We start from the raw sequence: 54,318 nt of genomic DNA on the forward strand, positions 1-54,318 counted from the left end.
GCGGGGGAGCCAAGAATGGCGAGGTCGGCGTCGAGCAACGCGCAGGCGGCTGTGTCATCGGGATCGGCGGCATGGTGGACAGTCGCCATCACCAGCTCGCACACGCGGTCGGCGACCGAGTCGAGGTGGGACCGACCGAGCCACGAGCGAGCCCAGGCGGCGCTGGCGATTTCGTCCATGGTGGGCATGGCGTTGTAGATGACGTCGTGGGCGCAGGCGGCGAGGACCAGCACGGCCTCTTCCCGCTCGGTCAACGGAACCAGGGGCACGGCGTCGCGAACCACGGCCCGGACGTGCGAGAGACCGTGGTAGCGGCGGTGGGGTTCGCTGTAGCGGGCGACGATGTCCGTCTCGACGGGAACGCCACCGAGTGCGGAAACTGCCGTGCGCCAGGCGAGATCAGGCAACCGGCACCACGATCGACGTCAGCACGAAGCCGTCCCGGATCAGCCAGCGGCCGGTGAAGCCGCTGACGGGGCCGGGAACCAGGATGCGCGCCGAGAAGGTGCCGTCGCCGAAGGACAGCTCCGCCTCGGAGAAGTCGAGGAACACCCGGGCCAGCGGGAACCACGCCTTGTACACGCTTTCCTTGGCGCTGAAGAGAAGTCGCCCGTGCACCGAGGTCTCGGACGGCAGCGCGATGGCCTCCAGCACGCCGTCGGGCAGCGGCTCGTCGGGCTCGGCGTCGATGCCGATGGTGACGATGTCCCTCGCGTAGGCCAGGGTAGCGGCCCGGTAGCCGGCGCAGTGGGTCATGCTGCCGACGACGCCGGCCGGCCACTGCGGAGCACCCCGTTCCCCTGGCAGCACAGGGGTTTCGGGCAGGCCGAGGGACTTCATCGCCTGCCGCGCGCAGTACCGGACGGTGCTGAACTCCCGCCGCCGCTTGTCGACGGCGCGGGCGATGACCGCCTCCTCCTCGGGGAACAACGTCACGGCGGAGTGGTCGTCGAACGCCTCGGCGTAGGCCACGCCGGCGGGCAGCAGGTCCTCGATCACGGCTTCACCGGCAGGATCTGACGCAGCCAGTTGTCGCTGCGCCCCCACTTCTTCCACTCCCGCGGGTAGCCCACGGAGACCTCCTCGAACCGGACGTCGTCGTAGTGCGTGGTGCGCGGGATGTGCAGGTGACCGTAGACGGAACAGGCGGAGCGGAACCGGGTGTGCCAGTCGGCGGTGAGCACGGTGCCACACCACTGGGCGAACTCGGGGTAGTACATGACCCGCGTGGGCTCCCGCACCATCGGCCAGTGGTTGATCAGCACGGTCGGCAGGTCGGCCGGCAGCGCGGACAGCCGCTTCTCGGTCAGCTCGACCCGCGCCTCGCACCACGCCTCGCGGCTCGGATACGGGTCGGGGTGCAGGAAGTACTCGTCGGTGCAGACGACGCCGGCCTCGTGCGCCTTGGCCAGCGCCTCTTCCTTGTTGTTCGTGCCCTCGGGACGGAAAGTGTAGTCGTAGAGCAGGAACAGCGGCGCGATCACCGCCGGGCCGCCCTCGCCGGGCCAGATCGGGTAGTCGTCCTCGGGCGTGACCACGTCCAGTCGCCGGCACATCTCGACGAGGTAGTCGTAGCGCTCGACCCCGCGCAACTGCACCGGATCGTCCTTCGGCGTCCACAGCTCGTGGTTGCCGGGCACCCAGATCACCTTGGCGAAGCGCTCCCGCAGCAGCCCCAGCGCCCACTCGATGTCCGTGGACATCTCGCCGACGTCGCCGGCGACGATCAGCCAGTCGTCGTCCGACGTGGGCCGCAGCCCCTCGGTGATCGTCCGGTTCTCCTCGTACGCGACGTGCAGGTCGCTGACCGCGAGCAGCTTCACCCGTCGATCGTAGGCAATCTAGGGGGTCGGGGGCGGCCTTGTGACGAATTGCCCGTGATGTGTGCGAGAACGGCTAGTACCCGCCGGTTGTCGTCGTCGGACGCGGCCAGCCCGAGCTTGCCGAAGATCGAGGCGATGTGCTTGCTCACGGCGCTGTCGGACAGGAACAGCCGCTGCCCGATGGCCGCGTTGGACCGGCCCTCGGCCATCAGCTCCAGCACCTCGCGCTCCCGCGGGCTGAGCCGGGCCAGCGGCGGCGTGCCGCTGATCAGCTTGGCCACCACGTCCGGGTCCATGGCGGTGCCGCCGGCGGCGACCCGCCGCAGCGCGTCCACGAACTGCTCGTCGTTGAAGACACGGTCCTTGAGCAGGTACCCGACACCCGCGCCGCCGTCGGCGAGCAGCTCACGGGCGTAGAGCTGCTGGACGTGCTGCGACAGCACGACAACCGGCAGCCCCGGATGCGTGCGGCGGGCCTCGATGGCCGCGCGCAGGCCCTCGTCGGTGAAGGTCGGCGGCAGCCGCACGTCCACCACGGCCACGTCCGGCCGGTGCTCGATCAGCGCGGCCAGCAGCTCCGGCCCGGACTCGACCGCCGCGACCACCTCGAAGTCGTACGCCTCCAGCAGCCGAGTCAGTCCGGCTCGGAGCAGGTAGACGTCCTCCGCGATGACAACTCGCACGGGATCTCCATGGTCACGGTGGTTGGCCCCCCGACCGGACTCAGCACGGTCAGCACGCCGTCGAAGGTACCGAGTCGCCGCCGCACGCCCAGCAACCCCGTGCCGCCGGCGACGTCGGCGCCGCCGTGACCGTCGTCGTGCACGGTGATCAGCAGCTGGTGATCGGCATGGTGCACGCCGACCCGCACCCGGGCCGCCCCGGAATGCTTGGCGGCGTTGGTGAGCAGCTCGCGCACGGCGAAGTAGGCGGCGGACTCGACCGGCGGATCGACCCGTCCGGGGAGGTCGGCGGCCACCTCCACGTCCAGCGGGCAGTCCAGCGCGACCACCCGGATCGCGTCGGCCAGCCCGCGTTCGGCCAGCACCGGCGGGTGGATGCCGTGCACCAGCTCGCGGATCTCGTTGAGCGCGGTGGAGGTGTTCTCCCGCACCTCGACGATCAGCCGGCGCGCGGTGGCCGGATCCACGTCCAGCAGCCGCTCCACGGTGCGCAGCGCCATGCCCATCGCGACGAGCCGACCCTGCGCGCCGTCGTGCAGGTCCCGCTCGATCCGGCGCAGCTCGGCGGCCTGCGTGTCCACGGCGTCGGCACGGGTCTCGGTCAGCCGCTCCACCCGCTGCGCCAGCCGCTCGGCCTTGGTCGACGCGAGCAGCACCGGCGTCCAGCGGTCGTACCAGCGGCGCAGGGTCGGCGCGAGCAGGAGCGCCAACGCCGTCGCCACGGCCCCGGGCGGCACGAGCCACCAGACCTGATCGTGCCGCCACAGGAAGCTGATGACCGTAGTCACCTGCGCGAAGCCGACGAACAGCGCGACGCACGGCGCGGCCAGCAGGGCGAGGGCCACCAGTGGGTTGAGCAGCATCCACAGGAAGTCGCGCCTGGTCGCCGGGTCCGCGCTGAGCCAGGCCAGCCGGGCCAACCGCACCGGGATCGTCGGCGAGCGGAACAGCCGCCGCCCGAGCCGGTACCGGCCGTCCGGTTCGGGCCGAGGTGGCGTCGGCGCCGGCCGATACGGCGACTCGATGCCGCCGATCCGCCGCCGGTAGTGGTTGGTGAACCCGCGCGAGTTCTCGACCAGCACGATCACCGGCCACGTCACGCCGGTGAACGCCAGCGCGAGCAGCGCCACGTGCAGCGCCGCGATGAGCAGTCCGGCCAGCGACTGCACGGCCAGTTGCCCGCCGTCGAGCAGCAGCATGACCCGGTCCCGCACCCAGATCGGCCACGGCCGCCGCTCGCCGAGCAGCGCTCGCGTCCATCGCCCGTGCCAGCGCAGCGCCGGTTGTCCGACTACCGCGGCGGCCAGCCCCAACACTGTGCCGACGACCGGATTCACCAGCAGCCACACGAGGTCGAGCCAGGTCGCCCCGTCCGAGGACAACCAGTGGGCGCGCAGCCGGTAGTTCGGCACGCGCGGGGTGCGGTACAGGTTCCTCCGCACCTCGTACATGCCGTCGGGGCGCGGCCGGGGCGGTGGCGGCGCGGCGTTGTACGGCGAGGGGATCGGCGCGTCGCACCAGTCGCCGGCCAGCCGACGCGCGACCACCGGCACACGGCGGATCCGCAGCACGACCGGCGTCACGCCGAAGATCAGCGCGACGAGGTCCGCGACCGCCAGCACCGGGCCGAGCGCACCCAGCGCGAGCAGTGCCAACCCCCTCAGCCGTGCCACCCGTCGAGTGTGGCCGAACGGTCGGCGCGCCGGCAGTGCAGCTGTCTCCACCTTTGCCGCCGACGGGCCTAGGCTGCCCGGGTGGCGGACTTCGACGAGATCAAGGCCGTGTTCTGGGGCGACGGCACCTACGACGTGCAGCCGCCGCTGACCGACGAGGCCGTCCGGGAGGCCGAGGAGCTGCTCGGCGTGTCGCTGCCCGCCGCGCTGATCGACCTGCTGCGGATCCAGAACGGCGGCATGGTCGCGTGCGGCCGCCGACGGTTCCCGACCACGGCGCCGACCTCGTGGGCCGCGGATCACGCGCCGCTCACCGATCTGATGGGCATCGGGCGCACCAAAGGCGTGACCTCGCTGCTCGACGTGCCGTACCTGATCGAGGAGTGGGAGCTGCCGGCCGGCCTGGTGCCGGTGTCCGGCGACGGCCACTGCTGGATCGCGCTGGACTACCGCCGGTCCGCGGAGCCCACGGTGACGTGGGTCGACACGGACCTGCGCGCCGAGCTTGCCCTCGCCCCGGACTTCCGGTCCTTCGTAGAGGGTCTCACAGGTCGATGACGGCGACGCCCCGAGCGCGCAGGCTGCCCAGATAGAGCTTGCCGTCGTGCTGCCGCACGCCGGTGACCATGTGGTAGCCCGGCGCGGAAGTCTGGAGGTCACGGACGATTTCGCCGGCGTCGTTCACGGCGACGACCCAGGTGGTGTGCACCTCCAGCTTTGTCAAGACGGCGGGCGGCAGGGCCCAGGTGGCCTTGCGCAGCAGGGGGTGCCGCGCCGCGGTCCAGTCCAGCACCGGGTTGCGCGGCGAGGCCAGCGCGACCCAGATCAGGCCGTCCTCGCCCGTGCTCAGATTGTCGGGGATGCCCGGTAGGTTGTCGGTCAGGACCTCGCTCTGACCGGCGTCGGGTCCCGTCAGCCACACCCGGCGGAGCCGATAGGCGCCGGTCTCGGCCACCGCCACGTACGACTCGTCCGCCGACAGCGCCACGCCGTTGGCGAACTGGAGGCCGTCCAGGAGCTCGGTGACCTCGCCGGACACGTCCCGGCGCAGCAGCCGGCCGGTGCCGCCGTGCTCCAGCAGATCGGCCACGTAGTGCTCCAGGTCGAACCGCTGCGTCGAGTCGGTGAAGAACACGGTGCCGTCCCGCGCCACTGCAGCGTTGTTGCACAGATGCAGCGGCCGGCCGGCGGCCTGCTCGCGGCCGGGCACCAAGGCCTCCACCGAGCCGCCGTCCGGATCGACGGCGAGCAGCCCTCGCACGGCGTCGCACACCAGCAGTCGGCCGTCGCCGAGCAGCTCCACACCCAGCGGCCGCCCGCCGGTGTCGGCCACCTGCACGATCTCGCGGCCGTCGGCGGACAGCCGCAGGATGCGGCCGTCCTCGACGCCGGTCACCACGCGGCCCTGCTCGTCGACGACCACGTCCTCGGGGCCGGTCCCGTTGACGGCGAGCACCTGCGGCACGGGCATCGGCGGCGAGCTGTCGGCCCGGCGCGCCCGTTCGGGAGCGGCCGGCGGCTGCCAGATGACCGGTTGGATGGACGGACGAGCCATTTGACTCTCCTTTTGGGGAGCTCACTCCTCGCCGGTGAACGCCTTCCGGATGTCGTCGGTCCCGGCCCGGGCGGCCAGCAGCTGGCGCAGCAGGATGCGGGCCTTGACCGGGCTGAGGAAACCGGCCCCGATCAGACCACGGCGCAGCAGATCCTGCTCGGAACCGGGAAAGCCGTACGTCTCGGCCAGCACCGGCCCCGCGCCGGTCCGGGAGGCGAGGATCACCGGCATGCGCTGGGCCAGCGCGGTCAGCGGCTCCACCATCGCCACCGGCACGTGCCCGGCCCCGAAGGCCGCCACCACCAGGCCGTCCACCGCGTCACCGATCGCCTTGAGCACGGTGCCGTCGTCGCCCAGGGTCACCGTCACCAGGCCGATGGTCGGCTCCGGCGCGCCCTGCGGCACGTACACCTTGAGCACGTCCGCCGGCCGGTTCAGCAGCCGCAGCGAGCCCTCCACGACGTAGCCGATCGGTCCGGTGTTCGGTGACACGAAGGCGGCGATACTTGCGCTGTGCGCCTTGGAGACGTGCCTCGCGGCGTGCACCTCGTCGGCGAACACCACCACGCAGCCCAGCCCGTCGGCCTGCTCGCTGCCTGCCACCTGCACCGCCGCGAGCAGGTTGGCCGGACCGTCGGCGCCGGCCAACGACGGATTGCGCATCGCCCCCGTGACCACCACCGGCGCGCCGTCCAGCACGCTCGTGTCGAGGAAGAACGCCGTCTCCTCGATGGTGTCGGTGCCCTGCGTGACCACCACACCCCGGGCCCCGGCGTCGATCTCGGCGGTGATCAGCTCGGCCAGCGCCGTCAGGTCGTCGAAGCCGACGGAGGCGCCGGGCAGGGCCCGGAACGCGACGGTCCGCAGCTCTATGTCGACCTTGTCCAGCCCCGGCACGGACGCCAGCAGCTGATCGACGTCGAGCGCCGGCACGGCCCCCGTGCTGCCGTCGGCCGGCCGGGCCATGGCGATGGTTCCACCGAGCGCGATCACCGTCACGAAGTCGGTCACCTGAACTGGCGTACCACATCACCAGAGCTGTGTCACTGTGCCTGTGCCGCGCGTTCCGCGCGGGGCGAGGCCGCTCGTGACCGGTGCCTTCGCTTGCCGAATTTCGACCGCCGCATCGGCTCGCCGGTGGGGCGCGTCGAGCGGCGGCGATCGAAATTCGCCAACCACTCCAGGCGCCGGCGCGGCCTCGCACGCCTCATCAGAGGTCATCTGTATGAGCCGCGAGCCAGCGGGCCAGTTCCGCGTCCGCCTCGGCCTGCCGGGCCGGCAGCCGCCGGACACTGGCCTGGAGCCAGATCTGCGTCTGCAGCCAGCGAATCTCCCCGCACAGGTCCAGCAGTTCCGGGTCGTGCGAACCGGGGTAGGCCGCCAGCGCCGCCTCGCCGTCCAGCAGCTTCGTCCGACGCATCAGCGCGAGGTCCCACTCCAGCGGCCCGCGCCAGGTGTCCTCGAAGTCGTTCCAGACCAGGCCATGCGGTGTGGCCAGCACGTTGCCGGGGTGCGCGTCGCCGTGCAGCGCCCGGCCGCCTCGAGGCAGCAGAGCCGCCAGCCGCTCGTGTTCGGCCCGCAGCAGCTCGGCGTGCTCGCCGAGGAACGGCAGCCCGAACACCACGTCGTCCAGCGGCCCGGTCGCGGGCAGCGGGTCCGAATAGTCGGCCAACGCCTGGTGAAGATCGGCCAGCGAGGCCGCGAAATCCGCGGACTTGATCGATACGGAAGGGTCGTGCGGCGTGAACGTCCAGAAGGACAGGGTCACGCCTTCGTGAACCACCGGCCCGCGAGGCAGCTCGGCGCTGGGCGCGACGACCGGGACGTCCCGCGCGAGCAGGTGATCCACCACGGACAGTTCGCGGCCGAACCAGTCGGCGACCGGCGTGCGGACCAGGCCCGTGGTGCCGGCGGCCCGCGCCACGACCGGCGACGGCCGCAGGTGGACGAGCACGTTGCTGCCGTTTTTCAGCACGGCGGGGTCGGTCGACCGCACCCCGTGGGCGGCGGCGTAGGAGACCGCCGCCCGAATCGCCTGTTCCATGCCGGAACATGCTGTCACGGGCGGTGACGGGGGTCACTCGATTTCCCCACCGGCGGCCCAGCCGAGCTGACCTGATCTGCTCGGTCTACGATCCGTGTGGTTTCCCGAGATGACACTGGCTGGAGGCATCGTGACGGCCGTAGCACCGCAGCCGATCGCTACGCGTCCCTATCCGACGCGAACGACGGTCAAGGGTTCCCTCCTGCTGCGGTTGTTCCGTACGACGGACCACAAGCAGATCGGAATCATGTACCTGGTCACCTCGTTCGCCTTCTTCATGGTCGGCGGCGCGATGGCCCTGCTCATGCGCACCGAGCTGGCCCAGCCGGGTCTGCAGTTCCTCTCGCAGGAGCAGTTCAACCAGCTGTTCACCATGCACGGCACGATCATGCTGCTGCTGTACGCGACCCCGATCGTGTTCGGCTTCGCCAACTTCGTGCTGCCGCTCCAGATCGGCTCGCCGGACGTCGCCTTCCCGCGGCTGAACGCGTTCGCCTACTGGGCCTACGTGTTCGGCGGCACGATCGTCGTGGCCGGCTTCCTGACCCCGGGCGGCGCGGCCGACTTCGGCTGGTTCGCCTACACCCCGCTGTCGGACATGGTCCACTCGCCGGGCGTCGGCGCCGACATGTGGATCACCGGTCTGATCCTGTCCGGCCTCGGCACCATCCTCGGCGGCGTCAACATGATCACCACGGTGGTCTGCCTGCGCGCCCCCGGCATGACCATGTTCCGGATGCCGATCTTCACCTGGAACATCCTGGTCACCTCGATCCTCGTGCTGCTGGCCTTCCCGATCCTGACCGCGGCCCTGTTCGGCCTGCTGGCGGACCGGCACCTCGGCGCGCACGTGTTCGACCCGGCCAACGGCGGCGTCATCCTCTGGCAGCACCTGTTCTGGTTCTTCGGCCATCCCGAGGTCTACATCGTCGCGCTGCCGTTCTTCGGCATCGTGTCCGAGATCTTCCCGGTGTTCAGCCGCAAGCCGTTGTTCGGCTACAAGGGCCTGATCTACGCCACGCTGGGCATCGCGGCCCTGTCGGTGACCGTGTGGGCGCACCACATGTACGCCACCGGCGCCGTGCTGCTGCCGTTCTTCTCCTTCATGACCTTCCTGATCGCGGTCCCGACCGGTGTGAAGTTCTTCAACTGGATCGGCACCATGTGGAAGGGGCAGCTGACCTTCGAGACGCCGATGCTGTTCAGCGTCGGCTTCCTGATCACCTTCCTCTTCGGCGGCCTGACCGGCGTGCTGCTGGCCGCGCCGGCCATCGACTTCCACGTGTCCGACTCGTACTTCGTGGTCGCGCACTTCCACTACGTGCTCTTCGGCACCATCGTGTTCGCCACCTACGCGGGCATCTACTTCTGGTTCCCGAAGATCACCGGCCGGATGCTGGACGAGGGCCTGGGCAAGCTGCACTTCTGGACCACCTTCATCGGCTTCCACACCACCTTCCTGGTGCAGCACTGGCTGGGCGCCGAGGGCATGCCCCGCCGGTACGCGGACTACCTGAGCAGCGACGGCTTCACCACGCTGAACACGGTGTCCACCATCGGCGCGTACATCCTGGGCGCGTCCACCCTGCCGTTCCTGTGGAACGTGTTCCGCAGCTACCGCTACGGCGAGGTCGTCGAGGTCGACGACCCGTGGGGCTACTGCAACTCGCTGGAGTGGGCGACCTCCTGCCCGCCGCCGCGGCACAACTTCACCTCGCTGCCGCGGATCCGCTCCGAGCGCCCGGCGTTCGAGCTGCACTACCCGCACATGGTGGAGCGGCTGCGGCTGGAGGCGGAGTACGGCCACACACCGGCCCCGTCCGAGGCGCTGACCGCGGCCGTCACGGGTAGCGACGACCCGACGGAGAAGTGACCGTCAGCTGAACAGTGTGACAAGCGGGCCCCGGTGATCACGGACACACCGGGGCCCGCTTGCTTTTCCGGCAGACTGGGCGGGTGACCAGTTCCCACGCCAGCACGGTCCTGATCACCGTCACCGGACCGGACAAGCCCGGGGTGTCCTCGGTGCTGTTCGCGGTGCTGACCCGGCACGGCGTCGAGGTGCTCGACGTCGAGCAGGTGGTCATCCGCGGCAAGCTGGTGCTGGGCGTGCTGGTGAACGACGACCGGGACCCCGAGGGCCTCCAGGAGTCCGTCGAGCAGGCCATGGCCAGCGTCGCGATGAACGTGGACGTCGAGGTCGGGGCCGACCCGCGCAGCTCGTCGCAGCACGGCTCCAGCCACGTGCTGGTGGTGCTCGGCCGGCCCGTGACCGCACGGGCGTTCACCGAGGTCGCCCGCAAGCTGGCCGCGCTGGGCGTGAACATCGACGCCATCCGGCGGGTCGCCGACTACCCGGTCACCGGCCTGGAGCTGCGGGTCTCCGTGCCCGACGACACCGCGGAGCAGGACGCGCTGCTGCGCACCGCCGTCGCCGAGCTGTCCTCCCGGGTCGAGCTGGACATGGCCGTGGAGCGGGCCGGGTTGACCCGGCGGGCCAAGCGACTGGTCGTCTTCGACGTGGACTCCACGCTGGTGCAGGGCGAGGTCATCGAGATGCTGGCCGCGCGGGCCGGCTGCGAGGACAAGGTCCGCGAGATCACCGAGGCCGCCATGCGCGGCGAGCTCGACTTCGCCCAGTCGCTGGAGCAGCGGGTGGCGCAGCTGGCCGGGCTGCCCGAGGGCGTGCTCGGCGAGGTCGCCGCGCAGCTGGAGCTCACGCCCGGCGCCCGCACCACCATTCGCACGCTCAAGCGGCTCGGCTTCCGCTGCGGCGTCGTCTCCGGCGGGTTCACCAAGGTCATCGAGGGCCTGGCCGACGAACTGGGGCTCGACTTCGTGATGGCCAACCAGCTGGAGGTCGAGGACGGGCGGCTGACCGGGCGCACCACCGGGCGGGTCATCGACCGGGCCGGCAAGGCGCAGGCGCTGCGCGAGTTCGCCGACGCGTACCACATTCCGCTGGCCCAGTGCGTCGCCGTCGGCGACGGGGCCAACGACATCGACATGCTGTCCGCCGCAGGCATGGGGGTGGCGTTCAACGCCAAGCCCGCGCTGCGCGAAGTCGCCGACGCCGCGCTGTCGCACCCGTTCCTGGACGCCGTGCTGTTCGTGCTGGGCGTCACCCGCGCCGAGGTCGAGGCGGCCGACGCCGCCGACGGTTTGGCACCATTGCGTCCGTGACCGTGCTTCAACCGCTCGCCGACCGCTACGCCTGGTGGCTTCGGCGGCCCGCGCCTCAGGACACGTCCGACGAGGACCCCGCCGAGGTCCGCGCCATGCCGATCGTGCTGCGTATCGAGAAGGCCTTGCCGCCCTCGCGGACCGCGCTGCTCGAGGCCGCCGCCGCGGCCGCTATCGCCGTTTGCCTCGATCCTCGGGCCGCGTCGGACGAGGGGGAGTGGCACGCCGAGGTGTCCGCCTGGATCGACGGCCGGATCCGCAAGGTCGCCCGCCGGGCCCGCGGCGCCCACTGGGACGCCGTGCAGGCGCTGCCCGGCGTCACCGTCCGGGTCGGCGACGCCGAGGCGCGGGCGCTGCTGCCGTGGAAGGTCGCCGAGACCCCGTACGAGGTGCGCCGGCTCCAGATCACCGGCAGCGACCTGCCCGCCGACTCGCCCGGCCCCGTGCCCGCCGGCGCGCCGGTGCTGTGGCTCAACCCGGACGTGCCCATGACCGCCGGCAAGGCCGCCGCGCAGGTCGGGCACGCCACCATGCTGCTCGCCGCCCTCCTGCCCGCCGCCGAGCTCGCTACCTGGCAGGCCGCCGGTTTCCCTTGCGCCGTCAGGACTCCCGAGCCCGCCGACTGGAAACTGCTGGTGCCCGGCGACGATCCCGCCGGAGCCTGGCAGTCACGGGGCGTCGTCGCCGTCCGGGACGCCGGCTTCACCGAGGTCGCCCCCGGCACCGTCACCGTCGTCGCCCAGCGGGCGTCATGACCGTCTCCGTCCAACGCGTCGGCGAGGGGCGCTTCGTCGCCCGCACCGCCTCCGGCGCCACCGTCGACGTCGGCGGCCCCGGCTTCTCGCCGGTTGAGCTGCTGGAAGCCGCCCTCGCCGCCTGCGCCGCCATGACCGCCGAGCAGCTCATCACCCGCCGCGCCGGGGCTGACTCCACCTTCACCGTCGTCGCCACCGGTGCCGAGGCCGAGCACGAGGTCCGCGGCGTCGACGTCGCCTTCGACCTGCCCGCCGACGAGCCCCTGGCCACCGTCGTTCCCCGCGCCGTGGCGCGTGCCTGCAAGGTCAGTCGCACCGTCGAGCACGGCGCCCCGGTCGCCGTCCACCTGCGGCCCGAATAACGCCTAAGAGACATTCTCCTACCCGTCGATCACTCGATCGACGGGCGCTTGTTGACGACGGGGGTGAATAAGACCGAACTTCGTTGGCGAAACTGAAGGAGGTCGACGATGACCGACGAGTTGCGCCAGGCGAAGCGGCCGGTCAGCGCCGCGCTGGCCGGCCCCATCGCCGCCTGACGGTCAGGCCGAGGCGGCGTCGTCGAGCCGCGCGAGGGCGGCCCGCACCACCTCCGGGTCGTGCGTGGTCCAGAACGGCGGCAGCGAAGCCCGCAGGAAACCGCCGTACCGGGCGGTGGCCAGCCGCGGGTCGAGGATGGCGACGACGCCCTTGTCGTTGGTGGAGCGCAGCAGCCGACCGGCGCCCTGCGCGAGCAACAGGGCGGCGTGCGTGGCGGCCACGGTGAGGAAACCGTTGCCGCCACGGGCCTCCACGGCCCGCTGCCTGGCCGAGGCGAGCGGATCGTCGGGGCGGGGGAAGGGAATCCGATCGACGATGACGAGTTGCAGCGAGTCGCCGGGCACGTCGACGCCCTGCCACAGGGACAGCGTCCCGAACAGGCAGCACCGCACGTCGTCGGCGAACTTCTTGACCAGCTGGGCGGTGGAGTCCTCGCCCTGACACAGCACGGGATACTCGATACGGGTGCGGATCGCCTCGGCGGCCTGCTTGGCGGCGCGCATGGACGAGAACAGCCCCAGCGTCCGCCCGCCGGCCGCGTTGACCAGCTCGACGATCTCGTCGAGGTAGGCCTGCGGCAGGCCGTCCCGGCCGGGTGTGGGCAGATGCCTTGCCAGGTAAAGGATTCCGCTGCGCCCGTGCTCGAACGGGGAGCCGACGTCCATGCCGCTCCAGCGAGGGGCGCTCAGGTCCGACGGCGGTTCCTTGTCGGTGGCGGTGGCATCGAGCTCCCGGACCTGGCTGGAGGCCGGCAGCCCCCACTGCCGGGCCAGGGCGTCGAAGGTGCCGCCGAGCGTGAGCGTGGCCGAGGTGAGCACGGTGGTCCGCGGCGCGAACAGGCGCTCCCGCAGCAGGCCGCCGACGCCGAGCGGGGCCACCTTCACCGTGGGCGGCTTGCTGTCGTCACGGAAATCGCCGGCCAGCCACACCACGTCCCGCCGATGCGCCTCGTCGCCGTCGAACGCCTCCAACAGCCGCACGGAGGTGTCGTGGATCTCGTCCAGCATCGCCAGCGCGAGCTTGCGGCCGACCGCCCCCTCGGGATCCTCCTTGCGTTCGGGGCCGAGCGCGGTGATGCAGCGGTGCGCGGCGTCCCGCACGGCCGCCAGCGCGCCGGACAGTGCCCGCGGCATCGCGTCGAGCCGCCCGATCGGCATCTCCGACAGCACGATCTCCAGGCCCTCGCCGGACTCCGACAGCTGATCGGCGACGTCGTCCTCGATCTGCCGCCCGCACCGCCGCACGGCGACCGCCAGCGCCGCGGTCGACAGCTCCGCGGTGGCCACCGACGTAACCCGGTCGACCAGGTCGTGCGCCTCGTCCACGATCACCAGATCGTGCTCCGGCAACACCTTGTAGCCCTCGAGGGCGTCGATCGCGAGCAGCGCGTGATTGGTGACGACCACGTCCGCCCGCCCCGCCTCGGCCCGCGCCCGCTCCGCGAAGCAGTCCACGCCGATCGGGCACTTCGAGACGCCGAGACATTCCTTGGCGCTCACGGAAAGCTGCCGCCACGCCTGATCGCTGACACCCGGCACCAGTTCGTCCCGGTCGCCCGTCTCGGTGTCCGACGACCACTCGTGCAGGCGCTTCACGTCCCGACCCAGCCGGGAGATCGCGAACGGGTCGAACAGGCCCTCGTCCTCCGGCTCGTCCGGCGCCCCGGAATGCACCCGGTGCATGCACAGATAGTTGCGGCGGCCCTTCAGGATCGCGAACGTGGGCTCGCGGCCCAGCGACTTCTTCAACGCCTTGGCCAGCCGCGGCAGATCCCGGTCCACCAGCTGCCGCTGCAACGCGATCGTCGCCGTGGACACCACCACCGTGGCCTCCTCGGCCACCGCGTGCCGGACCGCGGGCACCAGGTAGCCCAACGATTTCCCGGTGCCGGTGCCCGCCTGCACGGCCAGGTGCTCGCCCGTGCGGATCGCCCGCTCCACCGCCAGCGCCATCTCCACCTGTCCGGGCCGCTGCGTACCGCCGACGGCTTCGACGGCTTCGGCGAGCAGGGATTCGACTGAGGGCAGTTCCGGCACGAGCGAGACGTTACCCGCAACCCCTGACAGTGTTGGATTGCGCCGCCTTCGGCGTCGCGGCTCGGCCCCTTCGGGGCCGGTGCCTTCCCTGGCCGGATTTCGATCGCCCGCGTCGGCTCGTGCGGTGGTCGCGTCGGGTGGCGGCCGATCGAAATCCGGCGACGGTCCAGGCACCGGCGGGGCCTCGCGCAACTCACCCGACCAGGGCCGCCGGGTGTCTCGGACAGCGCCGAGAGCTGTGGCGCAGGCGTCCCGCACCGCCGCCTCCGACGGGGTCGGAACTCCCTGCTCCGCCGCGAGTTCGGCCAGCGAGCACATGGTGACGCCGGGCAGCGCGCACGCCGTGAAGTCGCGGTACACCGACATGTCCGGGTCGACGTTGACGGCGAACCCGTGGCTGGTCACCCCGCGCCGGATCCGCATGCCGATCGACACCAGCTTGCGGTGATCCGGCGTCCACACCCCGACCAGGCTGTTCGCGCCGGGCGGCGTGTCCCGCCTGATGGTGGCGAATCCCAGCGCCGCCAGCGCGTCGATCAGCCCGTTCTCCACCCACCGCACGACGTCCACCGGCCCGCGGTCGCGGACGTTGATCACCAGGTACCCGACGAGCTGGCCGGGGCCGTGATACGTGGCGTAACCACCGCGGTCCACCTGCACGGTCGGCATCCCGGCGGGCAGATCAGCCGGATCCGTCCGCGGTCCGTAGGTGACGACGGGCGGGTGGCTCAGCAGGAACAGCCGGTCCTCGGCCCGGCCCTCCTGCCGCTCCGTCACCCACCCGCGCATGTCCTCGGCGGCCCGCTCGTACTCGACGACCCCGAGATCAACCCGCCGCATGGACCACCGTCCTCAGAGCTTGATGACCTCAAGACCAGGAGTGCCGTCGTAATCGTCGTCTTGTGTGGCAACCGGCAGACCGGGCCGACTCTGCTCCACCGCCACGAAAAACGATGTGTCGGCCAGCACGGTGCGAATAGTCACTGGTCAGGTGCCTTGTCCCACGGATCGTCGAGGTCGTCGGTCGTCTCGCGGAGATCGTCGAGAAGCCCGGCGTCGGCGCGGTTCGCGACGATCTCGGCCCGAGCCAGATACGGCCTGCGCGGCGGTAACGGGACGAGTCGGGCCACGGGTCGACCGCTGACGGTGACCGTCAGCTCTTCACCCGCCTCGACGCGATGCAGGACCTCACTGGTGTGGTTCCGCAGTTCGCGCAGTGCGACCTCGTCCATGACGGCCACCGTAGCGACCTCTGTAGCACAACAGCTACAGAGGTCGCATCAGTGCTGCTGGAAGCGGTGGACGAGGGCCCAGGTGCCGGGGAGCAGGCCGGCGGCGAGGGCGATCTTGATGGCGTCGCCGAGGAGGAAGGGCGCGACGCCGGCGAGGAGCGCGGCGTGCAGGTCCATGCCGGTGGCGGCCATCAGCCACGGCACGCCGACGGCGTAGATGATCAGGTTGCCCACCACCATGGTCCCGACGGTGCGCAGCGGCGTGCGGTCGCCGCCGCGGTTGGCGAGAGCCCCGACGAGGGCGCTGGCGGCGATGAAACCGACGAGATACCCGCCGGTGACGGCGGCCCAACCGGAGGCCCCGCCGGTGAACCACGGCACGCCGGCGACGCCCGCGAGGAAGTACAGCGCCAGCGACAGCCCGCCGCGCTTCCACCCGAGACCGGCGCCGACCAGCAGGGCGGCGAATGTCTGACCGGTGACCGGCACCGGGCTGCCGGGGATGTGCACGGCGATCTGTGCGGCCAATCCGGTCAGCCCGGCGCCGGCCAACACCAGCGCGACGTCCTTGGTCAGTGCGCCGGGAATGGCGTCGGCCAGCACAGCACGGCGGTTGGTCACAGCAAGTACGGACATCAGGTCCCTCCTCAGGCGACAGCCACTCGCTGTGACCCTAATCGGCGAAAGGTAGGGGACCTTTGGGACTTTTCTCACCATGTCTTCCGGGGGTCGAGCTTGGGCAGTGCCATCGGGATCACCTCCTCTCAGTACACGAGCAGCGGGTACATCGGTCGGTTGTCGATGCGCGCGAGGTCCTCGGCGGACGCGAAGTGGCGGTCGAGGGTCCGCACGGCGTCGGCCCACTGCCGCATGGTGCGCACGGGCGCGAGCGTCTCCGTGACGACGGGGTCGCGCCAGCGGGCGATCGCCCGCTGCCACAGCACTTCCCACGGTTCGAGACGCAGGTTGCCCACGGTGCCCTCGTAGAAGGTCATGGCCCGCACGCTGCCGTCGGCCTCGACGAACATGGCCTGCGAGCCGGGGCCGATCTCGTCGTCGGGATGCATCATCACGCACCGGTTGTCGGTCGTCTCGACCAGCACGGACTGGGGCGCAAGCGCTTGCAGCTCGGCGCGCAGGGCGTCGTCGGCCAGCCGGGCCCACTGCTCCTCGGTGACGAGCTCGTGCAGGGCGAACCCGGCGCGGCTGGCCAGCCCGAACGGCGTCGCCGCCTCGAACCCGATCCGCCGCAGGTTCGAGAAGCGTGGCGCGATGTCGGTGCAGTACGAGGCGAGCTGGTCGAAGTTGCTCCGCATGACGGCGCAGTCGATGGCGAACCGGATGTCGCCGGCGCCGTCGAGCAGCTCCAGTGCCCGCATCGCACGGTCGAACGAGCCGGCGCGGCCGCGCAGCCGGTCATGGACCTCGGCGGTCGCGCCGTCGACGCTCACCACGACGCGGTCGCAGGATTCGGCCAGGCGCGGCACCATTTCCGCGCTCAGCGGCCAGCCACCGGTGTACAGCGCGACGAGGATGCCCGCCCCGCGCAGGCGTTCGGCCACCTCGAAGATCTCGCGGACCACCAGCGGCTCGCCGCCGCACAGGTCCACGAGCGCCGGCCCCATCTCGATGACGGCGTCGGCCACGCGCAGCAGGTCGTCCCGGTCCAGCTGGCGCGCGGGCCGCCGGCCGGCCTCCGAGTAGCAGTGCTCGCAACGCAGCGGGCACGCGTGGGTGATGTCCCAGACAACGACGTGCGGACCGTCCATGGCTCAGCACGGTGCGCCCCGCGCCGTCCCGATCGCCAGGGAAGGAATTCCTAGGTGACCCGGGAGGATTTCCCGGTTCGCCGCCGCACGACCAGCCATCCGAACAGCACCAGCGAGGCCAGGCTGCCGACCACGTTGATCAGCGAGCCCAGCAGCGTGTGGCCGACCAGGTAGCCGGTGTCCGCGCCGAGCCAGCTGACCAGGCCGACAAGCGACAGGATGCGCAGCTGGTTGACCGCGACCAGGGCCAGCGCGGCGAAACCCAGCGCCACCACCACTTTCCCGGTGATGCGCGGCACCAGCGCGACCAGCACCGAGGCGAGCAGCAGCAGCGGCACGAGCAGGAACGCGGATGTGCCCTCGGGAGTCATCCGCATGCCGAGCGGGTGATCGGTGTCGAGTCCGAAGTACACCGCGTGCGCCGCGCCGTCCAGTCGCACGCCGGACGGCTGGAACACCAGTGCCGCAAGGGAGATCTCCGCACGCTGGTACAGCCGGTGCACGAGCGCGAGCACCGCGGCGGCCGCCACCAGCAGCACCACCACGGCCGGGGCCCGGACGCGCGGGGCCGTCACTGCTGTCACGCGTAGTCCTTTCACGTTCGCGTCCAGCGAGGTATCGGTACCGCGTGACATCCCCTGAACGGCCGGAACGGGTGGTCGGACGACGCTGAACCGGCTGACATCGGCACGGTGCGTAGTGACTGCTGGGCGGAACGGCTGAACGGGGTCCCTCGTGTGGGTCGCCGGCCTTTGACTGATTCGGGTGAAGGTCAATAGTCCAAAGCCCGCACCCCTGGAGGACAAGCATGCGCAACCGGACCCTGCCCGCCCGCCGACCGTCCACACGGGACATGTGAGGAGCAAGCCTCTTGAGCACCGAAGTGCTGCTGCTGGCCGGAACCCGGCCGGAGGCACTCAAGGCCGCGCCGGTGGCGCTCGCGCTGGCCGGCCATCCCCTGCTGCGTCCGATGATCGTGCACAGCGGTCAGCACGTGGGCCTGGTCGAGCAGGCGCTGGCCCCGTTCGACCTGCGCCCGGACGCGTTCGTGCCGCTGCGCCGCGAGATCGGTAGCCAAGCTGAGCTGGTCTCGGGCGTGCTGCGACGACTGGACGAGCTGATCGTGCGCCGCCGCCCGGCTGCCGTGCTGGTCCAGGGCGACACGTCCACCGCGCTCGCCGGCGCGCTCGCCGCCTACTGGCGCGGAGTGCCCGTCGCACACCTGGGCGCCGGGCTGCGCAGCGGCGACCTGGCCTCGCCCTTCCCTGAGGAGGGCAACCGGCAGATGATCTCCCGCATCGCCGCGCTGCACCTCGCCCCGACGGAGGCCGCCGCCCGCGCGCTGCTCGCCGAGGCCGTGCCCGGAAAGCGAATCACCATCACCGGAAACACCATTGTGGACGCGCTGCACCGCATCACGGCCGCGAGGCTGCCGCCGCGCAGCCAGGTCCTGCTCGACCTGGAGGCGCAGGTCAGCGCCGACGGTGGTCGGATCGTGCTGGTGACCGTCCACCGCCGTGAATCGTGGGGCGAGCCGCTGGATCGGGTGCTTGCCGCCGTGCGGTCCATGGTGGACCGCCACCCTGACATTCACGTGCTGCTGCCGCTGCACCCGAACCCGACCGTGCAGGCGCAGGTGTCCGGAGCGCTCCAGGGCCACGACCGCGTCTGGCTGTGCGACCCGCTGGACTACCCGGACCTGCTTCGGGCGCTGCGCCAGGCAGCGCTCGTCGTCACGGATTCCGGTGGCCTACAGGAGGAAGCGCCCAGTTTCGGGGTGCCGGCACTGGTCGTGCGGGACACTCCCGACCGGCTCGAGGCGGTCGACGCCGGCTACGCGTGGGTGGTCGGCACCGACGACACCCGCATCGTCGCCGAGGCCGACTGGCTGCTCGGCTCGCACCTGCGGCTGCCCACCGGGCACAACCCGTTCGGTGACGGGCAGGCGGGCCATCGGGTGGTCGCCGCACTCGACCGGCTGCTGGGCACGGGCGGAGTCGGCGCGCAGACGCCGGAATTGATCGCCCTCCGCTGACGTGTCACTCGTCCGGGTGGCTATCGCGCTGTCGGGTTACATGACGGCGACCGAGCGCAGATGATCGGACGCGAACGACCCTCACCGAAGGAAGGACGACGATGTTCAGCAGGAGCGCGCGGCGCGTCGGAGCCGGGGCGGCCGCGGTGCTCGCGGCGATGGCCCTCACGGCGATTCCGGCCGGGGCGACGCCGCTTGGCCAGACCTCGCTGGGCTCGGTCGACGTCACCCGCGACGGGCGCCCGGTCACGGTGCCGCCGATCGCGCAGTGCGATGTCACCGCGGACCAGCAGAACTCCAGCAACGGCACGCACGCCTACGGCGTGGCGAACTTCGGCGCCGGCAACACCAGCTGCACCAAGGACGCCGGCGCGAAGACCGCGAAGATGACGGCCAGCGGCAACAGCTTCGACCTGACCGCCCTCGTGCCGTACGGCGGCCCGGAGATCAAGCTCGCCAACTACAGCGCGAGCTGCTCGGCCACCACGACAAGCACCACGGTCGCCTTCCAGTTCAGCGGCCTCCAGGGCGTGACCGCGCCGAAGCCGATCCCGGCCAACTACACCACCACCGTCGGCCCGGCCGACGACCCGCAGGCCCGCGTCACCTTCAACGAGGTGATCCAGGCCGAGCCCAACGACGGCAGCGTGACCATCAACATGCTGCACATCCAGCTCTACCCGAACGGCGACGGCCCGATGAGCGGCGACGTGATCGTCGGTCACGCCGCCTGCTCGCCGACGTCATGACGGCTGCGGGGTTCCCGCCCGGGACCCCGCTCAGCCGAGCTTGGGCGCGCCCACCAGGGTGACGCCGGCCGAACGCAGCTCCGCCAGCGCCCGCTCGGTCGTCTCCGCCGCCACGCCCGCGGTCAGGTCCAGCAGCACCGTGGTGTCGAAACCCGCCTTCGCCGCGTCCAACGCCGTCGCGCGCACGCAGTGGTCGGTCGCGATGCCGACCACGTCCACCCGGTCGACTCCGTTGTCCCGCAACCAGTCCGCCAGGGACCGCCCGTTCGGGCCGGTGCCCTCGAAGCCGGAGTAGGCGGCCGCATGCGCACCCTTGGAGAACACCGCCTGCACGCCCGCCACGTCCAGCTCCGGGTGGAACGACGCGCCCGGCGTGCCGGCCACGCAGTGCACCGGCCAGGTCCGCACGAAGTCCGGGCTGGCGCTGAAGTGCTCGCCCGGGTCCTGGTGGTAGTCGCGCGTGGCCACGACATGGTCGTAGGAGCCGTCGGCGATGTGCCGTGACACCTCGGCCGCCACGGCCGCGCCGCCGGTCACCGGCAGCGATCCGCCCTCGCAGAAGTCATTCTGCACGTCCACCACGATCAGTGCGTTGGCCATCGCAGCCTCACAGGAAAGTCGTCGGGATGGCCGGCTCGCCGTGCGAGAGCTTCAGGCCCTCCCACGGCACGCTGACCAGGGCCTGCCGCAGCCGTTCGCGGCTCTGCTCGATCGTCGGCAGATCGGCCGCCGGTTGTCCAGCCCGCAGCAGGGGGATCTGCAACTCGCGGTCGTGCTCGCTCGGTTCGGGCCGGTGGTCAACGGTGTAGACGACCTCCTCGATGGCCGTGCCCGTCTCACGGAAGCGGCGCAGCGCGCCCTTGCGGCCGCCGCGGGACTCCTTGTGCGAGCTGCGCTTGGCCACCGGCCGGCCCGCGACCTCCACCAGCTTGTAGACCATGCCCGCGGTCGGCGCGCCCGAGCCGATCACCAGCGACGTGCCCACGCCGTAGGCGTCCACCGGCTCCGCGCGCAGCGCCGCGATGGCGTACTCGTCCAGGTCGCCGGAGACGACGATCTTGGTGTTGCGGGCGCCGAGCGCGTCCAGCTGCTCGCGGGCCTGCCGGGCCAGCGGGCCCACGTCGCCGGAGTCGATGCGGATCGCGCCCAGCTCCGGGCCCGCCACCTCGACCGCCGTCTGGATGCCCTTGGTGATGTCGTACGTGTCGACCAGCAGCGTGGTGTCCGAGCCGAGCTCGTCCACCTGCGCCCGGAACGCCTCCGCCTCGCTGTCGTGCAGCAGCGTGAAGGCGTGCGCCGAGGTGCCGGCTGTCGGGATGCCGTAGCGGCGGCCCGCCTCCAGGTTGGACGTCGCGGTGAAGCCGGCCAGGTAGGCAACCCTGGCCGAGGCCACCGCCGCCTCCTCGTGCGTGCGGCGCGAGCCCATCTCGATCATGCGGCGGCCGTTGGCCGCCGTCACCATGCGCGCCGCCGCCGAGGCGATCGCGCTGTCGTGGTTGAGGACGGACAGCGCCAGCGTCTCCAGCACCACGCCCACCGCGAACGGGGCGCGCACCGTCAGGATCGGCGAGCCCGGGAAGTACAGCTCGCCCTCCGGATAGCCGTCCACGTCGCCGGTGAACTCGTAGTCGGCGAGCCAGGCCAGCGTGCGGTCGTCCACCACCTCGGCCGCCGCCAGGTGGTCCAGCTCGGCCCCGTCGAACCGGAAGCGGGTGATCGCGTCCAGCAGTCGGGCGGTGCCGCCGACCACGCCGTAGCGCCGGCCGTCGGGCAGCCGGCGGGCGAAGACCTCGAACACGCACGGCCGGTCGGCGGTGTCGTCCCGCAACGCGCTCGACAGCATCGTGAGCTCGTAGTGGTCGGTGAGCAGCGCGGTGCTCGAACTGGTCATGACGGTCAGCCTAATGGGGAGGGACATGACACCATTGGCGGTATGACCACGCCCGTCGAGCAGGAGACGTCGGAGGTGGAGGAGGTCGGTGCGGAGGACAAGCCGTGGCTGACGGTCGTCTGGAACGACCCGGTCAACCTCATGTCCTACGTCACCTACGTGCTCCAGAAGATCTTCGGCTACAGCCGGGAGAAGGCCACCAGGCTGATGCTGGACGTGCACCACAAGGGGCGGGCGATCGTGTCGTCCGGCAGCAAGGAGAAGGTGGAGACGGACGTGGCGAAACTGCACGCCGCCGGCCTGTGGGCGACCATGCAGCGCGATTCATGAGGGGTTGGCGTCGGCGCGGCGAGCAGATCGTCGCCGAGGTGGACCGGCAGGAGGCCGCCATCCTGCGTGGCCTGGTCGGGCAGGTGCTGGACATGCTCGCCGCCCGCGAGGAGGACGCGCCCGAGGACCCGCTGGCCGAGCTGACCGGCATCAAGGTGGGGCCGTCGACGGCGCCGGACGACCCGATCCTGTCCCGGCTGCTGCCCGACTTCCACCGCCTGGACGACGACCAGCCGACCAAGGAGGACCTGGACTCGGCGGCGGCGCTGCGCAGCCTGCACGAGCCCGAGCTGCTGGCGATCAAGACGGGCGTGGCGCAGACGGTGATGGACACGTGCCCGCCCGACGGCGGCGAGATCGCGCTGTCGCCGGAGCAGGCGGACGCCTGGCTGTCGGCGATCAACGACGTGCGGCTGGCGCTCGGCACGGCGCTGGACGTCACCGAGGACATGCCGGACGAGCTGCCCGAGGACGACCCGCGGTCGTCGCATCTGGGCGTGTACCACTGGCTGACCTGGGTGCAGGAGAGCCTGGTCAACGCGGTGTCGTCGTGATCACCGACGTGCCTGGGGTGCTGGTCGGACAACACCAGCGGCTGGGCGACGGCTGGGCCACCGGCACCACGGTCGTGCTCGTCCCCGACGGCGCGGTCGCCGGCGTCGACCAGCGCGGCGGCGCACCCGGCACGCGGGAGACCGACGTGCTGGAGCCGTCCCGGCTGGTGCAGGAGATCCACGGCGTTTGCCTGACCGGCGGCAGTGCGTACGGGCTCGCCGCGGCCGACGGCGTGATGCGCTGGCTGGCCGAGCACAACAGCGGCGTCCGCGTGGGGGAGTCGCCGCACGAGGTCGTGCCGGTGGTGCCGTCGGCGGTGCTGTTCGACCTCAAACTCGGCGACTGGGGCAACCGCCCGGACGCGTCCTTCGGCTATGCCGCATGCCAGGCGGCGAACGACGGCGCCGTCGAGCAGGGTTGCGTCGGCGCGGGCACCGGTGCCCGCTGCGGGTCGCTGAAGGGCGGTATCGGCACCGCCAGCATGGTCGTGGACGGCCTGACCGTCGGCGCGATCGTCGCCGTGAACGCCATGGGGGAGGCCGTGAATCCGGCCGGCGTCCCGTGGGCGTTGGATCACGAGGTCGACGGCGAGTTCGGGCTGTCGGCGCCCGGTGCGCCGTCCGTGGCGTTGCAGCCGAAGCGATCCGCGCTGAACACCACCATCGGCGTCGTCGCGGTCGACGCCGTGCTGACCAAGGCCGAGTGCCAGCGGGTCGCGGCGGTCGCCCACGACGGGCTCGCCCGCGCCATCCGGCCCGCGCACGCCATGTACGACGGCGACACGATCTTCGCGCTGGCCACGGGCCGCCAGGAGTTGACCGGCGTTCGGGGGATGGCGTTGGACCGGGTGTGCGAGGCCGGCGCACAGGTCTTCGCCCGGGCCATCGTGCACGGGATACTCGCGGCCACGACGGTCGCCGGCGTGCCGGCGTACCGTGATGCCTGGCCGGAGGCTTTGGGGGGCAAGTGAAGCAGTGGCAGGTTGTTGTGCACGACGACGCGGTGAACTTCTACGCGGTGGTGGTGGACGTCCTCAACCGGGTGGGCGGGCTGTCCTACGACAACGCGATCGAGGCCGCCAAGCGGATCCAGGAGACGGGGATGGTGGCGATCTCGTCGACGAGCCAGCACGCCGCCGAGCTCACGGCGGTGCGGCTGCGCGGCTACGGCCTGGACGCGACGATCGCGTGGAGCAAGTCGTGACCGCGCCGGAGGAAGTCACCGTCAAGGTCGCGGCCGGCCACCTGGTCATCACCACCCCGGGGCGAGTGCCGCAGGCGCTGCGCGAGACCGTGCGGGCGTTGATGCTCTGCGTCGCCGACAACGGACTCACCGGCGTCGGCCTCGAAGTCGCGGCGATGCGGCGGCGGCACAGCAAGGCACACCGGCAGACCCTGGACCGCCTCTTCCCGCCCGCCTACCGCTCGTCGGTGCTGTCGGCCAGGTTCGAGTTGCGGCACGGCGCGGCGATCCGTGCCGATCTGTGGTCCGCGGCCGAGCGAGTGCTGGCCGTGTTGGACGGGCCGGGCCCGATCCGCGTGCCGGTCGACGCCGCCGATGACTGGATCCGGGTGCTCGGCACGGCGCGGTTCCTCTACGTGGACCGGCGCGACCGGCCGGGGCGCGCGCCCGACGGAGCGGCGATGTCGGCGTTCCTGGGCGACGTCCAGCTGCGGATCGTCACGACGCTGCGGCCCGAGCTGCCGACCGGCGAGATCCTGGAGGAGGCATGAGCGTGTTCCGCGTGGTCGTGCTGGGCGACCGGCTGAACTCGAAGGCGCTGGTCACGGACGTGATCAACCGGGCCTGCGGGGTGCCGCTGGCCGAGGCCGAGCACCTCACCCGGCAGCTCGACGCCGAGGGCCGGGCGATCGTCGGCCTGGCCCAGACCCGTCAGGACGCCGAGGTGGTGACCGCCCGGCTGCTCGGCTTCGGGCTGCACGCGATGATCGAGGCGAACCGATGATGCTCAATCCCCAGGTCGACGTCGTGGTCGGCGAGAGCCAGGTGCTGGTCAAGTGCGACCAGAGCCTGGTCGACCCGCTGCGCGGGGCCGTCGCCGAGCTGGCGTCGCACCTGGACTACGTGCAGCCGAAGCGCAAGCTGATGGACCGGATGCGGTTCGAGGCGGCCCAGCGTGCGCTGCTGTCACGGCTGTTCCCACCGGTCTCCGTGTTCGGGCCGACGGCACAGGAGTTCGACGCGCGCTGGGGCGACACCCTGCGCCAGGAGCTGCTCGGCGCGGCGCAGCGGGTGCTGGCCTCGCTCGGCGACGACGGCACGATCCGGTACCAGCTGGCCGCGATCGACGACTGGATCCGGGTGCTCGGCCAGACCCGGCTGCTGTGGGTGCAGCGGTCCGAGGCCGGCGACCTGGCGTCCGAGGACGCCCGGCTGCGCAGTGCCGGCCTGTTCACGTGGTTGCAGACCGAGCTGCTGGTGGCACTGCGCCCCGAGCTGGGCGCCGCCACGACCGGGTGATTCCCAACCCTCGGGACTGCGCGCATCACCTACTAGGATGGGCACCGTGCTGGTGATCCGCCGTGACCTGGTCGAGGCCGTCGTCGAGCACGCCCGCCGGGACCACCCCGACGAGGCGTGCGGAGTGATCGCGGGCCCGGAACGGGACCGGCCGGAGCGCTTCGTGCCGATGCTCAACGCGGCCCGCTCGCCCACGTTCTACGAGTTCGAGTCGGGCGACCTGCTGCGGCTGTACCGGGAGATGGACGCCAACGACGAGGTGCCGTCGGTGATCTACCACTCGCACACCGCGACCGAGGCGTACCCGTCGCGGACCGACGTGTCCTACGCCGGGGAGCCGGACGCGCACTACGTGCTGGTGTCCACCCGGGAGCCGGACAGCCACGAGTTCCGCTCCTACCGGATCGTCGACGGCCAGATCACCGAGGAGCCGGTGACGGTCGTCGAGTCCTACGAGTCCTCGCCCGGGGAATAACCGGCCACCGCCGGGCGTCGCACCGAAGTAGTCCAGGCCGATAGCGGAGGTTAGACAGCACATGGCCATCACCGTCTCGATCCCGACGATCCTGCGCACGCACACCGGCGGTGAGAAGTCCGTCGAGGCCAGCGGCGCCACGCTCGCGGAGGTCATCGACAGCCTGGAGTCCAACCACGGCGGTCTCAAGGCCCGGCTTGTCAAGGACGGCACGCTGCACCGCTTCGTCAACATCTACGTCAACGACGAGGACGTGCGCTTCGCCGGTGGCCTGGAGGCCAAGGTCGCCGACGGCGACAACGTGACCATCCTGCCGGCCGTGGCCGGCGGCAGCCGCTGACGTCGTGGCCCGGTACGACTCGCTGCTGGACGCGCTGGGCGACACGCCGCTGATCGGCCTGCCGCGGCTGTCGCCGTCGCCGACCGTGCGGCTGTGGGCCAAGCTGGAGGACCGCAACCCGACCGGCTCGATCAAGGACCGGCCGGCGCTGGCCATGATCGAGGCGGCGGAGCGGGACGGCACGCTGTGGCCGGGCTGCACCATCCTGGAGCCCACCTCCGGCAACACCGGCATCTCGCTGGCCATGGCCGCCAAGCTCAAGGGCTACGGCCTGGTGTGCGTGATGCCGGAGAACACGTCCACCGAGCGCAAGCAGCTGTTGCAGGCCTACGGCGCGCGGATCGTGTTCTCGCCCGCGGCCGGCGGCTCCAACCAGGCCGTCGCGATGGCCAAGGAGCTGGCCAAGCAGAACGCCGACTGGGTGATGCTCTACCAGTACGGCAACCCGGCCAACGCGCAGGCGCACTACAACGGCACCGGGCCCGAGATCCTGCGGGACCTGCCCGAGGTCACGCACTTCGTGGCCGGCCTCGGGACCACCGGCACTCTTGTCGGTGCCGGGCGCTATCTTCGGGAGCACAAGCCGGAAGTGCAGATCATCGCCGCCGAGCCGCGTTACGGCGAGCTCGTGTACGGCCTGCGCAACCTGGACGAGGGCTTCGTGCCGGAGCTGTACGACCCGGACGTGCTGACCGGGCGGTACTCCGTCGGCTCGTACGACGCGCTGCGCCGAACCCGGCAGCTGCTGGAGACCGAGGGCATCTTCGCCGGCATCTCCACCGGCGCGATCCTGCACGCCGCGCTGGCCGCGGCGGAGAAGTCCGCCGCGGCCGGCAAGCGCGCGGACGTGGTGTTCGTGGTCGCCGACGCCGGCTGGAAGTACCTGTCCACCGGCGCCTATTCCGGCACGCTGGACGAGGCCGCCGCGCGCATGGACGGCCACCTCTGGGCCTGAGTCAGCCGACGCGGTAGTCCCGGGACTCGACGATCAGACCGCCGCGGATCCGCATCACGAAGATCCGCGGCGCGTCGATCTCCTGGTCGCCGCTGGTGCCCCGGTACCGGAACTCGCCGATCACCACCTCGGGATCGGCGGTCTCGTGGACGATCACGTCCTCGGCCCGGACGTCGAACCCGTGCTCGGCCGCCGCCGCGAAGTGCCGGCGCAGCTCCTCGCGGCCGTTGAGCTCGGGCCCGTGGGGCGGGTGCGTGACGTGGGCATCCTCGGCGTACAGCAGCGGCAACTCGTCCCAGCGCTTGGCGGCGACGCCGTCGAGCAGGCGCAAGAGCACCTCCCGCGGTTGTGGACAACTCTCGCTCTGTCCACAGCCAACCCCCGCTGAAGATCGAGTTACCCCCGCGGCGGGTAGGCTGGAGCTGGGCACGCCCCCCTTGGGAGTGGCGGGTGGCGCTTCGTGTTCAGGAGTGCTCATCGGCTGCCTGCGTAGTCCCGGGACGACACGATCAGGCCGTCGCGAACCCGGAGCACGAGGATCGCCGGCATGGTGACCTCCTGCTCGCCGAGCGTCCCTCGGTACACGAACTCGCCGATCACCACCTCTGGGTCGGTGGTCTCGTGCACGACGACGTCCTCCGCCCGGAAGTCGACGTTCATCTCGGCGGCGCGGGCGAAGTGCGCCCGCACCTGCTCGCGGCCCTCCAGCCGGGCGACGGCGGGATCGGTGCTGAACGGGTGCACGACCACGGCGTCCTCGGCGTAGAGCAGCGGCAGCTGGTCCCACTTCTTGCCGACGACACCGTCCACGAGCTGCCGGAACACTTCGGCGGGTGCGGTCATCACTTCCCCCTGACGATTAAACGGAACGTTCACTCCGTATCTGACGCTAGCGTGAACGGCCGCCACATGCCAGGGGGTTTCGCCTCGGCCAACGCGAACGTGCGGAACGCGTCGGCCGCGGCCGGCAGGAACCGGTCGCACCAGCCGAGCCCGATCGTGCGGAAACAGGCCGGCTCGGAGATCGCCAGCTCGACCACGCCCGGCACCGGCGCGGGGCCCGGACCGATCAGCCCGACCCCGCAGCCGGCGCCGATCAGCCCGCGCAGCGTCGCCCCGTCCTCGCCCTCGCAGCTGATCCGCGGCGAGAAGCCGGCCTCCCGGCACAGCCGCTCGGTCGTCGGCCGCATCCCGAAGCCCTTCGAGAAGATCACGAACGGCTCGTCGCGCACCTCGGCCAGCCGCACCGACGACCGCCCGGCCAGCCGGTGCGTCACCGGCACGACCAGCACCAGCGGCTCGGTCAGCAGTGGCCGCCAGACGATGTCGGGGGACCTGGGCGGGGAGATCAGCAACAGGTCGACCAGCCCGTCCAGCAGGTACTGCTCGATCCGCTCGGTGCCGCCCTGGCGCAGCCGGAACTGCACGCTCGGCCGGCGCGACCGGTAGTCGCTGAGCAGCGTCGGCACGACCAAGGGCCCCATGGTGTTCAGGAACGCCACCGTCACGGTGCCGCGGTCCGGATCGGCCAGCTCGCCGATGGTCCGCCGCGCACCGTCCACAGCGGACACTGCCCGTCGGGCGGCGTCCAGCAGCGCCTGACCGTTGGCGTTGAGCCGCAACACCCGGCCGACCCGGTCGAAAAGTGGCGCGCCGAGCTCCCGTTCCAGCCGGCCCAGCCCGCGCGACAGCGCCGGCTGAGACAGGTGCAAGGTCTCGGCCGCCTCCGTGACGGTCCGGCTCTCCGCGACCCGGATGAACCAGCGCAGCTCGTCCATGTCCACGACATCGATGCCTAGCACGCATCGATTCCATGGGCAATGTTCATTGGACGCATCGATACCGCCGGGTCGACCCTGAACGAGTGACCCCACTCGCGCTCGGTCTCGTCGCCGCCGTCGGACTGATCGTCGGCATGCTCAACGCCGTCGCCGGCGCGGGCGCCCTGCTCACCTTCCCGCTGATGATCGGACTCGGACTGAGTCCGCTGGCCGCCAACGTGACCAACTGCGTCGGCGTCGTGCCCGGCTCGGTCGCGGCGACCATCGGCTTCCGCAAGGAACTCCGTGGCCAGGGGCGGACGCTGCGCACGCTGGTGCCGCCGGCGGCCATCGGCTCGGTCGTCGGTGCGCTGCTGCTGTTCGTGTTGCCCAGCAGGGTTTTCACCTACGCGGCGCCGGGACTGCTGGCGGCCGGCGCGGTGCTGGTGCTCACACAACCGTTGCTGGCCAAGCGGTTGCGGTCGATCGCGCCGCACCGCAACAAGCCCGGGCTGATCGCCGGCATGGCCGCCAACGGCGCGTACGGCGGCTACTTCGGCGCGGGTGTCGGCATCATCTTCGCCGCGCTGCTCGGCCTCTTCGTCACCGACGACACGCACCGCATGAACGCGATCAAGAACGTGTTGCAGACGACGGCCAACGGCGTGGCCGGCGTGATCTTCTGCTTCACGGCCCCGGTCAACTGGCCGGCGGCGATCGTGCTCGCGGCGGCGACGGCGATCGGCGGACCCCTCGGGGCCCGCCTCGCCCGTCACCTCCCGGCCACCGCGCTGCGCTCGGTGATCGGCGTCCTCGGCCTGGTCACCGCGTCCACGCTGATGTTGCGTGCCTTCTAGCCGGCGAACAGCGTCGACGGCAGCCCGACGCCGAAACCGGGCAGCACCAACAAGGAGCCGGCCAGTTCCTGATCGGCGAGCTGCTCCGGGGTGAGCCCCTCGCGAGCGGTCGTCACGTACAGATCGGTGAAGTCCGGACCGCCGAAGGCACACGCCGACGGCTGCGCCACCGGCATCGGCACCTCACGGTCCAGCTTGCCCTCGGGCGTGTAGCGGCGGATCGCGTGCCCGCCCCACAACGCCACCCACAGGCAGCCATCGGCATCCACGCACATGCCGTCGGGAGAGCCCGGGGTCCCCTCGATCGTACACAATGGACGGCGGCCCACCGCCGTCCCGGTGGCCAGGTCGTAGTCGAGCACATCGACCCGCCGGGTCGGCGTGTCGATGTAGTACATCAGCGTGTTGTCCGGGCTCCAGGCGATGCCGTTGCTGATCGTCACGTCGTCGAACAGCACCTTCGCGGCCCCGTCCGGTTCGACGCGCGCCAACCAGCCGCCGCCCTCGCCGGCGTCGTAGCGCATGGTGCCGGCCCACAGCCGCCCCGCGCCGTCGACGGCCGCGTCGTTGCCGCGAACGCCCTCGCGCTCCCAGTAGACCAGCCAACGCTGGGTGCCGTCGGCGTCGAGCAGCGCCACGCCGTCCCGGAGGTTGGCGATGAGGCCGCCGGCCGCGCGCGGCTTGGCCGCGCCCACGTGCTGCGGCACCGCGAGCACGTCGTCGCGGCCGCGGCCCGGGTCGTACCGGTGCACCGCGCTGCCCAGGATGTCCACCCACAGCAGCGTGGACGTCGACGTGTCCCACGTGGGGCCCTCGCCGAGCGTCGCCTCGCTGCGCACCGCCACTTCGACCACTGAGTTCACCTTAGGGGTTGTACCTGATGCCAAATGCCCACTTCGGGCCCTACGCTCGGTTACGTGGCTACCCTTCCCGTACCGTCGGCGCCTGGCAAGCCCGTCAACCGGGTGCTGCCCCCGCAGCCGCTGCGGTCCGCCGTGGTCATCGGCGGCTTCACCGTGCTGCTGTACCTGGTCGAGCTCGTCAACTCGGCGTTCTTCCACGGCTCGCTCGCCAGCTACGGCATCGTGTCGCATCGGGTGACCGGCCTGCCGGGGGTGATCTGGGCGCCGCTGCTGCACGTCAGCTGGCAGCACCTGTTCTCCAACACGTTGCCGGTGCTGCTGTTCGGCTTCCTGGCGATGGCCATCGGGGTGCGGCAGTGGGTTGCTGTCACCGTGGTGATCTGGCTCATCAGCGGCCTGGGCGTCTGGCTGACCGAGAGCACCGGCGTCTCCACCGTCGGCGCCTCCGGCATCGCCTTCGGCTGGCTGATGTTCCTGTTGGTGCGGGGCATCTTCAACCGCAGTCTCAAGCAGCTCGCGGTGGCCGTGATCCTGTTGTTCTACTGGGGCAGCGCGCTGTGGGGCCTGCTGCCCAACGTGGACCCGGAGATCTCGTGGCAGGCGCACGCCTTCGGCGCGCTCGGCGGCCTGTTGTCGGCCTGGCTGGTGGCAATGGCCAACCGGCCGGCTCGCACCGCCGGTAAAGTCGTTGCGTGACAACCGCCGCCGACGCGCCGATCGGGATCTTCGACTCCGGGGTGGGCGGCCTGACCGTCGCCCGCGCGATCATGGACCAGCTGCCGGGCGAACGCGTCCGGTACCTCGGCGACACCGCCAACTGTCCTTACGGGCCGTTGCCGATCGCCGACGCCCGGCGGTACGCCCTCGCGGCGTTCGACCAACTCGTGGACAGCGGCGTGAAGATGTTGGTGATCGCCTGCAACACCGCGTCCGCGGCCTGCCTGCGTGACGCCCGTGAGCGCTACGACATCCCGGTGGTCGAGGTCGTGCTGCCGGCGGTGCGCCGCGCCGTGGCCACCAGCCGCACCGGTCGCATCGGACTGATCGGTACCCAGGGCACCGTGCAGTCCCGTGCCTACGACGACGCCTTCGCCGCCGCCCCGCACGTGACGCTGACGAGCGCTGCCTGCCCGCGGTTCGTGGACTTCGTGGAGCGCGGCGTCACCTCGGGCCGTCAGGTGCTGGGGCTGACCGAGGCGTACCTGGAGCCGCTGCACCGCGCCGACGTGGACACGCTCATCCTCGGCTGCACGCACTATCCGCTGCTCACGGGCGTGATCCAGATCGTGATGGGGGAGAAGGTGACGCTCGTCTCCAGCGCCGAGGAGACGGCCAAGGACGTGGTCCGGGTGCTCACCGAGCGCGATCTGCTGCGGGAGCCGACCGGCGACATCGCCGAGCACGAATTCCTCGCCACCGGCCCCGCCGAACCCTTCCTGCGATTGGCCCGCCGGTTCCTGGGTCCGCAGGTGGGAACGGTTCGCGCCGCCATGTCACCCTCTACGCCGTGAAGCTGACCATCCTCGGCTGCGCGGGCAGCGTTCCCGGCCCGGACGCCCCCGCCCCGTGCTACCTGGTCGAGGCGGACGGGTTCCGGTTGGTGCTGGACCTGGGCAACGGCGCCCTGGCCGCGTTGCAGGCGCGGATGAGCGCGTTCGACATCGACGCGCTGGCCTTCTCCCACCTGCATCCCGATCACTGCGCCGACTTCAGCGCGCTCGCGGTGCTGCGCCAGTACCACCCGGCGCCGCCCTACCCGGCGACCGAGCGGCGGCTGCCGGTGCACGGGCCGTCCGACACGTCCCACCGGTTCGCCGCCCAGTACGCGCCGAACGAGGAGGAGCGGCTCGGCACCGACTTCTCGCGCGTCTTCGACTTCCTCCCGCTCACCGGCGAGACCGTGCAGATCGGCCCGCTGAAGGTGACCTCGGCACGGGTGCTGCACCCGTGCGAGGCGTACGGCTTCCGGATCGAGCACGACGGCCGGTCGCTGGTCTACTCCGGCGACACCGCCGCGTGCCCCGCGCTGGACAGGCTGTCCTCCGGCGCCGACCTGCTGCTGGCCGAGGCGACCTGGACCGACCTGCCGACCCGGCCCGCGGACATGCACATGTCCGGCCGGCAGGCGGGGCAGACCGCGTGCCGCGCCGGCGTGGGCAGGCTCATGCTCACCCACATCGCGCCGTGGACCGATCCGCAGGTCGTGCTGGCCGAGGCGCGGGGCGAGTTCGACGGCGAGGTGCTGCTCGCCGAGCAGGGCCGGGTGTACGAGGTCTAGCCGCCGACGCCCTTCCAGACGGCCGAGGCCCCGCTGTCGCCGATCAGGTAGATCTCGTACGTGACGGCGACGGCGCTGGCCAGCACCGCGACCGAGACCAGGATCGTGATCACGCTCCAGAACCGGGACGCGGACTGCTGGGCGGTCTGGATCGTCGGCGCCGGCTCGGTCGCCGGCCGGGCGGCGAGATCCTCGTCCAGCTCGTCGAGGCTGTGCACGCCCGGCGCGACCGGCTGGTGCCGCGGCGACATCGCCGCGTTCGCCCGGACGCCGCCGGTGGCCCGCTCGCGGTCCGCGATCCGCCCGACGACCAGCAGCAGCACGAGCATCACGCCGAAGGCGATCGCGTACGGCAGCAGGCCGTTGCCCAGGTCACGGTGGTGCGCCAGCCCTGGCGGGGACCCCTTGATGGTGTTGTACAGCTCCTCCCCGGCCTGCTGGGTGATCGGCACCGCGCCGATGCCCAGGACGGCGAGCACCAGCACCGGCAACCAGTAGCGGCGGCGCCACTTCGGGTAGAGCGCGATGAGGATGCTGCCGACCGCGGCCAGGGGCAACAGCACGACGACGGCATGCACCAGCAACGGGTGCAGCGGCATCCCGTTGAAGGTGAACGAGTTGTCGGCAAGGTTCATAACAACCTCACGTTGGGAGCGCGCGAGCGGTTCAATCGGTGCCCGTAGGCTAGCCGCGTGGTTAGAGCAGATGGCCGAGGCGACGAGTCGCTCCGCGAGATCAAGATCACCCGTGGCTACCAGCAGTGGCCGGCGGGATCCGTGCTGGTCGAGTTCGGCAACACCCGCGTGCTGTGCGCGGCCAGCGTCACCGAGGGCGTGCCGCGCTGGCGGGCCGGGTCCGGCCTGGGCTGGGTCACCGCCGAGTACGCCATGCTGCCCTCGGCCACCCACACCCGCGGCGACCGGGAGTCGGTCAAGGGCAAGATCGGCGGCCGCACGCACGAGATCAGCCGGCTGATCGGCCGCTCCCTGCGGGCCTGCATCGACCTGGCCGCCCTCGGCGAGAACACCATCGTCATCGACTGCGACGTGATCCAAGCCGACGGCGGCACCCGCACCGCGGCCATCACCGGCGCGTACGTGGCGCTGGCCGACGCCATCACGTGGCTGGACGCGGCCGGCCGGCTGGCCGACCCCAAGCCGCTTTCCTGCTCGGTGTCGGCGGTCAGCGTCGGGGTGATCGACGGCCGGGTCCGGCTGGACCTGCCGTACGAGGAGGACTCCCGGGCCGAGGTCGACATGAACGTGGTCGCCACCGACGCCGGCACACTGGTCGAGGTGCAGGGCACCGGCGAGGGCGCGACGTTCGCCCGGTCCACCCTGGACCAGATGCTGGACCTGGCGCTGGCCGGCTGCGCCGAGCTGTCCCGGCTCCAGTCCGAGGCGCTGGCGCTGCCGTACCCGGGCAAGCTGCCGGAGCCGTCGCCGAAGGGCAAGCGGTCGGCGGCCAAGTCGTGAGCAAGCTGCTGCTGGCCACCCGCAACGCCAAGAAGCTGACGGAGCTGGACCGCATCCTGGCCGCCTCGGACGTCTCCGGCGTCGAGGTCATCGGCCTCGACGCCGTCGACCCGTTCCCGGAGGCCCCGGAGACCGAGCCGACGTTCGAGGGCAACGCCCTGGCCAAGGCCCGGGACGCGGTCGCCGCCACTGGCCTGCCGGCCGTCGCCGACGACTCCGGCATCGCGGTGGACGCGCTGAACGGCATGCCCGGCGTGCTGTCGGCCCGGTGGTCCGGCGGCCACGGCGATGACGCCGCCAACCTGAACCTGGTGCTGGGGCAGATGGGCGACGTGCCGGACGAGCGCCGCGGCGCGGCCTTCGTCTGCGCCGCGGCCCTGGTGCTGCCCGGCGGCTCCGAGGTCGTGGTGCGGGGCGAGTGGCGCGGGACCCTGATCCGGGCGGCCCGCGGCGCGAACGGCTTCGGGTACGACCCGATCTTCGTGCCGGAGGGGGAGACCCGGACGTCCGCCGAGATGGACCCGGCCGAGAAGGACGCCCTGTCCCACCGCGGGCGGGCCCTCCGGCTGCTGCTGCCGCACATCACGGCCGCCCTCTCCTGACCCTTTTCGTGCTTGGAAGGGGGCTTTCCTTGCGTTGAACGCGAGGAAAGCCCCCTTCACTGCATCGCCGTCACCTCATCGGAGGAGCGACGCCCCAGCCCCAGCGCGGCACCGGCGCCTGCTTGTACGGGTGGGCATCCGGCTGGGAATTGGCCAGGGCGATGCGCGTGCCCCACTCGATGTAGCCGGTGAACGCGGCCCGGAACTCGGGGTCGGACGGCAGCCCCACCTCGTCGGCGGCGTCCATCAGCAGGCTCACCCAGCGGCGGCGCTGCGGCTCGGTGATCCCCTTGCCCAGGTGCATGCCCAGCATCGTCGGATAGCCGCCGCGCTCGGCGCTGTAGGTCCTCGGGCCGCCGAAGACCTCACCCAGCCAGTGCGCCACCCGGCGCGGATGCTCCGGCGACATGCCCCGGAACAGCGGTTCCAGCAGGTCGTCGGCGAGCACGTGCCGGTAGAACACCTCCGTCAGCCGGATCAGCGCCTCCTCGCCGCCGGCCCAGTCGTACAGCGTCGGCGGGCCCTCGCCGGCGGCCAACTCCTCGTAGTGCCGCATCTCCTCGATGTCGCCGACGAACGGCTTCACCTCGGCGAAGAACGCCGGGAACTGCGGGCCGGTGCGGAACCCCTTGAGGTGGTCCTCCGCGGAGGTCCACCGGATCCGCACCACGTAGCAGGCAGGCTCCTCCACGCAGCGCGCCACGTCCCAGCCCACGCACTGCGGCGACTCGGACAGCACCGTTCCCGCGCGGCGATAGGCGTCCTCGAACTGGCTACCCTGGCCGTCGGGAATCCGGTAGCGGATGTACTCGGTGATCACCCGCCGAAACAACCACCGCGGCGGGAGGTCGGCAAGTACGCACTTTCCGGTGCGCAGTCAGGGGGCGAACGTGCGACAGCGATACCACTGCCCGGTCGAGCTCACGCTGGACGTCGTCGGCGGCCGGTGGCGGGTGCTGATCCTGGCCCGCCTCAAGGAAGGCCCGCTGCGCTACGGCCAGCTGCGCCGCCTCATCCCGGACATCAGCGAGAAGATGCTCACGCAGCGGCTGCGCGAGCTGGAGGCGGATGGCCTGGTGCTGCGCGACGCCACCCAGGAGCCGGAACTGCGCACCGACTACCGGCTCAGCCCGGAGGGCGAGACCCTGGCCCCGGTGCTCCAGGGCCTGTACGACTGGGGCCTCGCCCGGGCCGAGCGGACCGGCGTCGACGTCTCCTTCACGCCGCCTGGTGACTGACCGACAGCTGCACGACCAGCACGCCGGCCAGGATCAGCACCATGCCGCCGATGGTCAGCGCCGACACGGGTTCGGAGAACAGCACCCGGTTGGCCACCACGACCAGCGCGATGCCGCCGCCGGCCCACACCGCGTAGGTGACCGGCATCGGCATGCCGAGCTGGATCACCTGCGACTCCAGGTAGAAGGCCAGCGCGTAGCCGGCGATCAGGCCGAGCACCGGCAGCGGGTGGCTCAGGCCGTCGGACAGTTTCAACATGATCGTCGCGAACACCTCGGCGACGATGGCGAGGGCGAGCAGGATCCACATCAGCATCGCTGGTTCCAGGTTTCGGGCGCGCGCCGACGGCCGGCGCCACGGGGCGTGGGCCGGGGTACGCGAAGGGGACCGCCGAACGAACGTCAGCGGTTTACGGGAGTGGGGGCGTCAGCCCGTACTCAACCGCCCCTGGTCGGGAAGTGGACCCGCAGGACGAATTTGGAGGGACGCTCAGGACCGCTTGGTGTGGAGGAACCACACACGGCGTATCACCCTCTGCGTTGAACCGGGGCGGCCATTCGCCAGCCCTCGCGTCCAGCTTACCCCGTTCGGGGGTCAGAGCTCGTCCGCGAGCCGGGCCACCTCGTCGTTCACCGCCGCGGCGGCCGTCGCCCACTCGGTGCCGACCGGGAAGGACGCCAGCACCACCACGACGAACCGCCAGCCGGCGCCGACCACGCCGCTGGTGTGCAACACCACATCGCGCGGGCTCTCCGACCAGCCCTGTTTGATCGCCCACGGCCGTGGCAGCCGGTTCGGAATGCCGAAGTACTGGTCGAAGCCGTCCGAGCCGTGCCGGGGCGCGGCGGCCAACGCGTCCACGATCAGCTCACGCCACGTCGCCGGCGCCACCTCCAGGACGTGTCGGTACGTGGCGACCACGTCGCCGATGCCCAGCATCGTGTCGCCCCACCTGCCGGCGATCTCCGGCGGACGGGCCGACGGCAGCGCCAGCCGCTCGGCCGTGCGCACCACGATCTCCGGACCGCCGTCGGCGTCCCACAGCTCGTTGGCCACGTCGTCGTCGCTGGCCGACAGCATGAGCCGCAACGCCTCGTGCAGCGCCGGCGTCGCCGACCGGCGCGCCAGCACGTCGAGCGCGATGAGCAGCTTCACCAGCGAGGCGGAGCGGAAGGCCAGTTCCGCTCCCCGCCACCGTGTCGCTCGATCGACGGACCTGTCGTATACCGCTACCGCGCGGCTCAGACGCCCAGGTCCTTGCGGAGCTTGGCGACGTGCCCGGTGGCACGCACGTTGTACGACGCCTTCGCGATCTTGCCCTCGGCGTCCACGATGAAGGTCGAACGAATCACCCCCTGCACCGTGCGCCCGTAGTTCTGCTTCTCGCCGAACGCGCCCCAGCGCTGCATCACCGACTTGTCCGCGTCGGACAGCAGCGGGAAGGTCAGCCCCTCCGCGTCCCGGAACTTGGCCAGCTTCTCCACCTTGTCCGGGGAGATGCCCAGCACGTCGAAACCGGCGTCGTTGAGCTCGGACAGGTTGTCCCGGAAGTCGCACGCCTGCTTGGTGCAGCCCGGCGTCATGGCGGCCGGGTAGAAGTACACGACGACCTGCCGGCCGCGGTAGTCCGACAGCGACACCTTGGCGCCCTCGCTGTCGACGAGGGTGAAGTCCGGCGCCACGTCGCCGACGGCGAGACGCGCATTCTCAGTCATGCCGACGACGCTAGCGGCAGACCCTGACAACGCGCCTAAGCGGTCCCCGAGAAGGCGGCCGCCGGCACCGCGTCGATCACGTCCGGCTGCACCAGGATCCGCAGGTCGACGGGCTGTTTCGGGAGGGCGAACGCCACTGTCAAGTCGAGTGAGCGGCCGGGCGCCACGTCCTGCTCGGCGGCGACGTATCCGGCCAGTCCCTGCGCCGGATCGACCACCTCCTGGGCGGTCTGTCCGGCGACCGTCGCCCGCAGTGCCAGCTGCGACGGCTTGTACGGCGAGGACGTGCCGTTCTCGATGACCACCTCGAACACCGCCGCCCGCGCCGCCTGCGGATAGGCCGTGCTGCTGGGCGTGATCGAGCGGGGCTGCGAGACGGTGATGGCCAGCCCGTTCGGCCAGGTCCGGCGGTCGCCGAAGGCCGCGCTCAGCGTGCTGTCGGTCTGGGGCCTGGTCTGGCCGGCCGTGGGGCTCGTGGTGCTCCGCAGCGCCGACAACTGCGTGCCGCCGGCCGTGCCGCATCCGGCCAGCAGCGCCGCTAGGCACCCGGCCACGACCAGCCTGACGATCCGCACTTGCCGCTCCTGCCTGGGGCCTGTTGACCAAACCTCTCCACCATGGCGGCCGTGCCGGTGTCCGGGCCAACCGGTTACGACAGTCGAGGCACAGCTGGTGCCGGGACGTGGCCAAGCCGTGACCGACTGACGACGGAGTGTGGGCGGAGCCACAGCTTCGCTGTCGAACGTCCGACCCGGCCGCAACGGCCCACGTGGGTCGTCGCCGACCGCTGTGACCTGCGCGGACGTGGATTGTCAGACCTCGGGTCTAGCGTGCGAGGGGTGATGGACAAAGCGCACGACGGGCGGCAACCGGACGTTCCCGGCGGACGATCGGACGAGTGGAGGTCCGATGTCCGTCTCGCACCGGGGAACGCACCGGCGAGGCCCGCCGGACCGGTCGCCATCACAGCGATCGAACCGAGAGGAGGTGGTCCTCGAGGACGCTGAGCACCGGGCGGCCCGAACGGGTCGGTCGGCGGTGGGGTTGTCGGTCGGCACGGTGCCCGACCGGACGACCTCGCGGCCGAGCGAGCCGCGACGGCCCTCCCGGTGCGCACGACACGCACAACTGAATGGATCGGTGCATCGCCCTCGCACCGGCCGGGGTCGGTCGGGACGGTCAGGTGCTCGACCGACCCCGTGGCCCCGGTCGGGGCGGTCGTCCTGGTCCGCCGCAGGCGACCTGCGGGTATCGGCGGCCTTACAGTCTGGGTGTGACTTCCGCCGATCCCACGACCAGCCGGCCGCTGCGCGCCGACGCCCGGCGCAACCGCGCCCGGGTGCTCGAGGTGGCGCAGGAGGTGTTCGCCGAGGAGGGCCTCGCGGTCCCGATCGACGAGATCGCCCGCAGGGCCGGAGTCGGCGTGGGCACGGTGTACCGGCACTTCCCGACCAAGGACGCGCTGTTCGAGGCGATCATCGTGGAGCGACTGCGCGCGGTCGGCGAGGCCGCCCGCGAGCTGGCCGAGGGTCCCGAGGCCGGCACCGGCTTCTTCGCGTTCTTCGAGCAGATGGTGCAGAACGCCAGCCTGAACCGGGCGCTGTTCGACGCGCTCGCGGCCAACGGCAGCTTCAACCGGGAGCTGACCGCCGAGGCGTCGAACGTGATGATGACCGGCCTCGGCCAGCTGCTGGCCAAGGCCCAGGAGGCCGGGCGGGTGCGGTCCGATCTCACGGTGACCGACGTGAAGACCTTGATGGTGGGCTGCCTGGCGATGGCCCGGCAGGGCACCGCCGACCCGCGGTTGATCGTCGGCGTGGTCTGCGACGGCATGCGGCCGGTCAGTCCATCCCGGACACCCGGAGCGTGATGTTGAGCCGACCGGCCGCCAGGCCGGTGGCCGGGTCGCCGGTGCCCGGCAGCGTCTTCGTCACGCCGTGATAGGCGAACCGGGACGGTCCGCCGAACACGAACAGGTCGCCGGAGCGCAGCTCGACGTCGGTCCACGGCCGGTTGCGGTGCTCGGTGTTGCCGAACCGGAACACGCAGCTGTCGCCGATGCTCAGTGACACCACGGGCGCGTCGCTGCGCTCGTCCTTGTCCTGGTGCATGCCCATCTTCGCGGCCTGGTCGTAGAAGTTGACCAGCGCGATGTCGGGTCGGTACGCGGGATCGCCGACCGCCCGGGCGCCCAGGTCCGCGAGCCAGTCCGGCAGCGGCTTCACCGGGGAGCCGTCCTCGGTGGTGCGGCTGTAGCGGTACGGCGTCCAGTGCCAGCCCAGGCACACCGTCTGCACGGACATCACGCCGCCGCTGGGCAGCCGCGTGTGCCGCATGCCGGCGGGCGCTGCCGCCCAGTCGCGGCACGCGGCCACCAGCCGGCGCTGCTCGTCGGGGCTGAGCCAGTCGGGGGTGTGCACGGCGCCGGGCGCGATCTCCGCTGGCTCGCGGCCGAACATCGAATCCACGGGGGTCTCCGTCCGCTGTGCGGCGGTACGTGCGTTGCACCCGCTGCACGCAACCCCCTGACCCGTTGGCCCAGTCGAGACTGCGCCGCAGGTCAGCGGGGTATTAGTAGGGCCGGTCGGACTCGAACCGACACTGGCACGGACCTAAACCGTGTGCCTCTGCCAATTGGGCTACGGCCCCCTTGGCCGCAAGCCTAGCGGTCGCCCTCCGGCGGGCCCGGCGAACGGGTCCTAACGTGGTCAACTACGGTGGTTTCCACCACGCACGGCGAGGAGGACAAGTGGCTCGCGATCCCGACACCATTCAGCGCGAGATCGAGCAGGCGCGGGACGCGCTGGCCGCCACCCTGGACGAGTTGGCCGTCAAGGCCAACCCGAAGCAGTACGTGGACCAGGGCAAGGACGCGGTCCGTGCCCGGCTGTCCGATCCGCGGGTGAAGTACGCGTTGATCGGCGTCGGGGTGCTGGTCGGCGTCCTGGTGGTGCGCAAGCTCTTCCGCTGACGACGAGCGAAAGCCCCGCCGGCCGCGCAGGCCGGCGGGGCTTTCGCCGTGTTCAGGGCCGCAGCAGTGGCAGCAGGACCTGGTCGACGAGCCGATCCACGAAGGTGGCGTCGAGGGGGTCCCCGGTGAGCATCAGCCGGTAGGTCAGCGCCGCGCCGGCGAGCTCGACGGCCATGCCGCGCGGGGCGTCCAGCCGGACCTCGCCGCGGGCGGTGCCCCGGTCGAGGATGCCGCGCAGCACGTCCCGCTGCGCCACCAGGAACGTCTCGCGGAACGCGGTGGCGAGCTCGGGCTCGTGGGGGAGTTCGCCGACCAGCGCCTGCGCGGCCTTGCCGGTCGGCCCGGACAGGAACGCGGCGAAGGCGCTGAGGAACTCGCGCAGGTCGCCGGTGAGCGATCCGGTGTCGGGCTCGGGGATGTTCTGGTGCACCAACTGGTTCACGGTGTCGATGACCAGGTCGAGCTTGGACTCCCAGCGCCGGTAGATGGTCGCCTTGCCGGCCCGCGCCTTGGCGGCGACCGCGTCCATGGTCAGCGCCCGGTAGCCGACCTCGGCCATGACCTCCAGCGCCGCGCGGCGCAGCGCCTCGTCGCGGGTGGCGTCCCTCGGCCGGCCGCGGGCGGCCGCGTTTGCCTGCTCCGCGTACGACGTTGTGGCCAAGACCATCCTCCCGATACGGCAAGGGGTTGCCCTTCGGGGATCATCCTAAGTGCAATCAGCCGGACGAGTGGATCAGATCGCCTTGTCGTCGGTCTCGTCGGCGAGCTCTGACAGGTCCATCTCCTGCGTGTTCTCCCCGACCTTGGGCGCGTCAGCGGCGGGCGTGTCGGCGACGGCCGGCTCGGCGGCGTGGGACGGCGTGCTCAGGCCGTGCCGTGCGTGCAGGTACGCGGTGGTGAAGGCGAAGGCGTCGCCGTCGAGCAGGTGCACGACGGTGGGCTTGCGCTCCTGCTCGGACGAGCCGGTGAGCTGCTCGACCATCTGGTCGGCGCGGTCGCGGGCGGCGATCAGACCGGGCGCCTGCTCGGTCAGCACCGTGCCGTCCGCCTCCAGCTTGACCGTCCAGTCCTCGCCCTCGGGCGAGTAGTTCACCAATATCGGTGTCGCGCCCATCCTCGATCACCCTCCCCGTCGTGCCGCGGCCTCCCCGGTCGACGGGGCCGCGCGGATGAGACGCGGCCCCGTCGGACGCATGACGACGTTACACCGATCGGGTGACCGCCATCCGGCCTTACACCAAAGCGTGCCTACCTTGCCGCTGCTCGTCGCCCGCCTGCTCGATCATCCGGGCGGCGACCCGGTCGATCGCCGCGTCCAGGTCGTCCCGGCTCTCCTGCCGCCAGTCCGACAGCCGTTCCACGATCCAGCCCCGCCAGGCGGCGGCGAGCCGGTCGAACTCGGCGCGGCCCCGGTCGGTCAGGTCCAGTTCAGGGCCCTGCCGCTCGAGGTAGCCGCTGTACTCCAGCGCGAAGAACGCCGGCTCGAACACCTTGGCCGGGATGCGGTGCCGCTCGGCGATCGCCTCGACCGTCGCCGGCTGCTGCAACTTGTGCTGGAACTTGACCCGCATCAGGCACCAAACACCGCCTTCGTCCAGGCTCGTCCCGGAGCGGCCGAGGATCTCCGGCGCGGCCTGCCGCCGCTCCCGGTACATCAGCGTGGCGATGGCGCGCTCCAGCTCCCGGTCGGAGTCCCTGGCCTCCGGCATCGCGAAGCCCTCGCCGAGTTCCGGCGCGCTCGCCCGGGAGGTGTCCCGCAGCGGCATCTCCTTGAGGAAGAACGACACCAGCAGCGCCAGCAGGCCGACCGGCACGGCGTAGAGGAACACCGTGTGCAGCGAATCGGAGTACGCCTGCACGATCGGCCGGGACACTGCGTCGGGCAGCGCGTGCAGCAGCGCCGGCACGGCCGTCACGTGCGGATCGACGCCTTGCGGCAACGGATGAGTTGCCAGCGCGGTCCCGAGGTTGGTGGTGAGCTGGCTGGAGTAGATCGAGCCGAAGATCGCGGCGCCGAACGAGCTGCCGATGGACCGCAGGAACGTCACGCCGGACGTGGCCACGCCGAGGTCGCCGTAGTCGACGGTGTTCTGCACGGCGATGGTCAGCACCTGCATGGCCAGGCCGATTCCGACGCCGAGCACCAGCATGTACACCGACGACAGCACGATCCCGGTGTCCGGTGTGAGCAGCGACAGCAGGTACAGCCCGGCGCTGATGCCGATGCTGCCCAGGATCGGGAAGATCTTGTACCGACCGGTCCGGCTGACGATGTTGCCGGACAGGATGGACGCCACCAGCAGGCCGATCACCATGGGCAGCAGGCGGATGCCGGAGCTGGTCGCGGACGTGCCCTGGACGTACTGCATGTAGGTGGGCAGGAACGACAGCGCCCCGAGCATGGCGAAGCCCACGATGAAGCTGAGGATGCCCGACACGGTGAACACCGGGTTGCGGAACAGCCGCATCGGCAGCATGGGCTCCTTGGCCCGCAGCTCCACGGCGACGAACAGGCCCAGCAGCACCACCGAGCCGACCGACATCCAGATGATCTCGGGGGAGCCCCACGCGTAGGTGGTGCCGCCCCAGCTGGTGACCAGCGTCAGCCCGGTCGCGGCCAGGCCGATCAGCAGGATGCCGGCGTAGTCGACGACCGGCTTGATCGCCGCCTTCACCGACGGCATGGTCACCGCCGCGACGACCAGCACCACCACGACGAGCGGGATGTTCACGTAGAACGCCCACCGCCAGGACAGGTGGTCCACGAACAGGCCGCCGAGCATCGGGCCGGCCACCGTCACCACGCCGAACACCGAGCCCAGCAGCCCCTGGTACTTGCCGCGTTCGCGCAGCGGGATGAAGTCGGCGATGAGCGCGGTGGACGTGACCATCAGACCGCCGCCGCCGATGCCCTGCACCGCCCGCCAGATGATGAGCCAGGTCATGGAGTCGGCGAAGCCGCAGAAGAACGAGCCGACGCCGAAGATCACCACAGAGAGCTGGAACATCAGCTTGCGGCCGAACAGGTCGCCGAACTTGCCGACGATCACCGTCATGATCGTCTCGGCCAACAGGTACGCGGTGACCACCCAGGACAGGTGGCCGGCGCCGCCGAGGTCGCCGACGATCGTCGGCAGCGCCGTGCCAACGATCGTCTGGTCGAGCGCCGCCAGCAGCATGCCGAGCAGCACCATGCCGAAGATCGCGTTGATCCGGCCGCGGCTGATGCCCACGGTGTCCGGTTCAGCGGTGGTGGCAGCCATTCACGCCCCCTCGTCCGGGTCGGTTCCGACTTCACCGCACGGGCCGGTCCGCCGCAGCGGACGTCACCCGGAGAGGTGAGATCCCGGGTATGAGCGTACAGAACAGTTCTGTTCTATTGTGTGTGATCCCCGCTACCGAGCAGCGGCGCCAGCAGGCCGTCCACGATCCGGTCCACCAGCTCCTCGGTCAGCTCCCGGCCCTTGAACAGCAGGTTCGACATGGCCAGCGCCAACGGCAGGTCGGCCAGCAGCTCCAGGTCCACGCCGGCCGGCAGCTCGCCCCGGCGGCCGGCGGCGGCCAACACCTCGGCCATCGGATTCGTGCCGCCCTGGCCCAGCTGCTCGGTCATCAGCCCGGCCAGCTCCTGGTCGCGACGACTGCCCTCCAGCAGCGCGAGCAGCAGCCCGCGACGGTCGCCGGCCACCTCGGCGCGCAGCCACTGCTTGCACAGCTCGCGCACGTCGCCCAGGTACGACCCGGTGTCCGGGGCCGCGATCTCGACCCGATTGGCCTGTAGCGCCGCCACGATCAGGTGCGCCTTGGACGGCCAGCGCTGGTAAAGGCTGCCCTTGCTGGCGTGCGCCCGCTGCGCCACGAGGTCCATGTTGAACCGCTCGTAGCCGACCTCGGCGACCGCGTCGATAGCCGCGGTGAACACCTCGGCGAGGCGCTCCGGGGTGTCGAGGGATACCCGTCGGCGCGAAGGGGACGACATTCCGGCGACAGTACTTCGGCGGTCCGAGGTTCCGTGCGCCGAGCCGGCACGGGCACCGTGCGCGCCGTTCGGCGTGGCGTGGACGGCAGCAGTGGTCACCCGAACAGTTCAATTGCCGCGACGGAGCCGAAGCCGCCGTGTCGGACAATGCCATTCGCCGCGCCGGGCGGGTTCGTCGTCGGCGCGTGCGTGTCCTCGGTAGCCGGTTTGATGCCGTCACTGACCATTGAACTCGGCGTTTCCGGCGCGGAGGCGGCGCAACTGCTGACCGTTTTCGGATTGGCCGGCGCGATGGCGATGTCACTGGTCGGACGGATCGATCCTCGGCGGTTGCCGCTGATCGGGCCGGCCGCTCTGACCATCGGAAATGCGTTGTCGGTATTCGCCGACAATTTCGTGTTGCTGCTGGCGGTGAGAATTGTGCTCGGCGTCGGAGCCGCCGGCGTGTTGCGGGCCGGCGACCGAGGGGTGAGCGGCGGGCTGGCCGTCAGGACGGTGCTCGGCGCGCCGATCGCGGCCGTGATCGCGGACCAGGCCGGGTGCAGGACGGTGTTCGTGCTGCTGGCCGTGATCGCCGCCGTCGGAGCGGCCGACGCACTACTCGGCGTGGTGCTGAACCCGATCAGACGACACCCGATCGGCGATCCGCGCCTGCTGCTCACGGCAGGGCTGAAGGTGATCTTCCGTGCCGCCGTCATTGCCGCATGTTCCCTGCTCACGCCGGTGCTGGCGGCCGCTGCGGGCCTGCACGGCCGGGTTGTCGAGGTGCTGTTCGTCGCGTTCGGCCCAGGGGCGGTGATCGGCGTCGTCGCGGTGCGGAGACGTGGTGCGAAGGCGGCCTTACTTGCGTCAACCGCACTCTCGGCCGCCTTCGTGGCGGCTCTGCCGTTCGCGCACGGCTCGGTGGTCGGAGTGGCCGCGGCGCTCGCGTTCTGGGGCGCGGCGGCAGGGGCGGCCGACGCCTCGATGCGTGTCCTGACCGGCGATCCGGTGGTCGACGACGTCGCCGGATTCCTGGGCGTGGGCCTGGCGGGACTGATCGGCGGCGCGGTGTTGACCGTGGCCGGTCCGGACGCGTTGCCGCTGGTCGCGGCGGCTGTCGCGGTGGTGGTGCTGCTCGCGGCGGCGGTGGGGCTGGCGTCGAACTCCCGGCGAGAGGGCCACCGTGGCCCTGGGGCCCTCTCCACCGGAAGTCAGGACGCGCGCTGACCTGCCGGCGCCGGCTCAGCGGTTGGGATTGACCGCTGCCCGGCGTGCGGTGGGACGGATCCGTCTGAGGTCGCCGTCGCGGCCTCGAGTCGGTGGTTCCGTCAGCCGCGGGTCCAGGACTGCTGTCATAGCACCTCCAGTGGTGTCGGTTCCCGGCCGGCATGGCGGGGCCTGCTGCGCGGGGATGACCCCGCGGCGCGGTGAAGACACAAACGTCACCCGAGAAGAGGAAGGGTGGCGATAACCGAAAGGTGAGTGGCCGTCCCGATCGGGAGATCGACGAGGTCGATGTCCATCGGACCGAGTCGCATGGCGCGCGTCACCCTTTCGAGTTCGGTGGGACCCGTCGACGCGGATCCGTGTCGGACTCATTGAGCCACCAGATGGCGGCCGTCTCAATACTCCATTTCGTTAAGGGACAACTAACTCATTGGTGTAGCGCCCGAGGGTTTGCTCACCAAGCGAGTGCGGAGTGTCACCGTGCGCGTTCACGGCCACACCTGTTCGGCCTAGTCGTTCGGATCCTTCGTAACTACCGGAGAGTAGACCGACCGGGCTAGCCGAACATCCGATGTCTGCCTGCGAAAGGGGTGAATCGCCCCTCGCTCCTTGTGCTCCAGGTATGGACCTCCTACGTTTTGACGCGGTCGCCGTCGCCGCCGCGCACGTCCGATGCCAACGAGCTGGAGGAACGAACGTGCGCAGGACTGTGCTGACCGCGCTGGCCGCGGTCGTCGCGCTGGTCGGGTCGGGGGTGCTCGGGGCGACCGCCGCGAGCCCGGCGCTGGCCCTGGACAACGGGCTCGCCCGCACCCCGCAGATGGGCTTCAACAACTGGAACCTCACGCACTGCAGGGCCCAGTTCAACGAGGCGTTCGTCAAGGGAATCGCCGACACCCTGGTGTCGACCGGCCTCAAGGACGCCGGCTACCAGTACGTGAACCTGGACGACTGCTGGGCCGCGTCGAGCCGGGACAGCAAGGGAAACCTGGTGCCGGACAAGACGCGTTTCCCGCACGGCATCAAGGCCGTCGCCGACTACGTGCACTCGAAGGGCCTGAAGTTCGGGCTGTATTCCAGCGCCGGCACCAAAACCTGCAACTCCGCCGGTTTCCCCGGCGGCCTCGGGCACGAGAAGCAGGACGCCGCGCTGTGGGCGTCGTGGGGCGTGGACTACCTCAAGTACGACAACTGCAACAACCAGGGGCAGGACGCCACGAAGCGCTACACCGCGATGCGCGACGCGCTGGCCGCCACCGGCCGGCCGATCCTGTACTCGATCTGCGAGTGGGGCCAGAACCAGCCGTGGACCTGGGCCGCGCCGGTCGGCAACTCCTGGCGCACCACCGGTGACATCAACGACTCGTACTCGAAGATGCTGTCCATCTACAAGGCCAACATCAAGCTGGGCAAGTTCGCCGGCCCCGGACACTGGAACGACCCGGACATGCTGGAGGTCGGCAACGGCGGCATGTCCGACACCGAGTACCGCACGCACTTCACGCTGTGGGCCATGATGTCCGCGCCGATGCTGATCGGCTCCGACATCCGCAAGGCGTCGGCGGCGACGCTGACGATCCTGCGCAACTCCGACGTGATCGCGCTCGACCAGGACGCGAAGGGCGTGCAGGGCAACGAGATCTCGTCCGCGAACGGCCTGCACGTGATCCGCAAGCCGCTGGCCGACGGCGACACCGCCGTCGCGCTGTTCAACGAGACCGGCAGCACCGCGAAGATCTCCACCTCGCTGTCGGCCATCGGCGTCTCCTCGGGCACGCACACGCTGACCGACCTGTGGTCCAAGGCGAAGTCGACCACCACGGACACCATCAGCGCCTCCGTGCCGGCCCACGGCACGGTCGTCTACCGCGTCCACTGATCAGCCGTTTGACAACTCGAGCGGGGCTGTTCCCGACGGTGAAACGCCAGGAACAGCCCCGTTTTCGGCGCCGTTCACTCCGCCAAGTCGGTGGGCTTCTGTCCGGCTCGGGACAAGATCCCGGGCGCTGCCAGGCTGGTGTGCCACGGTGTGGTCATGCGAACACGTGCGGTGATCTGGCGCCTCTCCGTCGGGGCGGCGCTGGTGGGAGTCGGCCTGGTCGCCGGCTCGGTCGCCTCGATCGCTGGGGCGGCGCAACAGGTGACGGCCGACGACGGCGCCAGAGTCGTCGGCCAGACCGTGGTCGGGCCGCGGACGCTGGATCTGACCGTCCAGTCGCCCGCGCTCGGCCGCACCGCCATGGCCCGGCTGCTGTTGCCGCCGGACTGGGACGTCCGGCCGTACGCCCGGTGGCCCGTGCTGTATCTGCTGCACGGCTGTTGTGACAACTACACGTCCTGGACCCGTGAGACCGATGTGGCCGCACTGACCGGCGGCACGGACGTGCTGGTGGTGATGCCGGAGGCGGGGCCCGACGGGTACTACTCGAACTGGCTGAGCGGCCCGGCCTGGGAGACGTTCCACACCGTCGAACTGCGCCAGCTGCTGGAGCGCGGCTACCGGGCCGGGCAGCGCCGCGCCATCGCCGGCCTGTCCATGGGCGGGCTCGGCGCGTTCGACTACTCGGCCCGGCATCCCGGCATGTTCCAGGCCGCCGCGTCCTACAGCGGGGCACTGGACACCACGCTGTCGCAAGAGGCGATCAACCAGGTCGTTTCGATTGTTTCGAGCAATGGTCACGACCCCGATGCGTTGTGGGGCGATCCGACCAGGCAGCGGCTGGTGTGGGCCGCGCACAACCCGCTGGACCTGGCCTTTGCCTTACGCGGCACCGCGTTGTTCGTGGCCGCCGGCAACGGCCAGCCTGGGCCGCTGGATCCACCCGGCACCGGGTTCAACGAAAGTGAGGCCCTGCACGGCGCTGAGACGTCCGCGCTGGTGGATCGGTTGCGGCTGCTGCACATTCCGGCCACCGTCGACCTTTACGGGCCCGGCACGCACACCTGGCCGTACTGGCAGCGCGAGCTGCACGAGTCGTTCCCGATGCTGATGGCTGCCATTGGAGCGTCGGCGGGAGGTGGCGCGTGACGGTCTGAGTACCGCAAATGCGTGGGACCTGCGGGGGCGTTTCCTGGTAGGACAACACGTGTGGTGATGCGCAGCGTCGAGGAACTGGTCCGGGCCGAGGCCGCCGGCCAACGGCTGAAGTACGTCTACTTCTGGGGCCACGAGCCCCGTCGGGACGGCCGGATCGGGGGCTCGTGCCTGAGCCAGTGGTGGCCCGCGGAGTTCACCGTGGACGGGCTCACGTTTCCCACCGCCGAGCATTTCATGATGCACCGCAAGGCATTGCTGTTCGGAGACGAGGAGACGGCCGCTCGGATCCTGCGGGCGCGGCACCCGAACGAGGCCAAGACCCTCGGCCGGGAGGTGCGCGGTTACGACGAGGAGGTGTGGGCCGCCAACCGGTTCGACATCGTCGTCGCCGGCAACCTCGCCAAGTTCGGTCAGCACGCGCTGCCGGGCCGGTTCCTGATCGGCACCGGCGACCGGGTGCTGGTGGAGGCGTCGCCGCTCGACCGGATCTGGGGCATCGGGCTGACCGCCGACGACGGGCGGGCCACCTCGCCGACCACCTGGCAGGGCGCCAACCTGCTCGGCTTCGCGCTGATGGCGGTGCGCGAGGAGTTGGTGGGCACGAACCTGATCGGCGGGTGGGAGAAGCCGCGCATCACCATCGTCGAGTACGACGCGGCGTGGCCGGTGCGGTTCCGCGAGGAGCGGAGCCGGATCCGCAAAGCCTTGGGGGCCAAGGCCTTGCGCGTCGACCACGTGGGATCGACCGCCGTGCCCGGGCTCGCCGCGAAGGCCATCGTCGACATCCAGGTCAGCGTCGACGATGTCGAGGACGACGCCGGCTACCTGCCCCAGCTCGAGGCCGCCGGCTATCACCTCCGGGTGCGGCAGCCCGACCACCGCATGGTGCGTACCGAGCAGCTCGACGTGCATGTGCACCTGTGCACCGCCGGCGGGCGCTGGGAGCGGGACCACCTGCTCTTCGGTGACTGGCTGCGGGCCACGCCCGCCGACCGGCACGCCTACGAGAAGCTCAAGCGGGAGCTCGCGACCCGGGAGTGGTTCGACATGAACCAGTACGCCGAGGCCAAGGGCGACCTGATCGACGAGATCCTGGGGCGCGCCCGGGAGTGGGCGGACCGCACCGGATGGACCGTCGACCGGCCGCGCGAATGACCGGCCACAGCTGACGGCTGGCCGCGCCGACGAGCTGCTGCGCTGTCAACCGGTCACACCGGCCCACATCTGCCGGCACACCGCCGGCCGGTTGAGAGAGGGACCTGGTCGGACTCGAACCGACACTGGCACGGACATGAACCGCGCGCTGCTGTCCACTGGGCGGCGGCTCGAAAAGCCTGGCCGGCGCTCCACCGGGCCGGGCTCAAGGAGCCTGGCGGGCGGTCAGTTGCCGGCGCGCGAGGACAGGCCGGTCCACACGGCCGTCATCAGCAGGTCGGTGGCGCGCTCGGGGGTGACCTCGGGCCGTCGCTCGCACCACTGGGCCAGGCGCTCGCACGAGCCGACCAGGATCTCGGCCGCCGCCTCCAGTTCCAGGAGGTCGGCGCCGGGCAGGGCCATGCCCATCCAGCCGATCATCAGGTCGGTCTGCTGGCGGCGGATGGCCTCGATCTCCTCGACGGCCGAGGGCACGGTGACGGCTGCCTCGTGCCGGAGCAGGCCATAGGACTGCCGACGCTCGGCGATGAAGCGGAAGAACGCCAGCACACCGAGGCGGAGCATGCTCTCGGGGCTGTCGGCGGCGCCGATGACGGCCTGCTCGGTGGCCTCACGCAGCTCGGTGCGGGCCTTGTCGATGCAGCCGACGAGCAGGCCCTCCTTGGAGCCGAAGTACTCGTAGAGCATCGGCTTGGACACGCCGACCCGCTCGGCGATCTCGTCCATGGACGCCGCCAGGTAGCCCCGCTCGGCGAAGACCTCCTCGGCCACCGCGAGCATCTGGGCCTTGCGGGCCGCCCTGGGCATCCGCCTGCGTCGGCCGGTGTCGGCTGCGCTCGTCACGGGAACCAGTCTACCCAAGGTAACCTACTCGTAGTAACCTACTGCTCGGTAAAGGTCGACGGAAGGATCGGGACATGGGCGGGCAGGACACCAGCGTCGTCATCATCGGCACCGGGTTCTCCGGGCTCGGCATGGCCATCCAGCTCAAGCAGGCCGGCCGGCACGACTTCGTGATCCTGGAGAAGGCCGCCGACGTCGGCGGCACCTGGCGGGACAACACCTACCCGGGCTGCGCCTGTGACATCCCCTCGCACCTGTACTCCTTCTCCTACGAGCAGAACCCGGAGTGGAGCCGGCTCTACGCGGGCCAGCGGGAGATCTGGGACTACCTGCGGATCTGCGCCGACAAGCACAACCTGCGCGAACACATCCGGTTCGGCGTCAAGGTCATCGGCGCGGCCTTCGACGACGAGACCAAGCGCTGGACGGTGCGGACCGAGAGCGGCGACACCTACACGGCGGACGCCATCGTCGCCGGCATCGGCGCGCTGCACATCCCGTCCGTCCCGGACCTGCCCGGGATGGAGCGGTTCCAGGGCGAGAGCTTCCATTCCGCCCAGTGGAACCACGACTACGACCTGACCGGCAAGCGGGTCGCGGTGATCGGCACCGGGGCCAGCGCCATCCAGTTCGTGCCGGAGATCGCCAAGCAGGTCGAGCACCTCACCCTGTTCCAGCGCACGCCGGCGTGGGTGATGCCCAAGGCCGACCGCCCGGTCACCAAGGTCGAGAAGACCTTCTTCCGGAACCTGCCCTTCACCCAGTGGCTGCAGCGGACGGCGCTGTTCTGGGCGCTCGACTCGCGGGCGCTGGCGTTCACCTTCAACCCGAAGCTCATGGACTTCGCCTCCCGGCCCGTCCGCAAGCAGATCAAGGAGCAGGTGCACGACCCGGACCTGCGCCGCAAGCTGACGCCGGAATACACCATGGGCTGCAAGCGGGTGCTGATCTCCAACGACTACTACCCGACCTTCAACCGGCCGAACGTCGAGCTGGTCACCGAGGGCGTCACCGAGGTGCGGGAGCACTCCGTGGTCACCGCCGACGGCGTCGAGCACGAGGTCGACGCCATCGTCTTCGGCACCGGCTTCCACGTCACCGACGCCTTCGACTACCTGGACATCAAGGGGCGCGACGGCGTCGACCTGACCAGCCAGTGGCGGGAGAAGGGCCTGGAGACCTACCTGGGCATCGGCGTCTCCGGCTTCCCCAACCTGTTCTTCCTGCTCGGCCCGAACACCGGCCTCGGCCACAACTCGGTGGTGCTGATGATCGAGGCCCAGGCCCGCTACGTGCTGGAATGCCTCACCACGCTGGCCGACCACGACGTCGCCGCGATGGACGTGCGCCCCGCCCCGCAGCGCAAGTTCAACCTGGAGATCCAGCGCAAGCTGCGCAAGGGCGTGTGGACGGTCGGCGGCTGCAACAGCTGGTACCTGGACTCGGCCGGGGTCAACCGGACCGTCTGGCCGGGCTTCGTCTGGCAGTACGTGCTGCGGACCCGCAAGGTCGAGCTCGCCGACTACGAGCTGCTGGCCCGGACCCGTACGGCAGCCCCGGTCGGCTGACGGCGGAAGGGGGTCGGCGGGGAGCTGACCCGACAAGAACTGGGGACGAGCCGGGAGACGGATCGTCGGGGTATCGGTCTCCCACGCAAGCCGGCCGCGGCGTGGCTCCGCGGCCGGCTTCGTGTGTGCGGACCGGTGGTGGCCTGCCCGATCGGGCGGCCGGACGGGCCGTGTCGTGGGCTCCTGCAGGCGGGACGCGGCCTGCCCGAAACCGACAATTCGGTGTGACGCCGGGCGGGACTCGCGGGGGTTGGACCGGCCGGGCAGGGGAGTGCCGGTCGCCGGCCGGGGAGAGGGCCGGCGACCGGGGTCAGCGGGTCATGAGCGTGCGCAGGCGCCGCATCAGGTCGACGGTGTCGACGCCGCAGAGCTCGGCGAGTTGCTCGAGGGCGGGCAGGTCGAGCTGGATCTCGGCGGTCCGGGCGCCGGCGGCGCGCAGGCGGTCGCGGGCCCACCGGCGCAGCGGCAGCAGCTCGGGCTGGGCGTCCTCGACGACGCGGGCGAGTTCCAGGCGAACGTGCTGGCCGGGGGAGTCGGTGAAGATCCGTCCGTGCACGCGAGCCAGCAGGTCGTGCGGCATCGCGTCCAGGGCCAGGCAGATCTCGGCCAGCCGGACCACCGAGCACTGCCTGGTGCCCAGCTCGTAGGTGGCCAGCGTCTGCAGCGAGACCTCGGTCTGCAACTTGCCTTGCAGCACCTTCCTGGTCCAGCCGCGTTGCTTGCGCAGCTTGCGTAGCTCGTCGCCGAGCACGCGCTGGTATGTCATCGGGTCGATCCGCACGGGAGTGAGAGCGTGCTCGGAGCGGTTCCTTACGCGGTTCGCGAGAACTTTTCGGACCGGTAGTCACTCGAACGGTCGAAGGGGTGACCGGGAGGCGACCACTGGGCGTCCGGCCGGTTGGCGGGCTTGTCCCCGGCGTCCGGTGGGTTACGCTGGACGGCGATGCCATTCAACTTTTTCACCCCAACGCACCTGGTCATCATCCTGTTGGTGATCGTGGTGCTGTTCGGCGCGAAGAAACTGCCGTCCGCCGCTCGCGGCATCGGCCAGTCGTTGCGGATCTTCAAGGCGGAGATGGGCGCCAAGGACGGCAAGGCCGAGGACTCGGCCCCGCCGGTCCAGCAGCAGCTCACCGACGCCCCGCACCCGCAGCAGCCCAGCGCCACGCAGCACAACACGCAGCAGCAGGGCAACGTCCAGTCCTGAGCCCGCGTCGACTCAGTTGACGCAGGTGACGCCGTCCGCCGTGATCGGCGCGTCGGATGAGGTGGCCGGAGCGGCCATGCGCGCCGCTCCGTTGAGCGACAGCGCGCCGCCGCCGGCCCATCCCTGGGCCCCCGGTCCGCGATAGTCGCTGCCCAGGTAGACCTCGACATGGCCGGCGGCCAGGCTGGGCTCCTGGGACACCGTGATGCCACCGCCGAGATCCCCGGCCACCTTGCGGGCGTCGGCCTCGCCGCCGGTGCCGTAGGTGACCAGCGTGCTGCCGCGCGTCGCCGTGTTGCCGGTGTCCCCGCGCCCGTAGCCCTTGGCCACCAGCTCGTCCATGGTCCGGCCGGCCAGCCCCACAACGCCGGCGCCGTTGAGCACGTCCACGGTGATCGGCGGCGGCGCCTTGGTGGTGGTCGACGTCAGACCCCGCACGAAGTCCTTCACCTTGAA

General features: G+C 71.1%; 65 protein-coding genes, 1 tRNA gene and 1 pseudogene (2 of these 67 cut by a window edge). 32 read left to right on the plus strand and 35 right to left on the minus strand.

Annotated features, from left to right (window positions below; genetic code table 11):
• The 5 genes in view from BCF44_RS36690 to BCF44_RS36710 are tightly spaced (each overlapping or abutting the next) and all read right to left on the minus strand, a layout consistent with a single transcriptional unit that may run on beyond the window.
• Positions 1 to 407: the 5' portion of an HD domain-containing protein gene (locus tag BCF44_RS36690; RefSeq protein WP_246015999.1), read on the minus strand. 10 nt of this gene lie to the left of the window's left edge; the window shows 407 of its 417 coding nt (coding positions 1-407); it begins with the start codon at positions 405 to 407; its stop codon lies off the left edge, out of view.
• A complete protein-coding gene (locus tag BCF44_RS36695; RefSeq protein ID WP_116179062.1) occupies positions 400 to 999 on the minus strand; it encodes a 4'-phosphopantetheinyl transferase family protein in 600 nt (199 codons plus the stop codon). The genes BCF44_RS36690 and BCF44_RS36695 overlap by 8 nt, the downstream gene beginning before the upstream one ends.
• On the minus strand, positions 996 to 1,823 hold the full coding sequence (locus BCF44_RS36700; RefSeq protein WP_116179063.1) for a metallophosphoesterase family protein: 828 nt from the start codon (positions 1,821 to 1,823) through the stop codon (positions 996 to 998). Before BCF44_RS36700 ends, BCF44_RS36695 begins: the two co-directional genes overlap by 4 nt.
• Positions 1,820 to 2,506: a response regulator transcription factor gene (locus BCF44_RS36705; RefSeq protein WP_116179064.1), complete on the minus strand. Its 687-nt coding sequence runs from the start codon at positions 2,504 to 2,506 to the stop codon at positions 1,820 to 1,822. Before BCF44_RS36705 ends, BCF44_RS36700 begins: the two co-directional genes overlap by 4 nt.
• Positions 2,458 to 4,179 (minus strand): sensor histidine kinase, encoded by a 1,722-nt coding sequence (locus BCF44_RS36710; RefSeq protein ID WP_147328771.1) that lies wholly within the window; start codon positions 4,177 to 4,179, stop codon positions 2,458 to 2,460. Before BCF44_RS36710 ends, BCF44_RS36705 begins: the two co-directional genes overlap by 49 nt.
• An 81-nt stretch (positions 4,180 to 4,260) precedes the next feature.
• Here BCF44_RS36710 and BCF44_RS36715 point away from each other — a divergent pair, with 81 nt between their 5' ends.
• Positions 4,261 to 4,737, plus strand: a complete 477-nt coding sequence (locus tag BCF44_RS36715) for an SMI1/KNR4 family protein (protein WP_116179066.1) — start codon at positions 4,261 to 4,263, stop codon at positions 4,735 to 4,737.
• On the opposite strand, the gene BCF44_RS36720 is transcribed toward BCF44_RS36715, so the two are convergent.
• The 3 genes from BCF44_RS36720 to BCF44_RS36730 all read right to left on the minus strand — a co-directional run bounded on the left by BCF44_RS36720 (position 4,724) and on the right by BCF44_RS36730 (position 7,778).
• Positions 4,724 to 5,734, minus strand: a complete 1,011-nt coding sequence (locus tag BCF44_RS36720) for an SMP-30/gluconolactonase/LRE family protein (RefSeq protein ID WP_342775687.1) — start codon at positions 5,732 to 5,734, stop codon at positions 4,724 to 4,726. The genes BCF44_RS36715 and BCF44_RS36720 overlap by 14 nt on opposite strands.
• A 21-nt stretch (positions 5,735 to 5,755) precedes the next feature.
• The gene (locus BCF44_RS36725; RefSeq protein WP_246016008.1) at positions 5,756 to 6,745 is read right to left on the minus strand and encodes an asparaginase; all 990 of its coding nucleotides are present in this window, start codon (positions 6,743 to 6,745) and stop codon (positions 5,756 to 5,758) included.
• Positions 6,746 to 6,944: 199 nt separating this feature from the next.
• A complete protein-coding gene (locus BCF44_RS36730) occupies positions 6,945 to 7,778 on the minus strand; it encodes a phosphotransferase (protein ID WP_116179067.1) in 834 nt (277 codons plus the stop codon).
• A 130-nt stretch (positions 7,779 to 7,908) separates the two neighbouring features.
• Between BCF44_RS36730 and ctaD the strand changes: the two genes are divergently transcribed.
• From ctaD to BCF44_RS36750, 4 genes are all read left to right on the plus strand, one after another.
• Positions 7,909 to 9,651, plus strand: a complete 1,743-nt coding sequence (gene ctaD / locus BCF44_RS36735; protein WP_116179159.1) for an aa3-type cytochrome oxidase subunit I — start codon at positions 7,909 to 7,911, stop codon at positions 9,649 to 9,651.
• Positions 9,652 to 9,734: 83 nt separating this feature from the next.
• Positions 9,735 to 10,961, plus strand: a complete 1,227-nt coding sequence (gene serB / locus BCF44_RS36740; protein WP_116179160.1) for a phosphoserine phosphatase SerB — start codon at positions 9,735 to 9,737, stop codon at positions 10,959 to 10,961.
• Entirely contained in the window at positions 10,958 to 11,716 is a 759-nt protein-coding gene (locus BCF44_RS36745; RefSeq protein WP_116179068.1) for an aminoacyl-tRNA hydrolase, read from the plus strand. Before serB ends, BCF44_RS36745 begins: the two co-directional genes overlap by 4 nt.
• Positions 11,713 to 12,078: an OsmC family protein gene (locus BCF44_RS36750; RefSeq protein WP_116179069.1), complete on the plus strand. Its 366-nt coding sequence runs from the start codon at positions 11,713 to 11,715 to the stop codon at positions 12,076 to 12,078. Before BCF44_RS36745 ends, BCF44_RS36750 begins: the two co-directional genes overlap by 4 nt.
• A gap of 180 nt (positions 12,079 to 12,258) precedes the next feature.
• Here the strand turns inward: BCF44_RS36750 and BCF44_RS36755 are convergent, their stop codons facing one another.
• From BCF44_RS36755 to BCF44_RS36775, 6 genes and pseudogenes are all read right to left on the minus strand, one after another.
• Complete coding sequence (locus BCF44_RS36755; RefSeq protein WP_246016022.1) at positions 12,259 to 14,292, minus strand: ATP-dependent DNA helicase; 2,034 nt, start codon at positions 14,290 to 14,292, stop codon at positions 12,259 to 12,261.
• A gap of 255 nt (positions 14,293 to 14,547) precedes the next feature.
• Positions 14,548 to 15,132 (minus strand): annotated as a pseudogene (lipB, locus tag BCF44_RS57995) (lipoyl(octanoyl) transferase LipB); the annotation flags it as partial.
• Positions 15,133 to 15,272: 140 nt separating this feature from the next.
• Positions 15,273 to 15,524 (minus strand): type II toxin-antitoxin system Phd/YefM family antitoxin, encoded by a 252-nt coding sequence (locus BCF44_RS58715; RefSeq protein WP_116179161.1) that lies wholly within the window; start codon positions 15,522 to 15,524, stop codon positions 15,273 to 15,275.
• A gap of 48 nt (positions 15,525 to 15,572) precedes the next feature.
• Positions 15,573 to 16,160 carry a biotin transporter BioY gene (locus BCF44_RS36765; protein ID WP_116179071.1) on the minus strand — a complete coding sequence of 196 codons (588 nt, stop codon included), beginning with the start codon at positions 16,158 to 16,160 and terminating at the stop codon, positions 15,573 to 15,575.
• 128 nt (positions 16,161 to 16,288) lie between these two features.
• On the minus strand, positions 16,289 to 17,293 hold the full coding sequence (locus BCF44_RS36770) for a radical SAM protein (RefSeq protein WP_116179072.1): 1,005 nt from the start codon (positions 17,291 to 17,293) through the stop codon (positions 16,289 to 16,291).
• A gap of 50 nt (positions 17,294 to 17,343) precedes the next feature.
• Positions 17,344 to 17,877 (minus strand): exosortase/archaeosortase family protein, encoded by a 534-nt coding sequence (locus tag BCF44_RS36775; protein ID WP_246016009.1) that lies wholly within the window; start codon positions 17,875 to 17,877, stop codon positions 17,344 to 17,346.
• Between the two features lie 287 nt (positions 17,878 to 18,164).
• On the opposite strand from BCF44_RS36775, the gene wecB reads away from it, so the two are divergent.
• Together wecB and BCF44_RS36785 are read left to right on the plus strand one after the other, a co-directional pair.
• Positions 18,165 to 19,328 carry a non-hydrolyzing UDP-N-acetylglucosamine 2-epimerase gene (wecB, locus tag BCF44_RS36780; protein WP_116179074.1) on the plus strand — a complete coding sequence of 388 codons (1,164 nt, stop codon included), beginning with the start codon at positions 18,165 to 18,167 and terminating at the stop codon, positions 19,326 to 19,328.
• A 101-nt stretch (positions 19,329 to 19,429) separates the two neighbouring features.
• Entirely contained in the window at positions 19,430 to 20,077 is a 648-nt protein-coding gene (locus tag BCF44_RS36785; RefSeq protein WP_116179075.1) for a choice-of-anchor P family protein, read from the plus strand.
• Between the two features lie 30 nt (positions 20,078 to 20,107).
• Here the strand turns inward: BCF44_RS36785 and BCF44_RS36790 are convergent, their stop codons facing one another.
• Both BCF44_RS36790 and BCF44_RS36795 read right to left on the minus strand, forming a co-directional pair.
• Entirely contained in the window at positions 20,108 to 20,677 is a 570-nt protein-coding gene (locus BCF44_RS36790) for a nicotinamidase (protein WP_116179076.1), read from the minus strand.
• 7 nt (positions 20,678 to 20,684) lie between these two features.
• Positions 20,685 to 21,968, minus strand: a complete 1,284-nt coding sequence (locus tag BCF44_RS36795; RefSeq protein WP_116179077.1) for a nicotinate phosphoribosyltransferase — start codon at positions 21,966 to 21,968, stop codon at positions 20,685 to 20,687.
• A 42-nt stretch (positions 21,969 to 22,010) separates the two neighbouring features.
• Between BCF44_RS36795 and clpS the strand changes: the two genes are divergently transcribed.
• The 10 genes from clpS (at position 22,011) to BCF44_RS36845 (ending at position 27,104) form a co-directional block, all read left to right on the plus strand.
• A complete protein-coding gene (clpS, locus tag BCF44_RS36800; RefSeq protein WP_116179078.1) occupies positions 22,011 to 22,298 on the plus strand; it encodes an ATP-dependent Clp protease adapter ClpS in 288 nt (95 codons plus the stop codon).
• Complete coding sequence (locus tag BCF44_RS36805) at positions 22,295 to 22,852, plus strand: DUF2017 domain-containing protein (RefSeq protein ID WP_116179079.1); 558 nt, start codon at positions 22,295 to 22,297, stop codon at positions 22,850 to 22,852. Before clpS ends, BCF44_RS36805 begins: the two co-directional genes overlap by 4 nt.
• Positions 22,849 to 23,823 carry a P1 family peptidase gene (locus BCF44_RS36810; protein WP_116179080.1) on the plus strand — a complete coding sequence of 325 codons (975 nt, stop codon included), beginning with the start codon at positions 22,849 to 22,851 and terminating at the stop codon, positions 23,821 to 23,823. The genes BCF44_RS36805 and BCF44_RS36810 overlap by 4 nt, the downstream gene beginning before the upstream one ends.
• Positions 23,820 to 24,056 carry an ATP-dependent Clp protease adaptor ClpS gene (locus BCF44_RS36815; protein WP_170217944.1) on the plus strand — a complete coding sequence of 79 codons (237 nt, stop codon included), beginning with the start codon at positions 23,820 to 23,822 and terminating at the stop codon, positions 24,054 to 24,056. The genes BCF44_RS36810 and BCF44_RS36815 overlap by 4 nt, the downstream gene beginning before the upstream one ends.
• Positions 24,053 to 24,586 (plus strand): DUF2017 family protein, encoded by a 534-nt coding sequence (locus BCF44_RS36820; RefSeq protein ID WP_116179082.1) that lies wholly within the window; start codon positions 24,053 to 24,055, stop codon positions 24,584 to 24,586. Before BCF44_RS36815 ends, BCF44_RS36820 begins: the two co-directional genes overlap by 4 nt.
• Positions 24,583 to 24,819: an ATP-dependent Clp protease adaptor ClpS gene (locus BCF44_RS36825; RefSeq protein ID WP_116179083.1), complete on the plus strand. Its 237-nt coding sequence runs from the start codon at positions 24,583 to 24,585 to the stop codon at positions 24,817 to 24,819. The genes BCF44_RS36820 and BCF44_RS36825 overlap by 4 nt, the downstream gene beginning before the upstream one ends.
• The gene (locus BCF44_RS36830; protein WP_116179084.1) at positions 24,816 to 25,334 is read left to right on the plus strand and encodes a DUF2017 family protein; all 519 of its coding nucleotides are present in this window, start codon (positions 24,816 to 24,818) and stop codon (positions 25,332 to 25,334) included. The genes BCF44_RS36825 and BCF44_RS36830 overlap by 4 nt, the downstream gene beginning before the upstream one ends.
• 37 nt (positions 25,335 to 25,371) lie before the next feature.
• A complete protein-coding gene (locus BCF44_RS36835; protein ID WP_116179085.1) occupies positions 25,372 to 25,809 on the plus strand; it encodes a M67 family metallopeptidase in 438 nt (145 codons plus the stop codon).
• A 61-nt stretch (positions 25,810 to 25,870) separates the two neighbouring features.
• Positions 25,871 to 26,149 carry a MoaD/ThiS family protein gene (locus tag BCF44_RS36840; protein ID WP_116179086.1) on the plus strand — a complete coding sequence of 93 codons (279 nt, stop codon included), beginning with the start codon at positions 25,871 to 25,873 and terminating at the stop codon, positions 26,147 to 26,149.
• 4 nt (positions 26,150 to 26,153) lie between these two features.
• A complete protein-coding gene (locus BCF44_RS36845) occupies positions 26,154 to 27,104 on the plus strand; it encodes a PLP-dependent cysteine synthase family protein (protein ID WP_116179087.1) in 951 nt (316 codons plus the stop codon).
• Position 27,105: 1 nt separating this feature from the next.
• Here BCF44_RS36845 and BCF44_RS36850 read toward each other — a convergent pair whose 3' ends face one another.
• The 3 genes from BCF44_RS36850 to BCF44_RS36860 all read right to left on the minus strand — a co-directional run bounded on the left by BCF44_RS36850 (position 27,106) and on the right by BCF44_RS36860 (position 28,906).
• Positions 27,106 to 27,435: a nuclear transport factor 2 family protein gene (locus tag BCF44_RS36850; protein ID WP_170217945.1), complete on the minus strand. Its 330-nt coding sequence runs from the start codon at positions 27,433 to 27,435 to the stop codon at positions 27,106 to 27,108.
• Between the two features lie 143 nt (positions 27,436 to 27,578).
• Positions 27,579 to 27,947, minus strand: coding sequence for a nuclear transport factor 2 family protein (locus BCF44_RS36855; RefSeq protein ID WP_116179089.1), 369 nt, complete (start codon positions 27,945 to 27,947; stop codon positions 27,579 to 27,581).
• Between the two features lie 29 nt (positions 27,948 to 27,976).
• Entirely contained in the window at positions 27,977 to 28,906 is a 930-nt protein-coding gene (locus tag BCF44_RS36860; RefSeq protein WP_116179090.1) for a LysR family transcriptional regulator, read from the minus strand.
• A gap of 62 nt (positions 28,907 to 28,968) precedes the next feature.
• On the opposite strand from BCF44_RS36860, the gene BCF44_RS36865 reads away from it, so the two are divergent.
• The gene (locus BCF44_RS36865; protein ID WP_170217946.1) at positions 28,969 to 29,721 is read left to right on the plus strand and encodes a sulfite exporter TauE/SafE family protein; all 753 of its coding nucleotides are present in this window, start codon (positions 28,969 to 28,971) and stop codon (positions 29,719 to 29,721) included.
• Here BCF44_RS36865 and BCF44_RS36870 read toward each other — a convergent pair.
• Positions 29,718 to 30,575 carry an SMP-30/gluconolactonase/LRE family protein gene (locus tag BCF44_RS36870; protein WP_246016010.1) on the minus strand — a complete coding sequence of 286 codons (858 nt, stop codon included), beginning with the start codon at positions 30,573 to 30,575 and terminating at the stop codon, positions 29,718 to 29,720. The genes BCF44_RS36865 and BCF44_RS36870 overlap by 4 nt on opposite strands.
• Positions 30,576 to 30,638: 63 nt before the next feature.
• On the opposite strand from BCF44_RS36870, the gene BCF44_RS36875 reads away from it, so the two are divergent.
• Genes BCF44_RS36875 through BCF44_RS36885 form a run of 3 tightly spaced genes read left to right on the plus strand, consistent with a single transcriptional unit; the run spans position 30,639 to position 32,862 of the window.
• Entirely contained in the window at positions 30,639 to 31,280 is a 642-nt protein-coding gene (locus BCF44_RS36875; RefSeq protein ID WP_246016011.1) for a rhomboid family intramembrane serine protease, read from the plus strand.
• Positions 31,277 to 32,095: a glutamate racemase gene (gene murI / locus BCF44_RS36880; RefSeq protein WP_116179094.1), complete on the plus strand. Its 819-nt coding sequence runs from the start codon at positions 31,277 to 31,279 to the stop codon at positions 32,093 to 32,095. The genes BCF44_RS36875 and murI overlap by 4 nt, the downstream gene beginning before the upstream one ends.
• The gene (locus BCF44_RS36885) at positions 32,092 to 32,862 is read left to right on the plus strand and encodes an MBL fold metallo-hydrolase (RefSeq protein WP_116179095.1); all 771 of its coding nucleotides are present in this window, start codon (positions 32,092 to 32,094) and stop codon (positions 32,860 to 32,862) included. Before murI ends, BCF44_RS36885 begins: the two co-directional genes overlap by 4 nt.
• On the opposite strand, the gene BCF44_RS36890 is transcribed toward BCF44_RS36885, so the two are convergent.
• Positions 32,859 to 33,497, minus strand: coding sequence for a DUF2231 domain-containing protein (locus BCF44_RS36890; protein WP_116179096.1), 639 nt, complete (start codon positions 33,495 to 33,497; stop codon positions 32,859 to 32,861). The two genes, BCF44_RS36885 and BCF44_RS36890, sit on opposite strands and share 4 nt — an antisense overlap.
• Before the next feature lie 57 nt (positions 33,498 to 33,554).
• Between BCF44_RS36890 and rph the strand changes: the two genes are divergently transcribed.
• Complete coding sequence (rph, locus tag BCF44_RS36895) at positions 33,555 to 34,337, plus strand: ribonuclease PH (protein ID WP_116179097.1); 783 nt, start codon at positions 33,555 to 33,557, stop codon at positions 34,335 to 34,337.
• A complete protein-coding gene (gene rdgB / locus BCF44_RS36900; protein ID WP_116179098.1) occupies positions 34,334 to 34,939 on the plus strand; it encodes an RdgB/HAM1 family non-canonical purine NTP pyrophosphatase in 606 nt (201 codons plus the stop codon). The genes rph and rdgB overlap by 4 nt, the downstream gene beginning before the upstream one ends.
• A 70-nt stretch (positions 34,940 to 35,009) precedes the next feature.
• On the opposite strand, the gene BCF44_RS36905 is transcribed toward rdgB, so the two are convergent.
• A complete protein-coding gene (locus tag BCF44_RS36905; protein ID WP_116179099.1) occupies positions 35,010 to 35,759 on the minus strand; it encodes a globin domain-containing protein in 750 nt (249 codons plus the stop codon).
• Positions 35,760 to 35,829: 70 nt separating this feature from the next.
• Between BCF44_RS36905 and BCF44_RS36910 the strand changes: the two genes are divergently transcribed.
• Positions 35,830 to 36,177 (plus strand): winged helix-turn-helix transcriptional regulator, encoded by a 348-nt coding sequence (locus tag BCF44_RS36910; RefSeq protein WP_246016012.1) that lies wholly within the window; start codon positions 35,830 to 35,832, stop codon positions 36,175 to 36,177.
• Here the strand turns inward: BCF44_RS36910 and BCF44_RS36915 are convergent.
• The 4 genes from BCF44_RS36915 to BCF44_RS36930 form a co-directional block, all read right to left on the minus strand.
• Positions 36,158 to 36,493: a DMT family transporter gene (locus BCF44_RS36915; protein ID WP_116179101.1), complete on the minus strand. Its 336-nt coding sequence runs from the start codon at positions 36,491 to 36,493 to the stop codon at positions 36,158 to 36,160. The two genes, BCF44_RS36910 and BCF44_RS36915, sit on opposite strands and share 20 nt — an antisense overlap.
• 279 nt (positions 36,494 to 36,772) lie before the next feature.
• Entirely contained in the window at positions 36,773 to 37,333 is a 561-nt protein-coding gene (locus BCF44_RS36920; protein ID WP_116179102.1) for a hypothetical protein, read from the minus strand.
• Positions 37,334 to 37,419: 86 nt separating this feature from the next.
• Positions 37,420 to 37,893 (minus strand): thioredoxin-dependent thiol peroxidase, encoded by a 474-nt coding sequence (gene bcp, locus BCF44_RS36925; protein ID WP_116179103.1) that lies wholly within the window; start codon positions 37,891 to 37,893, stop codon positions 37,420 to 37,422.
• A 35-nt stretch (positions 37,894 to 37,928) separates the two neighbouring features.
• Complete coding sequence (locus BCF44_RS36930; RefSeq protein ID WP_116179104.1) at positions 37,929 to 38,468, minus strand: hypothetical protein; 540 nt, start codon at positions 38,466 to 38,468, stop codon at positions 37,929 to 37,931.
• Positions 38,469 to 39,166: 698 nt separating this feature from the next.
• Between BCF44_RS36930 and BCF44_RS36935 the strand changes: the two genes are divergently transcribed.
• The gene (locus BCF44_RS36935; protein WP_246016013.1) at positions 39,167 to 39,763 is read left to right on the plus strand and encodes a TetR/AcrR family transcriptional regulator; all 597 of its coding nucleotides are present in this window, start codon (positions 39,167 to 39,169) and stop codon (positions 39,761 to 39,763) included.
• On the opposite strand, the gene BCF44_RS36940 is transcribed toward BCF44_RS36935, so the two are convergent.
• Both BCF44_RS36940 and BCF44_RS36945 read right to left on the minus strand, forming a co-directional pair.
• Positions 39,735 to 40,352 (minus strand): alpha-ketoglutarate-dependent dioxygenase AlkB family protein, encoded by a 618-nt coding sequence (locus BCF44_RS36940; protein ID WP_116179106.1) that lies wholly within the window; start codon positions 40,350 to 40,352, stop codon positions 39,735 to 39,737. The genes BCF44_RS36935 and BCF44_RS36940 overlap by 29 nt on opposite strands.
• 116 nt (positions 40,353 to 40,468) lie before the next feature.
• A tRNA-Leu gene (locus BCF44_RS36945) sits at positions 40,469 to 40,542 on the minus strand.
• A gap of 100 nt (positions 40,543 to 40,642) precedes the next feature.
• On the opposite strand from BCF44_RS36945, the gene BCF44_RS36950 reads away from it, so the two are divergent.
• On the plus strand, positions 40,643 to 40,864 hold the full coding sequence (locus BCF44_RS36950; RefSeq protein WP_116179107.1) for a DUF3618 domain-containing protein: 222 nt from the start codon (positions 40,643 to 40,645) through the stop codon (positions 40,862 to 40,864).
• A gap of 52 nt (positions 40,865 to 40,916) precedes the next feature.
• Here BCF44_RS36950 and BCF44_RS36955 read toward each other — a convergent pair whose 3' ends face one another.
• The 4 genes from BCF44_RS36955 to BCF44_RS36970 form a co-directional block, all read right to left on the minus strand.
• Entirely contained in the window at positions 40,917 to 41,525 is a 609-nt protein-coding gene (locus BCF44_RS36955) for a TetR/AcrR family transcriptional regulator (RefSeq protein ID WP_246016014.1), read from the minus strand.
• 72 nt (positions 41,526 to 41,597) lie between these two features.
• Positions 41,598 to 41,978 (minus strand): hypothetical protein, encoded by a 381-nt coding sequence (locus BCF44_RS36960; protein ID WP_211353376.1) that lies wholly within the window; start codon positions 41,976 to 41,978, stop codon positions 41,598 to 41,600.
• A gap of 118 nt (positions 41,979 to 42,096) precedes the next feature.
• Positions 42,097 to 44,127 carry an MDR family MFS transporter gene (locus BCF44_RS36965; RefSeq protein ID WP_116179109.1) on the minus strand — a complete coding sequence of 677 codons (2,031 nt, stop codon included), beginning with the start codon at positions 44,125 to 44,127 and terminating at the stop codon, positions 42,097 to 42,099.
• Between the two features lie 113 nt (positions 44,128 to 44,240).
• A complete protein-coding gene (locus BCF44_RS36970; RefSeq protein ID WP_116179110.1) occupies positions 44,241 to 44,843 on the minus strand; it encodes a TetR/AcrR family transcriptional regulator in 603 nt (200 codons plus the stop codon).
• 147 nt (positions 44,844 to 44,990) lie between these two features.
• Here BCF44_RS36970 and BCF44_RS36975 point away from each other — a divergent pair, with 147 nt between their 5' ends.
• The 4 genes from BCF44_RS36975 to BCF44_RS59005 all read left to right on the plus strand — a co-directional run bounded on the left by BCF44_RS36975 (position 44,991) and on the right by BCF44_RS59005 (position 50,244).
• Positions 44,991 to 46,052, plus strand: coding sequence for an MFS transporter (locus tag BCF44_RS36975; protein ID WP_116179111.1), 1,062 nt, complete (start codon positions 44,991 to 44,993; stop codon positions 46,050 to 46,052).
• A gap of 697 nt (positions 46,053 to 46,749) precedes the next feature.
• Positions 46,750 to 47,931, plus strand: coding sequence for a glycoside hydrolase family 27 protein (locus tag BCF44_RS36980; protein WP_246016015.1), 1,182 nt, complete (start codon positions 46,750 to 46,752; stop codon positions 47,929 to 47,931).
• A 156-nt stretch (positions 47,932 to 48,087) separates the two neighbouring features.
• Complete coding sequence (locus BCF44_RS36985) at positions 48,088 to 49,080, plus strand: alpha/beta hydrolase (protein WP_116179162.1); 993 nt, start codon at positions 48,088 to 48,090, stop codon at positions 49,078 to 49,080.
• Positions 49,081 to 49,146: 66 nt separating this feature from the next.
• Complete coding sequence (locus BCF44_RS59005) at positions 49,147 to 50,244, plus strand: riboflavin biosynthesis intermediates N-glycosidase (protein WP_170217949.1); 1,098 nt, start codon at positions 49,147 to 49,149, stop codon at positions 50,242 to 50,244.
• A 225-nt stretch (positions 50,245 to 50,469) separates the two neighbouring features.
• Here BCF44_RS59005 and BCF44_RS36995 read toward each other — a convergent pair whose 3' ends face one another.
• A complete protein-coding gene (locus BCF44_RS36995) occupies positions 50,470 to 51,051 on the minus strand; it encodes a TetR/AcrR family transcriptional regulator (RefSeq protein WP_116179113.1) in 582 nt (193 codons plus the stop codon).
• Positions 51,052 to 51,161: 110 nt separating this feature from the next.
• Between BCF44_RS36995 and BCF44_RS37000 the strand changes: the two genes are divergently transcribed.
• Positions 51,162 to 52,655 (plus strand): flavin-containing monooxygenase, encoded by a 1,494-nt coding sequence (locus tag BCF44_RS37000; RefSeq protein ID WP_116179114.1) that lies wholly within the window; start codon positions 51,162 to 51,164, stop codon positions 52,653 to 52,655.
• Positions 52,656 to 52,965: 310 nt separating this feature from the next.
• Here the strand turns inward: BCF44_RS37000 and BCF44_RS37005 are convergent, their stop codons facing one another.
• Positions 52,966 to 53,436, minus strand: a complete 471-nt coding sequence (locus BCF44_RS37005; RefSeq protein ID WP_211353377.1) for a helix-turn-helix domain-containing protein — start codon at positions 53,434 to 53,436, stop codon at positions 52,966 to 52,968.
• Between the two features lie 162 nt (positions 53,437 to 53,598).
• On the opposite strand from BCF44_RS37005, the gene tatA reads away from it, so the two are divergent.
• A complete protein-coding gene (gene tatA, locus BCF44_RS37010) occupies positions 53,599 to 53,862 on the plus strand; it encodes a Sec-independent protein translocase subunit TatA (protein ID WP_116179115.1) in 264 nt (87 codons plus the stop codon).
• 12 nt (positions 53,863 to 53,874) lie between these two features.
• Here the strand turns inward: tatA and BCF44_RS37015 are convergent, their stop codons facing one another.
• Positions 53,875 to 54,318, minus strand: partial view of an LCP family protein gene (locus tag BCF44_RS37015; protein ID WP_116179116.1) — the 3' portion only. It continues 1,047 nt past the right edge of the window; the window shows 444 of its 1,491 coding nt (coding positions 1,048-1,491); its start codon lies beyond the right edge, outside the window — the gene reads right to left on this strand; its stop codon occupies positions 53,875 to 53,877.

Origin of the sequence: Kutzneria buriramensis (genome assembly GCF_003387475.1) — a bacterium.
GTDB classification, from domain to species: Bacteria; Actinomycetota; Actinomycetes; order Mycobacteriales; family Pseudonocardiaceae; genus Kutzneria; species Kutzneria buriramensis.

Coding starts and splice junctions, on each gene's coding strand:
- BCF44_RS36825 (WP_116179083.1), top strand. CDS start 24,583: ATGAGCGTGTTCCGCGTGGTCGTGCTGGGCGACCGGCTGAACTCGAAG.
- BCF44_RS36790 (WP_116179076.1), bottom strand. CDS start 20,677: ATGGCCAACGCACTGATCGTGGTGGACGTGCAGAATGACTTCTGCGAG.
- BCF44_RS36915 (WP_116179101.1), bottom strand. CDS start 36,493: ATGCTGATGTGGATCCTGCTCGCCCTCGCCATCGTCGCCGAGGTGTTC.
- tatA (WP_116179115.1), top strand. CDS start 53,599: ATGCCATTCAACTTTTTCACCCCAACGCACCTGGTCATCATCCTGTTG.
- BCF44_RS36750 (WP_116179069.1), top strand. CDS start 11,713: ATGACCGTCTCCGTCCAACGCGTCGGCGAGGGGCGCTTCGTCGCCCGC.
- BCF44_RS36720 (WP_342775687.1), bottom strand. CDS start 5,734: ATGGCTCGTCCGTCCATCCAACCGGTCATCTGGCAGCCGCCGGCCGCT.
- BCF44_RS36795 (WP_116179077.1), bottom strand. CDS start 21,968: ATGACCAGTTCGAGCACCGCGCTGCTCACCGACCACTACGAGCTCACG.
- BCF44_RS36960 (WP_211353376.1), bottom strand. CDS start 41,978: ATGGGCGCGACACCGATATTGGTGAACTACTCGCCCGAGGGCGAGGAC.
- BCF44_RS36970 (WP_116179110.1), bottom strand. CDS start 44,843: ATGTCGTCCCCTTCGCGCCGACGGGTATCCCTCGACACCCCGGAGCGC.
- bcp (WP_116179103.1), bottom strand. CDS start 37,893: ATGACTGAGAATGCGCGTCTCGCCGTCGGCGACGTGGCGCCGGACTTC.
- BCF44_RS36855 (WP_116179089.1), bottom strand. CDS start 27,947: ATGACCGCACCCGCCGAAGTGTTCCGGCAGCTCGTGGACGGTGTCGTC.
- BCF44_RS36940 (WP_116179106.1), bottom strand. CDS start 40,352: ATGTTCGGCCGCGAGCCAGCGGAGATCGCGCCCGGCGCCGTGCACACC.
- BCF44_RS36770 (WP_116179072.1), bottom strand. CDS start 17,293: ATGGACGGTCCGCACGTCGTTGTCTGGGACATCACCCACGCGTGCCCG.
- BCF44_RS36830 (WP_116179084.1), top strand. CDS start 24,816: ATGATGCTCAATCCCCAGGTCGACGTCGTGGTCGGCGAGAGCCAGGTG.
- BCF44_RS36890 (WP_116179096.1), bottom strand. CDS start 33,497: ATGAACCTTGCCGACAACTCGTTCACCTTCAACGGGATGCCGCTGCAC.
- BCF44_RS59005 (WP_170217949.1), top strand. CDS start 49,147: ATGCGCAGCGTCGAGGAACTGGTCCGGGCCGAGGCCGCCGGCCAACGG.
- BCF44_RS58715 (WP_116179161.1), bottom strand. CDS start 15,524: ATGGACGAGGTCGCACTGCGCGAACTGCGGAACCACACCAGTGAGGTC.
- BCF44_RS36995 (WP_116179113.1), bottom strand. CDS start 51,051: ATGCCCAGGGCGGCCCGCAAGGCCCAGATGCTCGCGGTGGCCGAGGAG.
- BCF44_RS36765 (WP_116179071.1), bottom strand. CDS start 16,160: ATGTCCGTACTTGCTGTGACCAACCGCCGTGCTGTGCTGGCCGACGCC.
- BCF44_RS36730 (WP_116179067.1), bottom strand. CDS start 7,778: ATGGAACAGGCGATTCGGGCGGCGGTCTCCTACGCCGCCGCCCACGGG.
- BCF44_RS36985 (WP_116179162.1), top strand. CDS start 48,088: ATGCGAACACGTGCGGTGATCTGGCGCCTCTCCGTCGGGGCGGCGCTG.
- BCF44_RS36965 (WP_116179109.1), bottom strand. CDS start 44,127: ATGGCTGCCACCACCGCTGAACCGGACACCGTGGGCATCAGCCGCGGC.
- BCF44_RS36975 (WP_116179111.1), top strand. CDS start 44,991: ATGCCATTCGCCGCGCCGGGCGGGTTCGTCGTCGGCGCGTGCGTGTCC.
- clpS (WP_116179078.1), top strand. CDS start 22,011: ATGACCACGCCCGTCGAGCAGGAGACGTCGGAGGTGGAGGAGGTCGGT.
- BCF44_RS37000 (WP_116179114.1), top strand. CDS start 51,162: ATGGGCGGGCAGGACACCAGCGTCGTCATCATCGGCACCGGGTTCTCC.
- BCF44_RS36805 (WP_116179079.1), top strand. CDS start 22,295: ATGAGGGGTTGGCGTCGGCGCGGCGAGCAGATCGTCGCCGAGGTGGAC.
- BCF44_RS36840 (WP_116179086.1), top strand. CDS start 25,871: ATGGCCATCACCGTCTCGATCCCGACGATCCTGCGCACGCACACCGGC.
- BCF44_RS36785 (WP_116179075.1), top strand. CDS start 19,430: ATGTTCAGCAGGAGCGCGCGGCGCGTCGGAGCCGGGGCGGCCGCGGTG.
- BCF44_RS36835 (WP_116179085.1), top strand. CDS start 25,372: ATGGGCACCGTGCTGGTGATCCGCCGTGACCTGGTCGAGGCCGTCGTC.